Source organism: Carboxydothermus pertinax, assembly GCF_001950255.1.
Lineage (GTDB): Bacteria > Bacillota > Z-2901 > Carboxydothermales > Carboxydothermaceae > Carboxydothermus > Carboxydothermus pertinax.
The window spans coordinates 1-49,528 of record NZ_BDJK01000010.1 but is presented as its reverse complement, the minus strand read 5'-3'; the positions used below and the strand labels follow the sequence as shown (position 1 = coordinate 49,528).

Below are 49,528 nucleotides of genomic sequence, written 5' to 3'. Positions count from 1 at the left end.
TCTTTTACCGTCAGGTTTTCAAGGTTTTGCATAAGTGATCATCTCCTTAGTGGTATTATTTACCACTTACACAAAACCTTAAACATTCTCCAAGAAAATCTCTGTCGTTACTGCTAAGTTTATTACACTCCGAAGCACAGCATCCACATAAAATACAGTCCGAATTTTTGTTAATTTTTTTGAAGTCCTCAGGCGTTTGCCGGCACCCAGTTTCTTTACTGAATTCGTCGCGAGGTATCAACCATGGCTTTACTTCTGCTAGTCGTTCCACTTTTGCTTCCCAATCAACCACTAAATCGCGAATTACTTCAAAATTTTGTAAAGGCTCAATTAGCAAAGTATCAGTTTTCCAACGGTCTAACATCTTATCCAACAAAGTTTCGCAAGCCAACGTCGCCTGCCCATTAACCCGTACTGCACACGCACCACAAACAGCATGGCGGCAGGATGCGGTAAAGGTTAACGTTGGGTCAATACTATCTTTTATATAAGATAATGCCCAGAGAATTGTTTTCCCAGGATGATAAGGAAATTGATACTCCTGAAGCCACGATTTTTCACCATCAAATCGTCTTATTTTAAAAGTAACCTTTTGCATTTAGTACCTCCTCTCTGCCGGTTGATATTTTGTAATAACAACCGGTCGATACGACAGCTTATACTCCGCCCCTTCGAGGGTAATAATCGTATGTTTTAAGTAGTTTTGATCATCTCTTTGCGGATAATCTTCTCTTTTATGCGAACCACGACTTTCTTTGCGGTTTAAGGCCCCCATAACAATGGCCTTAGCAACCGTTAGCATATTACCCAATTCGATGTACTGCGTAAAAGCCGTATTATAAACTCTGTTTTTATCACCAACAACACAGTATTTATACTCTTCAATTAATGCATCAACATCTTTTGCTGCCTGCAACATTTCTTTTTCCTTGCGGAAAACCCCAACATTAAGCCACATTGTCTCTGCTAAACGATTACGAATAGAAGCAACCGACGGACCATTTCTCCGCGAAACAACAACATTGTATTCATTTTCCCATTTCTTAGCACACTCACTTACTTTTTTCGCAGAAGAATATCCTACATTTTGAGCATATTCTGCCGCTGCTTTGCCAGCAACTTTACCGAAAGCTACAGCTTCGGCTGTCGAATTGCCACCCAAACGGTTTGCACCATGGATTGAAATGCAAGCACATTCACCAGCAGCATATAATCCCTTAACAACCGTAGCACAAGTTTTGTAATCAATAACATCTATTCCACCCATGCTATAATGACAGCTTGGACGCACAGGAATTGGCTGCTCGATAGGATCAATACCCTCAAACTGGATTGCAAGTTCACGAATTTGTGGTAAACGTTCTAAGATTTTTTCCCGCCCAAGGTGACGTAAATCAAGCTTAACGTAAGCATTCATCCCTTCTCCAAATCCACGACCTTCTTTAATTTCAGTTTCAATAGCTTGAGAAACCAAGTCACGAGTTGCAAGCTCCATTTTCTCTGGAGCATAACGCTGCATAAACCGCTCACCTTTATTATTTAGGAGATATCCTCCTTCACCACGGCAAGCCTCAGACATCAGGATCCCCGTTCCAGCCAAACCAGTTGGATGAAACTGGACAAATTCTGGATCTTTTAAAGCAACTCCAACTTTAAAAGCTGCAGCCATGCCATCGCCCGTGGAGGCAAACGGGTTAGTGGTTCGGTTCCAGTAAATGCGTCCAGCGCCACCTGTTGCTAAAACAACAGCTTTGGCCAGGATCGGATGAATATTTCCTGTTTTCATATCCATAGCAACAACACCAATAATTTGCCCGTTTTCTACAACAAGATCTAATAAGAACCACTCATTAAGAATATTTACTTTATTTTTTAAGCATTGTTCGTATAAGGTGTGTAAAATTACCGCACCTATTTTATCTGCAGAATAGCATGTTCTCGGATGAGATTGCCCCCCAAAAGGCCGCTGAGCTATCGTACCATCTTCAAGTCGAGAAAAAGGAACGCCAAAATAATCCAGTTCCAAAATAGTTTCAGGTAATAAACTAACAAAAAATTCTACAGCGTCCTGGTCTGCAAGAAAGTCGCTTCCTTTTATTGCGTCAAAAGCATGTTTTTCAATTGAATCAGACTTATCAACATTCCGAAGAGCAGCATTAGTACCACCTTGAGCACAACAGGTAGCGGAACGCGTTGGGAACACTTTTGTCATAAGAGCCACATTCAATTCTCCTGATTTCGACGCTACTAAAGCTGCTTGCATGCCTGCCCCACCGCTACCAATTACAAGTACATCATATTTAAACATTAAATCACCTCTTATATTGTTTCGGTCCAATTTCGTAGATATTATTTCCCTCACAATCAATAGCCACAATCGCTGGAAAATCTTCCACATAGATTTTGGCATGGGCTTCAGGCCCTAAATCTTCGTAAGCAATTACTTCATAACTCTTAATACTTTTGGCAATTAAAGCAGCCGCTCCACCGATAGTAACAAAATATACTGCACAATATTTTTTAATTGCTTCAATTACTTCGGGTGAACGGTATCCTTTACCGATCATTCCTCTTAATCCTTTCTCTAAAAGACGTGGAGCGTAAGCATCCATCCGCCCGCTAGTTGTAGGTCCAGCTGCCCCAATGGGTCTCCCGGGTTTTGCTGGGGTCGGGCCCACATAATAAATAACTTGATCCTTTAAATCTGTGGGTAATTCTTCTCCGCGATCCAAAGCCTCCACCATCCGTTTATGTGCAGCATCCCGGCCAGTATAAACTATACCGGTAATTAATACGCTGTCGCCTGCTTTAAGACTACGTACTTTCTCTGCAGTTAAAGGAAGTGTAAGACGGATAGGTTCTTTCATTATTTCTACCTCCTTAAAGTTCAATTTCAGCATGCCGGGTAGCATGGCAATTTATGTTAATTGCAACAGGCATACCCGCAATATGGGTAGGAAACCACTCAATATTCACTGCTAAAGTGGTTATCCTTCCACCCAGTCCTTGAGGACCAATACCGGTATTATTCACTAATTCCAGTAATTCTTGTTCTAAAGCAGCATATTTCGGATGAGCATTCCGTACGTTAAGTGGGCGAATCAAAGCCTTCTTGGCCAAAAGAGCAGCTTTTTCCATTGTACCGCCTATACCTATTCCTATTACCATAGGAGGACAAGGATTCGAGCCAGCATTAACTACAGTGTCAACGACAAACTTCTTAACAGCCTGAACTCCATCAGAGGGTTTAAACATTTTAAGTGCACTCATGTTCTCGCTGCCAAAACCTTTGGGAGCAAGCACTATTTTAATTTTGTCACCAGGAACGATTGAAACATGAAGTATAGCCGGGGTGTTATCCTTGGTATTAATCCGGTTGAATAATGGCTCATCTACAACCGATTTCCGCAGATAACCCTCGAAATATCCCTTAGCTACACCTGCATTAACCGCCTCTTCTAAATTTCCACCCACTATATGGACATCTTGGCCAATTTCCATAAACACAACCGCCATTCCAGTATCTTGACAAATAGCCACCTCTTCTTCTTTTGCAATGTTCGCATTTTTAATTAATATATCGAAAATCTCTTTACCTATAGGAGATTCCTCTCTTTCTCGACCATTAACAAGTGCATTATATACATCAGCATTCAAATAATAGTTAGCTTTAATTGCAAGTTGGGCAATAGCTTCCGTAATCTGATTTGCCTCAATTGTACGCATCGTATTACCCCTTTCTATCAAAAATGTTCGGTTAAATTACATCATGAATGTATACCAGCATTCCGTCATTACACTTTTAAAGAAAAACCTGAATTATCTTACGCAAACAAAATGGATATTTTTATACCACCGGACCAGTGATTTAATTGTTCCGGTGGTATAAATTAAGCATTTTTACCATAGACCTAAGGCCTTCCACCATATTGATCCTACGCCAACCCAAATAAACAGGTTTACAACAGAAACGATAAACCCTAGTTTCCACCATGTTCCCTGATCAACATAACCTGCACCGAAATAGATTGGGGAGGGACCTGCAGCATAATGGGTTAGAGACATACAAAGGTTAGACATAAAAGCTAAAGACAACGCAATAAGATAAGGTGGAGCACCAGCCGCCACTGCCACCGATGCAAAAGCAGCATACATTGCAGTGATATGGGCAGTTAAGCTTGCAAACCCATAATGCGCATAGAGATAAACAACAAGAAGGATAACGAACGCCCAGAACCACGGAATACCTGTAATCATACTACTAACGTTTTTAGCAAACCAAGGAATAAATCCCAGCTTAGAGAGATTACCTGCCAACGCTACCAATGCGCCCATCCACACTAAAGTATCCCAAGCACCTTTTTCAGAGAGAACATCTTTCCAATCAATAACTTTAGTAACCAGCATTGCAGCCACACCTAACATTGCAACGATAGTGGCATCGATATTGGTGTATTGGGAAGTAGCCCATAAGATTAGAGCCCCAATAAATACAATAACTAATACTTTTTCTTCAAATTTCATAGGTCCCATTTTAGCCAGTTCCTTAGCCGCAATTTCTTTAGCCTCAGGTGTCTTCTTGATTTCTGGTGGGTAAATTTTATAAAGCAAGTAAGGAATTACTAAAATTGAAATTATCCCAGGTATAATTGCTGCTTTTGCCCAAAGATTCCAAGTAATATTTATCTTGAGAGTTTTCAAAGCAAGAAGTGCAATAAGCGGATTGCCAGCCATAGAAGTCAAAAACATGGCTGACGTGATGGCGTTCCCTTGATATGCTGTTTGCATAAGGTATGCTCCCACCTTACGGGGAGACTCTCCCGGTTTGGAACCAAATGCTTCCGCAAGACTTCGCACTATCGGAAATAATACTCCTCCAGCACGGGCCGTATTAGATGGTGTAGCGGGACTTATAATTAAATCGCTCAATACCAATGTGTACCCCAACTTTAAAGTACTATCGCCTAGCAAACGGATTAAAAAATAAGCAATTCGTAATCCCAGACCTGTTTTAACAAAACCGATAGCAAATATAAAAGCAGAAACAATCAGCCAAATTGTCGAATTTGCAAACCCTTCCAACGCATCTTTAACTTCTAAAATCCCAGTTAGAGCTGATAATGTAACACTAACAAAAGCAAGTGCACCAATAGGTAGTGGCTGCAAGATGAAACCTATAATTGTCGCCACAAAAATCGCTAACAAGTGCCAAGCTTTTGGATCTAAGCCTGTCGGTACTGGGGAAAACCAAATTGCCAAACCCACAGCACAAGTTAGCAGAGCGCGGATTTTTTTATTCATACAATTCACTCTCTCCTTTAAAAAATTTTTAATTTTTCCATTCCCTTTGGGCCCAACGGGTGTGTGAATTGATTCACATTTCACTATATATTTTAACCTTTGTTAACGGAAAATTTCTAATATTTTCTATTTATTATTTAACCAGCATTAAATAATTAATATTTTTTTTAAATAATTTTATTTATATTATTTATTTCTGTTTATTTGAGTATATAAGCAAATTTAGCTCTTATTTGATTGATTTTTTTTAACATAATTGGTATACTAATTTGCGAAATAAATCGATTGTGAATTAATTAACATTGCTTGTTATTCTTTTCACTTTTTGACAAGATTCCTTTTTTAAAGTGACATTTTAAAGAGGTGGAGCAAATGGAATTACGGCAATTAGAATATTTTTATGCTGTCAGCAAACTTAATAGCTTTACCCGTGCTGCTGAGCAACTTCATGTTGCACAACCATCCATTACAATTGCAATAAATAGTCTCGAACAAGAACTAGAGGTCCAGCTTTTAGATCGTAGTAAACGGCGAGTTGTTCTTACCGACGAGGGCAAGTTATTTCTTCAACATGTAGAAAAAATACTAAAGGATGTAAAAAAAGCCCAATCCGAGGTTGAAGATTTAAAAAATTACAAAAAAGGCATTATTAAACTTGGAATCCCCCCCATGATCGGAGCTTACCTTTTTCCTAAAATTTTCAAAGGTTTTAAAAATGCCTACCCCAACTTAAAATTGCAAGTACGTGAAGAAGGTTCCTGGTCAATGGTATCTTTACTTGAAAATGGTGAACTCGACTTGGGTCTTATCATTCTTCCAGAGCAAAGTGAAAATCTTAGTATGTTGCCCATAACCAAAGACCAAATTATCCTTTGTGTATCTGAAAATCATAGATTTAGTCAGGAAAAAAGAATTAGTTTGCGCCAATTAGAAGACGAACAATTTATCTTATTAAAAGAGGATTCCTACACTCGTCATAAAATTATCGCCCTCTGCAACTATTACGGGTTTTCTCCAAATATTCTCCTTTCCTCATGTCAAATTGAAACGATAAAAGAATTGGTTAGTAATGGTTTGGGAATTACTTTTTTAATGAATGGAATAACAAAAAAATGGGATAAAATTGTCAGTATTCCATTAGAAGAACCAATGAACATAACTATCGGTTTAGCCTGGCAAAAAGATAGATGTCTATCACGGGCTGCTCAAGCTTTTATTGGTTTCGTAAAAAGTTACATTAAATCAAAGGAATTTGCAGAAAACCTTAATTTAAAAACACAAGCTCTCCCTTAACACACCCATAAACCAATGTTCATCACGACTGAAAAAATTTGGATGTTTTTCTGTGGTAAAAGGGTGACGATTTCGGCATAAAAAAAATAAACCTGGCCAAGGCAGGCAGGTTTACAAAATTAATAAATTACTTATTTACTATTTTTCATTTATAGGAAGCCCCTGGTCATTCCATCCTCGTAAACGGTAGTATTCATCTACCATAATGTTAAGTTCTTCTTCATAAATAGTATTTTTTCCTTCATTGATCGGCTCTGAAAAGAAACGTTTTGGCAACGTATCCTGAGCTTTTGTTGCTCCTTCCCGGCTGTTAAACACCCTGGTTAAAGTTACAATCCTATTGGCCAATTCTTCTAATTCCTGCTGGTTGTATTCCCAGCCGGTTACTGCCTTAATTAATTGTATAAGCTCAGGCCACTGGATCAAGTCCCGGAAAAACACGCACAAAATTTGGGTGTTAAAGATCGTTAGGCGATTTTCAAACTCTATAAACAACTTGGCTTTGCCCTCTATAGTAGCTGGGTCAATCATCCCGCTTAGTTCAGGTTTATAAAAAGTAGCTCTTAAGTGACAAGCACCTCTCGTTGAAGTTGCATAGGCTAAACCCATCCCTTTAAGAACTCTAGGATCATATCCTGCTGGTTCTAAACCTTTTACATGGATGGCTACATCTTCCATTCCCCACTCCTCTGAAGCTTTTTTAATACCCTGAGCCAAGATTGCCCCAATGCCCCTGCCATAAGCAATATCTTCCAATAATCGGGCAATGCCATCAGCATTTCCATATTGTAAATCAGCCTTTATCTTCCCTCTATTAACAGCTTCAATAGCAAAGGCAGCTAAATTACCAGCGGTGATGGTATCCATGCCCAACCGGTCACATATGTCATTTAATTTTAAAATTTCATCTAATCGGTTAATGCAGCATAAACCGCCAAAGGCATAAATGGTTTCATACTCCGGCTCCTCTACCGTTAAACCCGCGTACTTCCCTTCTTCCACGGTAGTCAGTTTGCCACAAGCCAGAAAACAATTGGGACAGCTCCTGGGCTTGACCTCAAAATTGGTGATTAAACTATCTCCACTAATATCTTCCCAATTCTCATAGGTACCATTAGACCAGTATTTAGTAGGAAAAGCTTTAGCCCCATTCATTATTCTGACCATTTGGGTGGTACCATACATCTGGTAAGCCTTGACTCCTGGATTATCTTTAGCTTTTTGACTTATGGATTTAAGCAAGCTTTTTAATAACTCAGGCTCAGCAATATCAACTTTGGCCTGACCATGAAAAACAACAGCTTTGACTTTTTTGGAACCCATCACCGCTCCCAGGCCGGTACGGCCTGCCGAACGCCAGTAATTGTTTTCAATGCAGGCAAAACGGACCAGATTTTCACCAGCAGGGCCGATAACAACAGCCTGGGCCCCAGAAACGCCTACTTCTTCAAGAACTTTGTCTTCAGTATAATAAGTGTCTTTGCCCCAAAGATGGGTAGCATCGTGGAATTTTACTGTACTATCAGTTATTTCTAAATACACTGGCTCAGAAGAAGCTCCTTCCAAAATAATCGCATCATAGCCCGTTTTTCTAATGGCAGGTGCAACTTTTCCTCCAGAATATGATTCAGCATATAAACCTGTTAAGGGCGATTTGCTAAATACGCCATACCGGCTGGAACCTACCATTCCAGTTCCAGCAGTCGGACCTGCAGTAAAAATAAGCTTATTATCCGGAGAAAGAGGATCGATCCCAGGAGCGACATTGTTAAGGAGAAGATATGACCCCAGCCCTTTTCCGCCTAAATACTTTTTTAAGATTTCTTCGCTAATATCTTCCACTCGGTAAGATTTATCGGTAAGGTTAATTCTTAAGATTTTTCCATAAAAACCTTTCATCACTTTTCTCCCTTCTCTCTGTTTCCCTTTTTATACTTCTTACTTATATTTGCAATAACCTTCTATAATATGTTCGAAGCAAATGACAATTAATTTGTCGATCAAGTCCAAATTATTATGTAAAAATCTCTCTGGTTAGAATCAGTTGATTAATCACCACCACTTATCCAGTATACCGCCTCCGGCCCTTAGAGGGTCAAGGATTTGCTGCCGCCGGGTCTTATCCTTCCTTGACCCCAGAGCCTCCGGCGGGGATAAGCAGTTAACGGTGGTGATGGGTTATCTCATTGGAATAACCTTTTCTCCTGATTTTTTTGAGACTTCCTTCTGCCATTCAAAATACTCGGCCATGTCCAAGTATTTTTTACTCGAGGCCCAATTTTACATCTTGTTCCATTAGCAAAGCGCCAATTAAGCGGATAGCCGATTCCCGATTAGGAAAGATCCTAATTACCCTTTCGCGTCGGCGGATTTCTTCGTTTAACCGTTCTAAACTATTGGTGGTACGAAGTCTTTTGCGATACCGTTCAGGAAGTTCTAAAACAGCTACAGCATCTTCAAAACCAGATTCTAAAATATCCATGGCCTTAGCTGCCTTAACTCTATACTCATCTAGTACCTGATTTAGTAAATTCTTGCGGTATCTGAATCTGGAGCCTCTAATATAGCTCTTACTTTGGCATGGATTTCTTTTTGTAAAGCTTTTGGGGTTTTATCGAGAATATTGCGCATAAAATGAGTTTGGCACCGCTGCTAGGTTGCTCCCTGGAAGTGCTGGCGAATAGCGCGTCTTAAGCCGTTATGGTGGTCAGAAACTACTAAGTCAACGCCATGTAAGCCTCTTTGTTTGAGCCAGAAGAAAAATTCACGTAAGCTTTTCTGATACGCTGTCGCTAATTTCCCTGTAGCCTTCTTCATTTACACCAAAAGCAATTTATTTATTTGCTCTTTGGCCTGGGCTTGGAGTATTTGATTAAGCACGAATTCTAAAAATTTAGCTACTCCTTCATTTTTTGCTCCATTGAGAAAGAGGTGATGCAAAATTTCGGAATCAATGGTAATATTATATTGAGCCATTTCTCATCCCAAAAGACTGGTTTTTGGTTTGGTCACCTTTAATTCTAACCAGAGGGTGGGGATGGCTCAACCTTTTTTAAATTTCCCTTTTTACACAATTATATGGACTTAACTTTGAGAAGAGATTACATACTATTTAATTTTTAATTCACATATCAACAACAATAATTTCAATTTGATAGCATCATTAAAATTCCGGACATCAAGTCCTGTTATTTCTTTTATTCTTTCTAAACGGTTTACTACGGTATTTCTAGAAACCTTTAAAATCTTAGCAGTTACACTAATGTTTAAATCATTTTCCAAAAAAACTTTAAGTACTTCAAAGAACCTTGGTTTTCTTAAAATATCCAATATCTTACTATGCGGTAAAATGTTTGCGATAAAGTTGTCTAAAATTTCTCCTGATATGCTATTTAAAAAAATCTCTAAACTTACATCAGCTGCAAAAGTGACATTAGACTGACAACTCATCCTCTCTCTCAGAGCCAACACCTGCAAAGCTTCAGAATAAGATTTTTTTAAACCTTTTAGACCTTTATAAAATTTTCCAATTCCAACTTTAAACCGTATCCTATCCTTCTGAAACAAGTTTTCAAGCCTTTCTATATACCCAAAAATTTGTTTTTTTATTTCAAAAATTTCAATTTTTCCAATAACGCAAAACACAACAATACTATTACTACCAACGTAGCCAATCATATTCTGAGAATCCGCAAATGCCCCTTTTATACAACTAAGAATATAATCTCTTTTTTTCTGCAATAACAATTCTGATGCAATTTTATTACCAGCATTCAATTCTTCCACCGCTATTACAACAGCGATTCTAGGCAACTTCATATCAAATCCCAGAGCTTCTCCCCTTGCTTCGAACAAATCTTCATCTTCAAAATTTCCCAATATAAGGTCATATAGGTACAAATCTTTGGCATTTTGTTGCATCCTCAGTTGTTCAGAAAGGAAGGCTTCCTGGAGCATTGTTTCTACTGATACCTTTAAAAGTTCGCCAAAAGCACGCACTTCATCAGGTTCTCCGGTAATTCCAACAACCCCAACTATTTTATTATTTAAATAAATAGGTAAATTAACTCCTGGTTTTACCCCCTCAAGATTCCGAGCATTATCAAAAGTTATTTCTAATGGTCTTCCTATTCTAATTACTTCGGCAGCGCCCTGATGAAAAGTATTTATCCTTTTTTTATCGCCACTTCCCACAATGATGCCTTGACTGTCCATTATGTTGATGTTATATCCCAGTATCTTAATAGTTTTATCAACAATTGTTTGCGCATATTTTCGAATAATTTCCAAATTATCACCCCCAACACAAAAATTTTAAAGCATTTTTTATAAATATTCGTATAATATCAACGAGCTCCTTTTAAGTATGTATTGTACTTCATAGCTCAATCAAATCAGCATAATATAGGAGAAATAAAGAGCCCGCACTTTATAATAGCGCAGGCTCTTTTTGAAGGTCGATATTTGTTTTTCAGAGGAAATCAACAACTTAAAAACTAAAACATAGAAATCTAATTTAAAAGTGTGATTGTATAAGGGAAAATTTTATCTTCTTAATGGAATATTCTAAAAAGTATAAATGTTACTACAATTGTTACAAGTCCCTGCAAAAAGGTTGCCATCGTCTGGGCTTTGTAAGCATTAGTAACTTTTAACCCTGAGAACTGGGACACTACCCAGAAATAGCTATCATTAACATGAGAAACGGTCATTGCTCCAGCACCTATTGCCATTACAGTCAAGGCAAGATCCATAGGAGACGTCAACCCAAACTGTGGTAACATGGGAGCGATGAGGCTAGAAGTTGTAACGAGGGCGACCGTTGAAGAACCTTGTGCTGTTTTAAGCAGTGCAGCTATTAGAAATACAAGGATAATTGCAAAAGAACCCCCGGAAATTTTTCCCCCTGCAAGTGTCTTAATGTAATCCGAAATAGGAGTAGCTGAAAGCATTGCTCCAAGAGAACCACCTGCTCCGGTTATAAGCAAAATAACTGCAGAATCCTTTATTCCCTGCCCCACCCAGTTCATAAGCGTTTCTTCATCAAACTTGGGAAGTAATGTTAAAGAGAATAAAACACCTATCATAAGAGCATTGACCGGGGTACCAAGAAAGGTTATAAGATTATTACCTGGTCCCGAGTACTTTATAAACTTCGCTACCGATGCAATAGCTATTAATATAATTGGAGCAACAATAGGTAAAAAGGAGCTCGTTGCACTTGGTAAGCTCTTGAACTGGCTTTTTAATTCATCATAGTTAATATCTATCTGATCTATTTCTGATTTGATATTACTTCCAATTCTATATGCCCACCAAAGTCCTATAAGTGCTGCAGGTATTGATATAAGCATACCAACCAGTATAACAAGCCCAAGATCTGCGCCCACATTTCCTGCAGCCGCTATTGGCCCTGGAGTAGGTGGAACTAATGTATGTGTAGCATAAAGACCTGTTGATAATGCAACTGCCATTACAGCCATAGGAATTTTAGCTTTTTTGGCCAGAGCTTTGTTGAGGGGACTTAATATTACGTACCCAGAATCGCAGAAAACCGGTATGCTAGTTACGTAGCCAATTATGCTCATAGCCAGAGGTGCTCTTTTAATTCCAACAATATTGAGAACTATTTCGGCCATTTTAAGGGCTGCTCCAGATTTTTCCATTATCGTGCCAATTATTGTTCCAAAAACAATTACAAGGCCGATATTTGTCATTAAATTGCCAAATCCCTGGGCTATTATTGGTCCTATAAATTCGACCGGCATTCTACTTAAAAAACCAACTCCATATGCAGCAAGTATAAGCGCAAGAAACGGGTGGATTTTCAACTTTGCAGTAGCATAAATGATAAACAGTATTGCAAGCACTATTATAAAAATCAACATAGGACCATGAACCATAACCGCTTTTGCAGCGGCAAGCTGCTCAGGTGTCATTTATTTTTCCCCCTCCCGCCTTAAATAATATAGTCTAAAGACGTTTTCAGAAATTTTTTCAAGCAGTTCTTCCCCCCTTTCCATAGCTTCTTCTAAAGTCATTGGGCGGTTAACAATACTGAATAAAGCTGTTATACCCTCTGCATATAATTTTTCGTAACCTGCATTAAGTGATCCGGAAATACATACTACTGATTTGCCAAATCTTCTTGCCACCCGTGCAACTCCCAAAGGAACCTTTCCGAACATAGTCTGGTAATCCGTCGCTCCTTCTCCAGTAATAATTAATTCCGCATTTTTTACCACCTCAGGAAACTGAGTAAGTTCCATAACTATTTCAATTCCCGGTTGGAGTTTAGCATCTAAGAAGGCCAGCATAGCAGCTCCCAACCCACCTGCAGCTCCTGAACCAGGAATCTCAGCCACATCTTTTCCCAAGTACCTTTTTATCATTTTAGCCAGATGTCTTAAATTTTCATCCAGGACTTTTACCATTTCAAGGGTTGCACCCTTTTGCGGTCCATAAACTACCGAGGCACCTGTTGGACCACATAGCACATTTTTCACATCACAAGCTACTACAATACTGGTATCTTTGATTCTTGCATCAAGGCCAGCGTAATCTATCCTTTCTATTTTATAAAGTTCTCCACCTCCAAAACCAATTTCACGGCCGTTGCTATCTAGAAATTTTACTCCCAAAGCTTGGGCCATCCCCACCCCACCGTCATTGGTAGCACTGCCGCCTATTCCTATAATTAGTTTTCTGCATCCCTCTTCAAGTGCCGCCCTTATAAGCTGGCCCGTGCCGTAAGTGGTAGTTATCATAGGATTCTTTTCCTCAGTTTTCAAAAGATTAAGCCCAGAAGCCGCAGCCATCTCAATGACTGCGGTACCATCAGGTAGTACTCCGAAAAAAGAATCTATTTCCCTTCCTAAAGGATCAAGAACCCGTGTTTTTACAAGTCTTCCTCCCAGAGCACATATTATGGCCTCTACTGTACCCTCTCCACCGTCAGCCATGGGAATTTTTACTACTTCAATTTCTGCTTCTATTTCGGATGCAGCTCTTTTAATACCTCTCTCAATAGCTAGGGCAACTTTTAATGAACTCAGGCTTCCTTTAAAAGAATCGGGTGCAACAACTATTTTCATAAAAGTAACCTCCGCTATTTTTTCTTGGTATATTTGATTTAATTTTATTTTAATAATTTATTAAATGTAAATGTTCATTATGTTCAACTTTTTAAAGAATTTAAGCATAATTTTGAGCAAAGTGATAAAAACAAGGAAGTCAAGATAAAGGATTTTTGTTAGCAAATATTGAAAAAATAAACTATCAATTTTAAATACCACCCTATGAAAAGAGGATTCTGGAATAATCTTGTCATTAAAGTTTCTTCGTGCTAAATTTAAATCATGAAAATTGTGGAAAATAAAGTAATATTTTTACACAAAACATACTCTAAAAATTTAAGGGGGATACGGTTGGTGGATGTATTGCAAGTCAAGATAAACCGAGCCGGCTACATAAGTAAGAAAAACGCCGTAAGCAACATACAATTTAACCTTAATAAAGGTGAACTGGTTGGTTTAATTGGCCCTAACGGAGCGGGTAAAAGCACCACCATTAAAGCTATAACAGGGCTTTTGCCGGAATTTGAAGGAAACATTCAGTTTTGCGGAGAAAAGAAAAATTATGTTTATATACCGGAGCAACCAATTCTTTACGATAATTTAACTTTATGGGAACATTTAGAACTGGCAGCCGCCGCCTACGAAATAAAGCGCGAAGTCTTTCTCGAAAAGGCCGAAAACCTACTTAACACCTTTTCCCTAAAAGAAGTTAAACACCATTTTCCCTCTAGTTTTTCCAAAGGCATGCAACAAAAGGTCATGCTTATTGTAGGCTTTTTAATCCAGCCGGATGTTTATATTATTGATGAACCCTTTGTCGGGCTCGACCCCCGGGCAACCCTGGAGTTTTTGCGGTTTTTAAAGGAAGAAAAGACCCGGGAAGCCGGTATTCTCATCTCAACCCATCAATTGGATATCGCCGAGAAGATCTGTGATTCTGTTATCTTAATAGCTGATGGTAAAATTGTCGCTCAAGGAAGTATTCCAGAAATCCAGGAAAAATGCCATCTGCCAGGAGCCTCTCTTTTTGATTGTTTTAATTTTATTTTGGAGACGATATACTATGACGCCAAATAAATTATTCTTTCAGCGGCTTATTAATGATTGGAAATTTCAGTACAGTGTCTGGCGGCTGGTTATTAACTGGATGATAGCTCTTTATATACTGCTCCCTGGTTTTATACTGGGAGTTCGCCAATATCTTCTGTGGTGGAAAGTTCCCCCAACCTGGTTAAGTCCTGTACCCTTAGAACTATTTTTGCTAATTTTCTATATCTTTGCTTGGTCTGGCTCGCTTCGGATATTTTTTGAAGAAGGGGACCAGCTCTTTTTATTAGCTCAAAAGAAATGGTTAAAGCAAATTTTGAAACTAAGTCTTATTTATTCCTTCTTTTTATTCTTCGTCTTTACCTTATTTTTCCTGGTTTTACTGGTTCCATTTCTTAAATATTACCAAGTTTCTTTGACATTCATTATTATTCTTTTTTTCCTTACTTTCTTTTTAAAAATAGTTGTAGGTTTGGCAAAACAGCTTCTAACCATAAAAATTTATGGTTGGAAACAATTTATTTTAGGAAGATTGGCACTTCTTTTAGGCAGCATAATTTTTTTAAGCATAATTAAAAATTTATTAGCCTCTATTTTTGCAATAATTATTTTGTTTATAGTTTCTCTAATTTTGACCGCAAAAAGGCTTAATCTTCTAAGTAATTTTCTATCGGATGTGGAACGAGAAAAAAACTTAAGATTTAGATTAGCCAGCTTCTTCTTAAGCTTCTCGGTTAAAGACATTAAGAAACCCAAAAATCAAAGGCTACGTCCCTGGCTTTTTCCTCGTTCAAATCTTTTATTCAAGAAACGTACTCCCCAAAATGGTTTAGTTGAGTTAGGTATTAAAGCTGTTTTAAGAGATAACCAGAGCTTAAAAGAATATTTTCAGGTTTTGTTACTTTGTGTGTTAATTGTCGTAACGGTTCCCGTTAATTTAAAGGGGCTAGTTTTGTTAGCCTTAGCTTTTATCTGGGTTAATTATGTTGGTTTATACTGGCAGGAAATAACAAAAGCTCCCTTTTTACAAATGTTCGCCTGGAAACGCGAGGATAAGGCTCTAGCTTTACAAAAATTTTTATTTTTAATGTCCTTACCGGGCGTTTTATTACTAAGTCTAATTGTAGGCTATCAAACCTTTGCCTGGATAGGTACTCTCTTAGTGATTCCAATATCCATTGTTCTAGTTTTTTACCTTTGTAAATTTGTAACCTTTTATCTTCTTTTAAAAAATTAATTGTCGGGATAGCCAAAAAATTAGCCGGAAAAATGCTTTTGGGGTTTAAAGATTAACCCAGGTAATAGAAAACCAGCAGCAATACCGCTAATATTAATTAACGCCGGATACTGCAAAAGGGCTGAGCCAAGAGGTAAATATTTGGCAACCGGAGTGTAATATAAAAGCGGCATTAAGGTGATATAAAGAAAAACAATTAGCGGCACTACAGTAGTTTTCAAAGTATTTTGCGGTAAATTAATTAAAGCAAATTCTTTTAACGTCAAAAACAGAAATCCTCCAATTAATACCGGATAAAGGCTTAAAAAACCTAAATAAAAATAACCCTTTAGTTCTCCATAGGCGACTAATTTTTTTAGATGAAGACCTGCTTTGTCTTGTATTATTAATAAAAGCAACAGGAAAAATAAGAAAATGAATTTTTTCAAAAACCCTAACATATACCACATCAACCTCCCAACTGATCGGATCTTTCTATCAAATTGCCATTTTTATCATAGGCTTCTACTCTTTTAAAGCCTTTTACATAATTCTCCCGGTAGAAAAGATATCCGCCAAGATCGCTTTCGTAACTTACATCGCTTACTTCCTCTTTACCATCAACATACACTACCTTAACTTTGGCAATACGTTTATCAAATACTGTTCCGTAAACCATTAAAAATTTGAATTTTTCCGAATCATACGAAGTACTGGAAATGGTCATCTTTTGATCGGGACTGGTTTTTCCAATACCTCCGCCTAAGCCATATACGTTAACTTTGCCGTATTTAATATTTATTTGCACGAGATCTTCATAATTTATATTTACAATGTCATAATTACAAATAGCTACATACTCATTTTTATTAAATTTTTTTAATAAAACTACCTTGATATTTTCGGCTGGCAGAATATTTTCTTTTATTTCTTTTATTAAAATACTTTTTAATGTATTTTCATCATAATTGGTACTACAGGCAGTTGAAAGCAAAAGAATAATACCCAAAATAAAAATTAAAAATATTTTTTTCTTTTTCATGAAAATATCTTCCTTTCCTTCACGGCCACCGCCAAACCATCATCTCCAATACTCATTAAAACCATCCTCCCCAAAATCTTAGATTTTAATAAATCCCTTCAGTGATAATTTCCCCCGATTCCGCATTTATTTCTATCCTTCCACCGTGATGAATCCATTTGCCTTTTTCATAAAAGCATTTATCCTGGGGAACGTTAAATTTATATTCAATCGAATATTTTAAAATATTTTCCTGAACTTTGCTCTTATGATCAATCCCAATCATTAATGTAATGTTGTAATCTTTAATTTCGTTACCGGGGTATTTTTTCTCAAGTATTTCTAACGCTTTTTTTGTTGATATTCTCGGCGTTAACTTTTTAAACTTTTCACCAGTATAACCACAGGTGTAACTAATTATTTTACCGCTTATGGCATCAACCGCTACGGCAACAAATATGGGTAGTTTTATTTCGCCATCTACCGCATTCCATACAAATCTATATTCTCGCAGAGACCCTCGATTAAAATACTTGTCTTCGTCCAAAATCATGTTATATGAATTAAACGGCTTAAAATGCTTTATGACAAAATTAAAGGCAGTCTCTTTGGCTATTTCATGAGCTATTACCGGTAGGCTTAAATTAGAACTTATGGCATTTTCATCAGTAAATCTCACTACTTCATAATTGAGATCTGGAACGAGCGTTATATACCTTGTACTGTCACTTAATTTTACTTTAACTTCAATATTTCTTTGGTTTCCCTCCATTTCAATATTAGTTAAGGTAATTTTAAAATCTTTTTCTCCTAAAAATTCATTAACCTTATTTTTCAATTTCCTAAAATCTATATTTCTTAACTCCTCGTTATCTATTTTCACTTCGTTACCAAGAAAAATTCCCAGCTCCTTCATTTCCTTATTTTTATCTGCAGGAGTTTGAAACAAATTACCTGCTATTGTACTTATTTCATTGTTAAATAAAAATAAATTTAAAAAAAACCAAATAAAAATAATTAAAGATATTTTTCTTCCCAACTGTAAAATCACCGTCCCCAAATTTACTTAACATAAAAAGCCACACCCCTTTGGTTAAAACTTACTGTTAATATATCCCAAGGTAGGCTGCGGCTCTTAGGAATCTGTACTGTTTTTTATTCCGATAAGTTCCGGTCTTAAAATTTTAACTTTAAGTTTTGCCTTTTCTTCTTCGATATAATCCCGATACTTTTTCTGAAGCTCATTTCCAGTAAGGTTATATTTTTCACTCAACTCTTTTAAAATCGCTTTCCGAACCGTCCCTGTTACAAGAGCCTTACGGTAAATTTCAAAAACTTCTTTACTTTTCCAGTATTGTTCTTCGGTCATATTTAACCCTTTAAGGTAACTTAGAAACTCGCTATACTCTGCCGGATTGGTCTTTTTTAAGTTTTCCATCCCTTCTTTATAATCCTGGATTGCCTTTTCTACTTCTTCATCGGAAACAGTTATTTTTCGTTTTTCGGCTTCTTCCTTCAACACCGTTCGTCTCTTTAATTCCTCCAGCACCTCTTCCGGAGTAACAGTTCTGTCGTCTAAAGCATAACTTCTTTTAAACAGTTCAAACTCTCTTAGCGTCACATCCCGGTCACCAATTCTGGCAACAACTACATCATACTTTTTATTGTGATTAATCTCTTTTAGAAACTCGCCAAACTGTTTAAATTTATCATTTAAAATTTCTGCGGTTGGTGTTAGAGTAAAAAAAAAAAGAGGAATATTAAAACAATTAATAGGATAAAAATTCCTTTTCTCCTCACCTTTTTTACCACCCTTAAAAATAAGACTACCAGTATTTTTTAATAAACCTTACCGCAATATATAGCATTCCAATTAATATACAAAAGTTAATTACCGTCCACAAAAAATCCATCCAATCAAAGTGCATAAGTAGCCTCCTCACATTTTCCCGTCCCGGTATCTTAGGTAGGGGTAACCTCGACCTGTTAGTAGTTCAGTCTTTTTCAGATAAAGATTCTTTGCTGCAAGAGCGGAAGCTTTGCAGCTCTATCAGAAAATTCCTAAAAATTTAAGTAGTTTTTTTAATAGAAACAGTCACGCCTACCATTCCTTTACTGGTATATTTTTACTTTTATTTTCCCAGTTACTTCCCAATTCGTCAAGAAAATTTTATGAAAAAATAAATTTTGTAAGAATTTTGTAAGAAATATCTCTTAGAGTAAAAGTGAAAACAAACACTTTCAAGGAGGGATGTTCATGAAGAAGTTTTATTATCTTATCACCGGCGGACTTTTACTTTTAATTTTAGCTTTGGTAATAGTAAGCCCGGTGGTTACTACCGAAGCTGCTGTAAAAAAAGCCCCGCCAAAACCTACCCTTTCGCAAATCATTGCGGAAGTTTCTAAAACTTTCTTTAAAAACAGTGAAATGAAAAAGGAGCCCAGTAAGTACGGCGGCTCAGTACCCTATTCCCACTTAGAAGAATCTCCGTACTTAAAAACCCTCTGGGAAGGCTATCCCTTCAGTAAAGACTACAACGAAGACCGGGGACACTATTATACTTTAGAAGATGTAAAATCGACCAAGCGACTGTCTCCCGCAACTCCGATGACCTGTATGACCTGTAAGTCTTCCGATGTGCCGGCCGCAATGAAAAAGTACGGCGATGCCTACTATACTTTACCAATGTTGGTTTATCAGGATGAATTTAAACACTCCATCGGCTGCAGCGATTGCCACGACTTAAAAACCTTCAAGTTAGTTGTTACACGGCCCGCGTTCATTGAAGCTATGAAGCGGCGAGGAATTGATGTAACCAAAGCGTCCCAGTCCCAGATGCGCACTTATGTCTGTGGTCAGTGCCACGTGGAATACTTCTTTGACCCGCAAAACGGCAAGAAGTTAACCTTCCCCTGGGATAAAGGATTTGATCCGGAAAACATCTACCAGTACTATGAAGAACGAGCCTTTAGCGACTGGACCAATCCCTCTACCTTTGTAAAAGAACTAAAAGCCCAGCATCCGGAATTTGAAATGTTCCAGGGAAGCACGCACCAGAAAGCTGGCGCTACTTGTCCTGACTGCCACATGCCCAAGAAAACTGTGAAAAGTGGCAATCTTACTTTTACGGTGGCCAGCCACCAGTGGACTTCTCCCTTAAAAGATATGTCCGCCTGTAAGAAATGCCATACGAAAGACGCTAAATTCTTAATGGATAGGGTATTTTATATTCAAGACCGGGTTAAAGCCGCTATAGACCGGGCTGGAGAGGCCAATGCTGAAACTCTAAATACTATTAAATCGGTAGCAGCAGGCACTTACGATCCAGCGATTTTAGCCGAAGCACAAAAGCTTCAACGGGAAAGCCAGTGGTACTGGGATTATGTAGCAGCAGAAAACTCCACCGGTTTCCACAACCCGGCTAAAGCCTTTGCGACTTTAAATAAATCCATTGAGCTTGCCTATCAGGCCAAAATAAAAGCTTTAGAAGCCAAAAAATAATCCACTCAACACCGCTCTAAAGAAAATAGCCCGCTGATTTTGCGGGCTATTTTCTTTCTACTAAGTTGTAAACATTTCCGTATAAATCTTTAAACAGGGCCGATACTCCCCAAGGTACTTCCTGCGGCGGAGAAATAACTTCTACTCCCCGGGCTTGTAGTTCTTCGCAAGTTTTCCGGCAATCAGAAGTCAAAAGTACCCAGGTACCATTTTTCCCAACAAGTTTTAATTGTTCTTCTGCCCCTTCTCCAAAAGGCTTATACAATACAAACTCAATCTCCTGATTTGGTGGTGAAACTGTAAGCCAGCGCATACCCGGTCCAAAAGTATTATCTTCTTTTTTAACAAACCCCAGTTTATCGGTGTACCAGGCAAGAGCCTCTTCCTGGTCGCGAACAAAAATAGTTACATGAGATAGTTTTAAATCCATTTTCATTCTCCTTTCTCCGGTTTAATTGCTTTATATCCCACTCCCCAAACGGTTTTAATTATTCGGGGATGGCCTGGGTCCTCTTCTATTTTTTCCCGAAGCCTTCGGACCAATACCGAAACGATATTTGGATCTTCGGGATAGCTGTCGGGCCAAAGGCGGTCAATAATTTCCTCTTTGGTAAAAACTCGGTTGGAATTTTTTAAAAAAAGTTCAAATAAAGCGTATTCTTTAGAAGTCAATTCCACCGGCTTACCATTTTTTAAGACTTCTCTGGTTTTTAAATTTAATACTACCTCACCGTATCTTAAAATTTCTCCTTCACCCTTGCCCTTACGGTAACGCCGCAAGACTGCTTTTATCCTGAGCATTAATTCAGCAGGACTGAAGGGTTTAGTTAAATAATCATCCACTCCCAGGGTAAATCCGGTAATCTTATCCATTTCCTCTCCCCGGGCCGTAAGAATGATAACCGGAACATCTTCCCGGCTTTTTATTTCCTGTAAAACCGTAAAACCATCCTGTTTTGGTAGATTTAAATCCAAGATTACAAGATCAAAATTCTCCCGGTAAAAATGTTCGACCGCTGACTCCCCGTCATAAGTCTGGACAAAATCATAATTTTCCGCTTTTAAAAGATGGGCAAGAGCTTTTTGGATTTTCAGGTCATCTTCTACCACCAAAATTTTATACATCGCTAAACCCTTCCTTAATAACAAGATAAAAACTGCTTCCCCGGCCGAGTTTAGACTTTACTTTAATTTCGTAACCTAAAAGTTCACACAGGTCTTTTGCCAAAGTAAGCCCAAGACCAGTACCGTCAACTTTTTGATCTTTGCGCCAAAACTTATTAAAGATATTGGGTAAGTCTTCGGTCGCAATTCCCGGACCGGTATCTTTTACATAGATATACAGGCGGCCAAAGATTTTCCGCAATCCTACAGAAATCTTACCCCCCGGTGGAGTAAATTTAATAGCGTTACCGATTATATTTCCCAGGATTAACTTTAGTTTTTGTTCATCGGTGGTTAATACGCCAGAAATATTGGGATGTATTTCTAAATTTAACAGGCGTGTTTTTGCTTTATTTTTATAAAATTTAAAACACTGCTCAAAAAATTCTTTTAAATTTATCGTCGAATACGTAATGGTGATTTTACCAGCTTCAATTTTTGCCATGGTTAAAAGGCTTTCAATTTGTTTTAAAAGTTCCTGCCCACTATCCATTATATCTTCTAAATATTCTTTTTGCCAGGGAAGTAAGTTTTCACTGTCAACAAGAAGAATCTCACTAAAAGCTAAGATACTGGTAAGCGGAGTTTTAAGCTCATGGCTGACCATAGCAATTATTTCTGATTTAAAAGCATTGGCCCGAGCTAGCTCCTCGTTAGCCTGAGCTAGTTCAAAGGTTCGTTCTTTGACTTTCTCCTCTAAATTTTGATAAAGTTCTTTTAATTTTTGGGCCATTTGGTGGAAGTTTTCGGAAAGTTCTTTAATCTCCCGGCTGTTAGTTTCTAAAACTTTTGTCTTAAAGTTACCTGAGGCCACCTCGCCAGTCATAGCCACAATTTCTTTAAGCGGCTCTTCAATGGTATTTTTTATCACTGTAAAGCTAAAAAGACCGATAGTTCCTAAAAAGGCAAGGAGCAATAAGAAATTCCCTTTTAGTTTACGCTCAAACTCTATTTGCAAATTATCCGCAGGAATCACCAGCGAAATAGCTCCTGCAAAATCACCAAGTTTGTACCCTTCTTTTGGATAGCCTGCAATATCCTTTACCCCAACGGGCTCACCGTGGCAAGAAAGGCATGGCTCTTCAATGTATAAAGGCTTCATATAATAAAAATAACGGTGACCATCCCTTTCAATGTTGCGATAAAGTTCTAATTTTCCAGGATTTGTTGCTAGAATTTTTAACATTTCTTTTTCTACAGGGTCCGGAGCATTCTCGGGATTGCGATATTTAAGGCGGGTCTGCTTTAAGCGATAACCAGTATTTTGATTGAAATACTTTGCCACCTGTCGTCCAACCGCTGCAGGATTTAAGTGCTTAAACTCAAAATGCCCCCGGCTGTCGTAATTTATTTTATTTTGACTTTCAGCAATCACCCGGCGCGTTGCCACCAACCCGGAAGTGATAACCCGGGCTTTTTCCAAAAGCTCGTTTTGGTAACTGTATCGGGTTTCCGCAACGTTCCAAATAAAGGCCAAAAGGGAAAAAAAGCCAATCACAATCCCCATTCCCAGCATAAGCTTTTGGCTTAATTTAATTTCACCCATCATTTTTTCTGCCCCTTTACATGCTCTACGATAATTATAACAATCATTCTTCAATTTTCGAAGAAAAGAAATTTTACCAATAAACAAAAATCCGGGCAGTGCCCGGCTCAATCAAAGACCTTAAGCATGACATTTTTGGCAAAAACTTTTGAAATCATGACAGGGTTTACAGCTCTCAGGACGAAGTTTTGCTGTAATACCATGGTTTTGTATCCAGCGTTCATCGTGACCGGTTTTAGGATGGCAGGTACTGCAATAATCCGGCTGTCGGTGACAGGGAGTACATGAGGTTTGGGATTGCGCTACTTGCCCATGACGTACTATCCAGCTACTCCCGTGGCCAAGCTTCTGGTGGCAGGTATTGCAGTTAGTTTTATTAGTATGACAGGTATTGCATTTTGCCGGATTTTCCCTATATTTCTTGCTGTGAACGGTTAAAAAGGTGCTATTATGCGGCGATTTACTCGTATGGCAACTGTTACAGCTACTTTTACTATGGCAGGTATAGCAGGTACTGCTTCCCTTTGCTAAAGCCGTAGCTCCATGAGTCTTATTCCAGGCGTATGGGTGAGGCATGTCTACCTTGTGGCAACTACTGCATTCGGTTTTTGTATGGCAAGAATAGCAATTGACGTTTTTATTTTGCAAAGTAAACTTTCCATGGTCTTTTTTCCAAGTAGCAGGGTGTGGTAGTTTAACTTGGTGACAGCTAATACAGGTTTGGGCCTTTCCGCCTTCTACGGGCTTTTCATGGCAGGTGTTGCATACTTTTACATCGGAAACCTTGTGATTTTGCAGCCACCCTTGCGGGTGAGGCATTGGCAACCCATTATGGCAGGTGTTACAGTATTTATTTACCCCCAATTCCCCGGTGTGGCAGGTGGTACAGGATTTTAGATCTTTTTTGGCAGCCTCACCGTGAACTGCTAACCACTTACTGTCATGATTTTGCGGTTTCATGGTCGCCTTAGTTTGGTGACAGCTCTCACAACTTACCGGCCCGCTCTTTTCTTTGTGGCAGTCAAGGCAGTTCTGCATTTTTAAGGTTTTTGGCTCTCCATGAACCAAATCTCCATGACAGGTTACGCATTGTATCCCTTTTTTACCGGCATGGAGTTCGTGGCTAAAGGTTATGGCCGTAGGCCCGGGAAGTTTATTTAAATCATGGCAGGATTGACAACGACGGTTAGGTACATCTGCCTTGCCTTTAATTTCTTCCGGTTCAGGCTTACTGCTAAGCTCTATCGCCACTTGTTTGAGACCACCAAGTTTAACTTTTACAAGTCCTACAAGCCCCGGGTCCCGATGGCAAGCCATACAGTCGGTCTTGGCATGAGCTGAAGTTTTCCAGGCAGCTACGTAAGGCTTCATAGAATGGCACGTATTACAAAAGGTAGGCTTGCTGGTCTCGTGAATCCCAATTCCTAGCGCCGATAGCAAAATAATACCTGCTATTACCAGGGTTAACAGTAATTTTTTCTTCAACTTTGCACCCCCCCAAATAATTTAAGTCTTTATTTTGTTATAATGATAACTTTCATTTCTTACAAATTTCTTACAAAAATAAAAAAACTCGCAGTAATTTGCGAGGGATAAGAAGCTTGTGCCTTCAAGTTTTCTCTATTGTTCCCGATTATTAATAATTGAACGTACAAGATTCAATGAAGAAAAGCTACCACCGGAAACAATAGAAATTAGACTTTTCTTTTTAAAGATAAGCCGGTCAATTTCTTCAACTTTCAATCCCTTCTCCTTTAAATTCAACACTTTATAAGCCAAATCTTCCCAATATTTTACCTTATTTTGGAGTACCTCGTTTGCTTTTAAAACTACGCCGTTTAAACCGCAAAAAAGGTATTTTGGTTTTAGAGCAATTACTGTCTTTAAAGAATCTAAAATTTTCCAAAAATCTTCCGTTGCCATTAGTATCCGCTGGTGTTCTCCTAAAAATAAGTCCCCGGTAAATAAAAAACTATTTTCTGGTTCATAAAAACACACATGGTCAGGACTGTGACCAGGGGTTTTAACCACCTGCAAAGTGAAATTTCGCGTTTCAACAGTATTTTTTAAAGCCAAGGCCTCGGCTTTAAGCGGAACACCCCAGGTAATTTTCCTGTATAATTCCATATTTAACTTTTTTGGCTCCTGCAAAAAGGGAATACCCTTTTCGTCAACATAAACAGGAATATTTTTTTGTTTGGCTAACCATACATTGCCAATGTGGTCTTCATGGGAATGGGTTAAAGTAACTTTATCTACCGTTATTTCATTAAAAAAAGAACTAAATTCAAAACGGCAGTGCCAACAACCTGTATCTATTAACACCCCATCAAAGTAAAAGGAATAGACTGGATATAGTAATTTTCCAAATAGGGTTCGTCCCATTTTTATTATCATAACTTGTTTAAAAAAGCTTGTTTTTAACACCTACATCCCCTCCCTGCTTAGGTTGTAATAATTATACACCATAATTATTAAGGAGTTAATTTTTTGTTAATAGATTGTAAACTCGCTTTAACATACCAGAGGAGAGAAAGTAAAATAACAACGGAATCCTGTATTCTTAAAAGGAGGAGAAAAGGGAGATTATGATATCCTTAAAGCCAAAAAAACCAATTTTTTTCGAGCTTTTTAGTCAAAGTGCCAAATACGTGGTCGATGGCGCTGAGGTTTTAGTAAGGGCAGTTAATTCTCCATATTCTGCCCAGGAAAACTTACAGGACCTAAAAGCAATTGAAAGTAGAGGGGATGAAGTCACCCGAAATTTATTAGATAAGCTTGATAAAAGCTTTTCCACCCCGATGGACCGGGAAGATATTATGAAAATCGCAGCAAATCTAGACGATATTTTGGATTTTATTTATGCTACCTATTTAAAAATGGTCTTATACGACGCTATTAACCCCACCCAAACAGCTTTAAAAATGGTGGAAGTAATCAAAAAAGTTGCCCATCAAGTTTACGATGCAGTTAAGCTCTTGGACAACGTTCCAGCCCACCATGAAAAATTAATTGAACTTTGTATGGAAATAAACCGATTAGAAAGCGTTGGCGATGAAATTTTCCAGGAAGGTACTTCTTATTTATTTAAAAACGTTCATGACCCCATTGAATTAATTAAATGGAAAGAAATTTACGAACATATTGAAGAGCTCTTAGATTTATGTGAAGATTTGGGAGATTTAATTAAAGGGGTAGTTTTAAAATATGCTTAGCACGCTAACATTAGTAGTCATTGTAACCATCCTAGCAATAAGCTTCGATTTCGTAAATGGTTTTCACGATACTGCCAATGCGGTAGCAACTTCAGTTACAACCCGTGCTCTTTCCCCAAAACAGGCGGTTTTAATGGCAGGGTTATTAAACTTTGTTGGAGCGGTATCTGGCACAGCTGTGGCAAAAACTATCGGTAAAGGAATTGTAATTCCCAATGCCATAAACCAGTTTGTTATTATAGCTGCGCTAATCGGAGCAATAATCTGGAACCTTATTACCTGGTATTTTGGGCTACCCAGCAGCTCCTCCCATGCTTTAATTGGGGGATTAATTGGAGCCACCATTGCTGGATCTGGAGTACAGGCACTTCTTTTAAGAGGTATTTTGGAAAAAGTTTTATTACCCTTAATTCTTTCGCCCATTATTGGTTTTTCTATCGGATTTATTATTATGACTTCTTTTTTCTGGATTTTTGATAAGTCTGCTCCTTTTCCCCTTAATATGAAGTTTAGAAAACTCCAGGTATTGTCAGCCGCTATGGCATCCTTTTCTCATGGTTCGAACGATGCCCAGAAATCAATGGGTATTATAACTTTAGCTCTTTTTAGTGCTGGTTACCTTCAAACCTTTGAGATACCTCTTTGGGTAAAACTTGCCTGTGCTCTAGCAATGGGCCTTGGGACTTATACCGGCGGCTGGCGGATTATTAAAACGATGGGAAGTAAAATCTTCCGGATTGAGCCGGTAAACGGCTTTGCGGCAGACCTTTCATCTTCAATTACAATTTATGGCTCCTCCCTTTGGGGAGCTCCGGTCAGCACCACCCACGTAGTTGCCTCTTCGATTTTGGGAGTGGGGTCTGCCAAAAGATTTAGTGGAGTTAACTGGGAAGTAGGTAAAAACATTGTTACTGCCTGGGTTTTAACGATACCGGCCGCAGGATTAATGGCAGCATTGATGTACCAGTTAGTTTCTCTTTTAAAGTAAAAAAGCGGGAGTATTTCCCCGCTTTTTTATATTTCTCCCAACACCAATACCCCTGCTAGAATATCATCCTGGTTTTTTCCGTATTTACCAACACCCTCGGCCAGTGTAGTAAGGGGTCCAAAATCTTTACCAATATTATCCCTTAACCAGCAATACGACACACCATCACTATGAAAGTATAAATATTTAAAGTGGTCAAGAGCCACCTTCTCTGTAAAGGTTCTAAGCTTACCATAACCAACAATACCATCAGCACTGGTTAAAGCTTTATAAGCATCAGTTTTAAAAAAGATGGTAGTGCTTATGTTTCCGCATCCTGTAAATATCAGTTTTTTTGAGGAAAGGTCAAAAAATACCTGACCCATTGCCGCCCCACGACTTCCCTGAAGTTGTTTGTGCAAAAGCTCTAGGTCACATTCGTTAATTTTTTGAACATCTTGGTAAAATTGATTAATCATTTCTAAAACCTTTGCAGCCTTTAATCCATGTCCTAAAGCATCGACCAAAGTTAATTTCACTTTGTCCGGCTGTTGGTGAAGAAAAATACCGTCCCCCCCAATATCGAACCCAATCATTGGCCGCAGGAAAAAGGAAAGCCGCCCAACCGGCAGCTTAATGCTATAAAATTTTAAACCTTTTTCAGCATAATAACCCCTATAAGTAGGAAAGTAATTGAAATACTTTACGGCATTAACTATAAAGGGCAGACCTGAAATTGCTTCTAAGGAAACTTCATCCATAATTCGCATTACGGTTCTCAAACCATGGCCTCTCGCGGAAAATATCTGGCTAAAATCCGGGATATATGGTAAAAAGTTTTCAGTCCTCAAGCTAATTTTTTCTTCCTTTAGTTCTAAAAGTAATTTTCCACCACCACCATGTCGGGCAAGATTCCCCGCCAGTTCTAAAATACAAAGCTCTATTTCCGAAGCAAATCTACCAGAAAAAAAACCCTCATTTTTTATTCTACCAACAATTCCCCGGGCTTCATCCAATCCATGGATAAAATATTCTAGTTTCTTAACCATTTTCGCACCACCACTTTTGTTCCATGACCAAGCTCCGATTCAATATGAAACTCATCCATTAGTTCCCGGGTGCCACTTATCCCTCTGCCAAGCCCCCCAGAGGTAGAAAAGCCGCCCTTTAAAACCCGGTCTAAATCTGCTATACCCGGTCCTTCGTCCTCACAGATTATTTCAATACCCTTTTTACCTTCTTTACTTATACTATTTATTTTCACAGTGCCAGTTCCGGCATATTTTAAGATATTGCGGGCAAGTTCAGAAATTGCAGTAACAATACGGGTTTCATCAATAAGACCAAACCCGGCTTTTTTGGCCAGTTCTCTACCGGCCTGTCTTGCGGTCAGGATGTCTGTTTCTGCCCTGATTTCAATTATCATTCCCATTCGCTCCCTATGTAGCTGATCGCTTCTTCCACCGAGCCAAAAGTCCGCAAATGCTCTAAAGGAAGTCCTAATTCAACAATGGTAATAGCTACATGGGGGGTAATACCAGTAATTGCCGCTTTCGCCCCCATTATTTTTACCATGCGGGTAATTTCCACGAGCACCCTGCCCAAGAACGAATCAATTAAACTAAGTCCGGAAACATCAAGGATAACCCCTTTAGCTCCCGACTTATAAAGCCTGGCGATAATTTCCTCTTGAATTTGTTGAACGTGAAGATCCAGAATTTCCCCCTGCAGAGGACAAATAAGAACTTTATTTATTTCAAGAATCGTGACCTGCATTTATTTCACCTCAAGATTTAATTTTTTAAAAGCCACTTCTAGGCCAGCCTTTAAAGTATCTTTTGTAATAAAATGATCAAAAAAAATCCCCAGCTGAACAATGGTTTGGGCAATCTGCGGTCGAATCCCCGTTATAATAACTTCACACCCCATTAATCCTGCCGCTTTAGCGGTTTTAATTAGATAGTTAGCAGTCTCAGTATCTACTACCGCCACTCCTGTAATATCAATTATAACTATTTTAGCTTTAACTTCTTGAATTTTTTCTAATAGTTGCTCCATCATGGTCCGAACCCGGTAGGAATCTAAAGTCCCGATAATGGGTAATGCCAGTATTTTGTCCCAAATCTCCACCACCGGGGTGGAAAGCTCCTGAATGGAGTGCATCTGGTTTTTAATTATTTCTTTTTGAACTTTAACAAACTTATTGTTAAAAACAGCATATAACTCGTGAAAATACTTTTCATTTTCTAAAAGAAGATTTACTACTTCCCCTTGTTGTTTTAAAATAAGTTCATCCACCGCTTTTTTAATCTTATATAGTTCTTCGTAAAAAATATTATAGTCCACTTCACGTTGGCGAAATTTTTGGTACAATTTTTCTGAAAATACTTCCTCGGCGAGCTTTTTTTCTTCTACTCCCACGATATAATCTAAGATTTCTTTAACTTCATCGGAAGTAAAAATATTTTTTCCAGTAGCTTGGTAAATCTCAACCACTACGTCTTTGTTCTGCAAAATTAACGAGTTTAACATAATGACAGAACCTCCCTTTATTCTTCGCTACTTAATACTACTGCCCCATCCCGACTTTCTTTAGCTTGATACATGGCCCGGTCGGCCTTTTCAATTAAACTATTTAAATCATCTCCAAAGGGTTTACGTACTGCAATTCCTATGCTCATAGTGACAGTCCAATCTTTATCTACAAGAAGCGGATCATTTATACTATTCATCCCGGAAGTAATTCTCCGCGCTACCAATCGACCCACCTCAGCATTAGCCTTGGGTAACAAAATTAAGAACTCATCTCCACCGTATCTCACAGCAAGGTCGTAGGGGCGGATACAACTTCTTATAACTTCTCCCACCTTCCTTAATAATCCGTCCCCAGCCAAGTGGCCAAAAGTGTCGTTATAGCGTTTAAAATTATCCATGTCCATCAGTAGTAAAGCCATTTCATAAAAATTATGATCAGCCCGGTTTGCCTCCCGGGTAAAATATTTTTGCAATACTGCTCGATTAGCAAGCCCAGTTAACTTATCGGTATGGGCTTTCTGTAAAAGATCCATTCGCTGCACTGCAGTTTCCATCGCTGCCGCTACCTGGTTGGCAAGCACTAAAGCCATAGACTGTTCCGCAATTGTTATTTTCTCCTGACTGGTGCCAAGCAGCACCAGTAAGCCATGCCGGTAGTTTTCGGAAATTACCGGTACCAGATATGCATGATTTACCGCCGGGTCAGGTAAAAGCCAGCGGTAGTCGTTTATCAAATCTTGGGCCATCATTGGTTCTCCGGAAACAAAAACTGTTGAAAATAAGTTACTAGAAGTTGCTACAGGTTTTTTTAAGGCCGGTCGCAAATGATTTAGAAATTCTCCATCCACTCCGATAAAAGATTCAATGGATAAAATATCTTGACCTGCATGGTATTGAAGATAAAGAACCCTGCTGCAACCGGTAATGGCCGCCGCTCCTTCTACCAGAATTTCACTCATAGCATAGGGCTGGTCACTTCTAACAATAGTTAAGGTTAGTTCCGATAACTGACGCATTTTTTCAGCTTTTAAATATAGAGTTTTAATTTCTTCTAACCTTTCAAAACTATCTTTAATAAGCAGGGCGTAGTGTTGAAGAAAGTTCTTATCTTCCTCGGATAAGGCTTGATGAAAGTCAGCAATCAAAAGATAATCTCGCTCTTCCTCACCAAAGGTAACATATAGCCTTCGGTTATTTTCTATGTAAATAGCTTCATTCTTTGATAGATTTAAAACAGAAATAAGCAAATTTTCTTCAGCAGGGTAAGAATCTATCTTTTCCAGTCCCCCTGATCCCTTTTTATATAAATAAGTTTTAGCCGGGGAAACAGAATTTAAAAGCTGGGAAGAACTATAAAAGCATGACTTTAAATCTCTGGCATTTAAAACTCCCCGCAAAAAAGGCAAAGTTTGCAGCAGCCTTCCTTGGACATCTTTAAATAAGAAGCTAAACATCCTATCAACCTCGCAAATCCTTGACATGACGCGACATAATCAGCTATATATTTTACCATAAATTTTTCAGCAAATATAGCTAAATAAAAGCAAAACCCGCAGTTTTACCTGCAGGTTAAAATTTTTTCCCCGAAATCATATGCTTTTCTTAAGTAATTTTGGTGTAGTTCCTGAAACTCTTTTATTTTTTCTGATAAATTTAAAATACCTTTACCTTCCAACATTTTTTTTAGTTCCAGAGCGTTAAATTTAAGCTGACCTTTGGCTCCGACTCCATAGACCGGAAGTTCAAAAATTTCACCGCCGTTTAGCTCCGGCCGCACAAAAAATCGGAGATATTTTAACACCCCATCGCATGATTCCAAACGATGAGCAGCAGCTACCGCAAAAAGGAAAACGTTTCTCTTTTTTGCTGGCAGCCGGCTTTTAGACCTAAGTCCTTCTCCATCGTAGCTTACCTGATGGATAAGACCCGAGAGGCGGTCAAAAAGAATTTTCACCTGACCGGGCAAATGGTTTCCATAAACCGGTGCGCCGATTATGTACGCATCGGCTTCGGCCAGTTCTCTCACCACTACCAAAATATCGTCTTCTTCTAAACTGCAATTGCCCCTCCCCCGACACTCCAGGCAACCCCGGCAGGGATTAATATAAAGCTGGTCAATGGCCAGCTTAACCACTTCCCAACCAGCCCTCCGGGCAGGCGTTAAAGCCTCTTCAATTAAAATATCAGTATTACCACCTTCCCGGGGGCTTCCCATTAAGGCGAATACTTTCATTCCAAATCTCCTCTCCCTATAAACGATATAGTTCTAAAGCGTTTTTATAAGCAATATAAGTCTGTTCGTCAAATAAGACAAAGATTATTTCATAACTGTCCTTTTCCTTTTCTAAAAAATCCACTACTGCTTTAATAGCAATCCAGGCGGCCTCCTGCACAGGATAGCCATAAGCTCCAGTACTTATGGAGGGAAAGGCAATGGATTGTACTTGAAGTTTTTTAGCCAGGTTCAAGGAACTTAAATAGGCTTCCCGTAAAACCGTTTCTTCTCCTTTTAAACCATCCCGATAAATTGGTCCAACAGTATGGATTACATATTTTGCTGGTAAATTTCCAGCAGTAGTTGCCACAGCTTTTCCTGGAGGTAAAATCCCAATTTTTTTAATTATTTCTTGACATTCGGCCATTATTTTAGGCCCACCGACACGGTGAATGGCCCCGTCTACCCCACCTCCACCCGCAAGCCTAGAGTTGGCAGCATTAACAATAGCATCAACTTTTTCCCGGGTAATATCCCCAATTTTTAAAATAAGTTTGGAATTTCCAATTTTTCGCTCCATAATTTCACCTCTTTTGTTAATTCGGCAAAATCATTAAAAAATCCTCTAATATTAAGGTATAAAAAGTTAAATCACCGGTAAAAACCGGTGACAGGAAAAAAGAAACGGCAAAGTTAGCATTACCCAATATCATACCAAAAACGGATTTCTTTTATTCCTCCTCACTATTATCCAGCAGTAACCTTTGAAAACGTTCTCTTAATACTTTTTTTTGCACTTTCCCTACACTATTTTGGGGTAGCTCGTTTAAAAATACTATCCGATCAGGAATCCAAAAAGACAGGAGTTTTCCGCGAAGGTAATTTAATAAATCCCCTTCGGTAACCCTGGCATCCTCCCAAAGAATAACAAATGCCACGGGACGCTCCTGCCAAACGGGATGCGGAAGTCCCACTACCGCCACTTCTTTGACATCAGGATGAGCTAAAAGGTATTTTTCCACAATTAAAGTTGATATCCATTCTCCCCCACTTTTTATAACATCCTTTTCCCGGTCACAAAACTCTAAATAACCGTATTCATCAATAGTAACCAAATCATAAGTGCGAAACCATCCGTCCACAAAGGCTTCTTTTGTATGGATTTGGTCGTTATAATATTCCCGGGCAAGCCAGGGCCCTTTTAACCAGAGTTCACCAACAGTTTTGCCATCGCGTGGTACATCTTCGCCCTTTTCCCCAACCACCCTTACTTCAATCCCCGGAGCCGGTAGGCCAAGTTTTAACCGCTGTTTTTGTTTTTTTTCTTGGGAAAGATTAAATAATGAAGATTTTAAAAAATTACTGGCAACAAAAGGAGCTGTTTCCGTTAGGCCATAAACCTGTTCAACTGCCACACCATATTTGGAAAAACCTTCAATAATCTCCATAGTTAGGGGGGCACCGCCTACCAAAACTTTTCGAAGGCTTCCTAAATTTATGTTTTCTCTATTTGCGGCTTTTAAAATCTCCTGAAAAACCGTAGGCACTCCCGCAGCTAAAGTTACTTTTTCTTGAGCAATTATTTTAGCTAAAAATTCACCCTTAAAATTGTTCCCAGGAAGAACCATCGTTGCCCCAGCCATAGCAGCAGCGTAAGGAATTCCCCAGGAGTTGACATGATACATAGGCACCATTACTAAAATTTTATCGCTTTCCGCTATCCCAAAGCCGTTTGCCATACATAAAGCCATACTGTGCAGATATAAGTCCCGGTGGGTATATAACACTCCTTTCGGAGTACCGGTAGTTGCAGTAGTATAGCACAGTTTAGCCGGAAGGTCTTCTGCAATTTCGTCAAAATCAACAAATAAAACGTTTGCTTTAAAATTAATTTCCTCTATAGTAATTACTTCTCGCACCAAATGAAGTTCCTCTTTTAACTCATTGATTAGCGGTAAAAATTCTCTTTGGGTAAACAATATTTCATCCCGCGCATGGTTTATCGTATAAAGTATTTGTTCTTTACTATATCTTAAATTTACAGGATGCAACACCGCTTCAGCTAAAGGCACCGCAAAGTAAAGCAGAAGATGAGGTAAATTGTTCCAGGCTAAGGCCCCTACCCGACTTTCCCTTCTTACCCCCAGAGTTTTTAAGAACGAAACAAGGCTTAAAACCTGCCTAAAAAACTCTTGGTAATTTATTTCCTCCCGGTTCAAGCCATTAAAATAAACAATGCCTTTTTCACCAAAATACAAAGCAGCCCGCTTTAAAATCTTTCCGAGATTTAATTGATAATTCATCTTATCAGAACCTTTCGACATTTTGTTGTAATTTTTGTTAAATTTTGTTATTATGGAACTGGAGGTGAAAAAATTGGAAAGAAATTTTTATTTAAAACTGAAACTTAAAAAAATTGAGGAACAAATTAAGTTTCGAGAAGATTTCTACCGACTCTTGCACGGAAATTTTCCGGTTTTAAAATTAAATCAGAAGGCTTATATTCCCATCTCCTGGTTAAATGAATACTGGCAAAACTTTTATAAACTAAATGAAGAACTTTTCCGCGAAAGAAAAAAGCTCATGGAAGAACTAAACATTACCACAAAAATATTACCTTTTTCAAAAAGCAAAATATCATAAAAATAATTTCACTTCTGTACAAAAAATCCAAGGACTTTTTTCTGGCCCTCTTCTAAAGATTCTACCGCTACATCCTTAAGCCCTTTCACCGGTTTAAGACAGCAATCGGCATCTTTAAAAAGATTTAGGGCTTCCTCAACGGTGATCCCTGCAAAAAACGCACAAATTTCCTCATAATAACGATTTCCTTTTACCGCAGGGGTAAACTGTCCTGGTTTTAAATCTTCCCGGTTAATGGCCTTTAAAAAGTTAACCCAAAATTTTTCTTCTAAGGCTCCTAAGGATAAGTAGCCATCTTTAGCTCTATATACATTGTAGCAAACAACCCCACCATTTAAGAGCCCTTCTCCCGGGCCCGGTACTCTTTTTTTGTCACCATAAACAGCTGCTGCCAATACTCCCCAGCTTTCCATAAGTTCGGCCATACCTATTTGGAGGTACATCCCCTGTCCTGTAACTTGCTGATAATATAAACCACCCATCACCAGCGAGCTCAAAGCAAGTCCTCCGGCAAAATCCGCAATTGGTGCTCCAATTACCACCGGACCGTCTTTGTAGGTATAGCCTAAGATTCCACTTTGAGCAAGATAGTTTAGATCGTGTCCCGCTTTATCCGCATCCTCGGACCCCTCCAAGTAGCCTCCTAAATTAATGTAGATAAGCTTCGGATTTATTTCTTTTAACTTATAATAACCAACCCCCAACTTTTCCATAACTTTAGGACGAAAACTTTCCACTAAAACTTTTGCCTCTTTTACCATTGCTAAAAATTTTTCCCGATCTACCGGATCTTTCAGGTTTAAAAAAACTTTTTCTTTGTTTTGGTTTAAAAGCCGGTAAATAAAGGCCTCCTGACCATCAAAACTCATCATCGCTTTTAAATAATCGCCTGAAAAGGGATCCTCAATTTTCACCACCCGGGCACCATAGGCGGATAACAAAAAAGTACCGTAAGGACCAGGTAAAAGCCGGGTTAAATCCAAAATAAGTGGCTTATCCGCCAGTAATCTCACCTTTCCTCCCCCTTTTCGTTTACTCGCCGTAATTGCTGGTATAAGTTTGATCTTTTAAATCCTGACATTTTTGCTAATTCAGCTTTCTGACCGTTATTTAATTTTAAGCTTAACTCAATAATTTTTTCCTCATAATTAGCTAAATTAAGAAAAGGATACACTTCCTTAAAATTAAAAGCTTTGTAACTGGCTAACATGAGAAATTTTTTAAATAAAAAGGAAATCTGTCCCTTATCTAAGATTTCCAGAACTTTATAAAACTCTTCCCCATACAGTTGACTAAATTTTGAAATTTCTAATGTTCCAATTTTCCCTGCCGCAATTCCTTCCTGCAAAAGTTTAGAACCCAGGGTAAGGCCAGCAAAGCCATTATTTTCGGCTAGCTGCATACACCATAAAAAGGGCTCATCCTTAAAGATCTCCAGCAGTTTCTCTTTTCTTAAATAAGATTGTACTACAGGGTAATCACCGTAAACATACATTTTTAGAGTTGTTGCGTGACTTTGCAAGGTAGATACGGCATAAATTAGTGAAGAAAACTTTACCACGCCCAAAACCCTACCTTTGTAGCCAACCATAGGATAGACTAATTGGGGATATTTAATCAGGTAATTAAACCCGGTTTGCAAGCGGTCATTTTCAAAGAAATAAACAAAACCTTTGATTTGCTGAACTACCCGCATAAAAAAACCCCCTAGATTAATTTTAGGGGATTTACTGCTAGAATTCACCCTTTTAGGGGTAAACGGCTGTTTTTTGACCTTAAACGGTTAAATGAGAAGTTTACCTTTCTTTATAATTAATTCTCCATCTAAAGCTACCGTCGGTTGGACTAAAATTAAATCCAGGTGAAAGCGCACGTCATTATCGCCACCAAAAGATAAATTATTTCCAAGAGCTAAATGAACGGTACCCATAGCTTTTTCCGCTTCCAAGGGAATGCTTTCTAAGTGGGCATGTTCATTGGTTCCAATACCAAATTCGCCAATTAAACGAGCCCTTTCCCCGTATCTATTAAAAGATTCCTCTAAAACACTGCTTCCGGGCCCCTCAATATTAACTACTTGACCATCGACAACCCGAACAATTAATGGATGGGGTCCAAATAGTTTTTTCCGGCCGTCCACCACCAAAACCCCCGAGGTCCCTTCCAGTAGAGGCGCAAGAGATGCTTCTCCTGCTGGGAAATTGCCAAATTTACCGGGTTCGGTAAAATTTCCAATATCTAATAAGCCAGTCTTTCCCTTGATGTTTACTGTAAAGTTTGTGCCTAAGGCAGAAGTAATTTTAACTTCCGAGGCTTTAGTTAAAAGCCTTGCAAGTTTTTCCGTTCTTTGAGCTAGCTTCTCCAAATCTGCCTGGGCAGCCCGGCGAAAAATTTCTGAGGTAATTTTGGGGAGACTGGCAATCCTTGCTCCCGCCTCACAAGCTTTTAGCCGCAAAGGATGATGGGAATAAGACTTTTCCGTTAAAAATACCACAATATCCGCTCCGGATAACCGCTCTTCGATATCCGGGGGAAGTTCCGTATCAAAAATTTTCACAAGACCCAAATCCGCTTTAAACAACACAGCTGTTTCGGAAAGGGCTCGAGCAAGCTCCTCCCGTTTGGAATCAAAGATGATAATTACTTTTTCAAAAGGCTTTAAATTAAAGTTTTTCCGCCAGAAATTTTTCGCCAGTTCTTTTAACGCCATAAAAAACACTCCAGTGTTATTTTTGTAAAAGTTTTTCCCTCTGCCCTTTGGATCGTACCAGCGAAGCAGTCGCCGAAGCCAGAGCAATTAATGCTCCAACAAAAAATGCTTCCTTAAAGGCATTAGCTAATGCTTGTACAAGGGCCAGTTCTTTAGGGTAATGACTTTCTAAGTAATAGTTTAGATAGTAAGTTTTGCGACCGGTAAACACTGCTCCAGCTACTGCAACCCCCATAACCATTCCCACATTGCGCATGGTAGCTAAAAATCCGGAAGCAGTCCCTAACCGGTTTTTAGGCACGCTCCCCATAATGGTACTATTGTTAGGGGATTGAAAAATAGCACTGCCCAGTCCAATTAACATTAATGTAGAGATCATTTTAACAATTGTTGCACTAGGACCGAGCTGGGAAATAAAAAATAGCCCTAAAGCCATCACTATCATTCCCAGAGGTGCTAAAATTCTTGAGCCAATCTTATCGGATAGACTTCCACTAATTGGTGCTACAATCATAGTTAAAAGAGGGTGTACCGACATAATCATCCCGGCTTTCTCCGGGGAAAATTGCCGGAGCTGCTGGAGATAAATGGGCATCAAAAATACTACTTGATATAACGCTACATAACTTAAAAAGGCACTCAAATTGCTGAAAGAAAAATCCCGGTTATTAAACAATGCCAAATCCACCATAGGCTCTTTAACATGCTTTTCAGTGTATAAAAATAAAATAAAGGCTAATATTGAAGTTAGCAAAGCACCTAAAATAAAAGGATGCGTAAAGCCATATTTTTCAAAAAAAGTAAGAACAATCAAAAGACTTCCCAACCCAATAAAACTAAGGAGCGCCCCTATAAAATCAAAGGAATGTTTTTCTTTTAAAGTAGCAGGCTTAATTACTTTATAAGCTAAGATGCTTCCTATTAAACCTATGGGAATATTAATAAAAAACACCGACCTCCAGCCAAAAAAATGGGTCAAAAACCCTCCGGCGGAAGGTCCAAAGGCCAGCGCTGCCGCTACCGTCATTCCGTTAATCCCAAGCGCTTTTCCCCTTTCCTGGGGCGGAAAAACCTCGGTAACAATCGCCGGAGCCATCGCCATCATCATTCCGGCTCCCAAAGCTTGTATTACCCTGGCTCCTATTAAAAAATTAAGCATAGGTGAAAGCCCGCATAACAGGGAACCTATAGTAAATACTACAAATCCCGTTACATATACCGGTTTTTTGCCGTATAAGTCCCCAAGGCGGCCGTAAGTTAATAAGAGGGTACTTATAAACAAAAGGTAAATTAAGATAACCCATTCGCCGGTAGCAAGACTCGCTTTAAAATCTTGTATAATCGATAATAAAGCTATATTTACCACACTGGCATCCAACGGGGCCATAAAGGTTCCAAGAGCTACGACCCATAATACTCTCCACCGGTACTCCATACATTCCTCCCACCATTAATTTTTCTTTATGGATAAAAGATTTTCAAATCGCTCTACTAACTGGGTAAACCTTATAACAGTATCATCCGGAAACCTTTCCTTTTCAACTTCAAGATAATACCTGTTAACTCTTTCCTTTAACCCATCGTTCATGATTTTTTCTGCCACCGGAAAGAGCCCCTCATTTTCTTTTAAAATATGCTGCCGTAAAAGTTTAACATAGTCGCGGGCAGCTTCTACAATTTGCCCAATTGCTTCCTCGTCTCCTTCCATATACTTTTCTGCTGCCTCGTCCAAACGGCCTACAAATCTCCGCCCTAACTTATGTTCTAAATTCAAAAGCTCCTGGGGACTATTTTCCCGGGGCATTCCCGCTTCATAAAGCGCCGGAAAAAGTACATCCTCTTCTTTTCCATGATGAAAGCGATCGGCAAACTCTCGAATAAACATTACCGCTCCGGTAAACACTTCCGGAGGCACAAACTCCCCCTGGGACAGCTTTTCGGCTCCGGTTTCTAAAATATCTAACATTCTTAAGATAAGCTCATGTTCCTTTACCATCACTTCGGTGCAATTTACCATAACTATCCCCCCTATTAAGGGAAATTTTTTAAATACTCTTTTTTTAGGCAGCGATTGGCAACAACAATAAGACCGGCAGCCTCAGCAATTTTTCGAGCTTCCTGGCTATCCACCCCTTCCTGTTGCCATAGAACCTTAGCCCCGATAGCAACGGCAGCTTGGGCAATTGCCGGTACTTCTTCGCTTCTCCGAAAAACATCCACAATTTCCACCTTTTCCGGAATTTCTTCTAATGACTTATACGCTTTCTGACCTAGAAAACTATCCAAGTTGGGGTTAACCGGATAAATATTATAACCTTTTTCCATTAAAAATTTTGCTACTTGATAACTTGGCCGTTCCGGCTTATCCGATACCCCCACTACCGCTATATTTTTATAGCGAGATAAGATTTCTTTTATCTCCATTTTCACATCCCCTTTTTTTAGGTTATATGTTATAACTTATTTTTATAACAAACAATAAATTACCAACAGGATTTTTTGCTTGCCTAGCGAAATTTACTTTTTGAGGTGAATTAAATGACTCTACTGTCCTTCTTTTTTCTTAGCATAATAGCAACGATAGCATAAGGCTATATAGTTTTTATCACCTACCACAATCTGCTCCTTTTCTCCTGATAAACGATAAGAAATGGTTGCTTCGCCACCGCACTCAAAGCAAACGGCTTTTAGTTTATCTACCCGGTCGGCCAGAGCGAGTAATTTTGGCATTGGACCAAAAGGATTTTCGTAAACATCCAAATCTAACCCGGAAACCAAAACAATTTTCGACCGCCGGCGCAAATTTAAACAGGTTTCCACCAGTTCGTCAGCAAAAAATTGAGCTTCATCTACCAAAACCGCATCGTAATCTTTAGCTAAATCCCAGATGACTTCAAAATCAAAGCGACTTACCGGGTACGACTCTAACTCAAAACCACTCCTACTGACAATTTTCTTATTGCCAAAACGACTATCTAAAGCATGGTGAAAGGCTATTACTTTTTTCTTGGCATACATAAGCCGAAGGGCTCTTCGTACCAGTTCTTCCGATTTACCGGAAAACATCGGCCCGGTTATTACTTCAATTCTCCCCATTTTGCCTCTCCTTTACAGTTCAAGTTGTGCAGCTAAAAGTGGAGCATGTTGCTGGGCCCCATATATGTCCGTTTCCCCCAAATATCCTGCCGGTAGAGGACGAACTATGGTAAACTTCACCGCTAACGCTGGATCAAAGTAAAAAATCCCAATAATTTTGTCTTCGGAAATCCTATAAAGTTTTTTTATTAATTCGCTATTAATAGCTTTTTTCCCTTTAACTTTTTTATAAATTTCCTCGTCTTTGAAAATAATGTCAAAAGTTAGTTCAAAAGGCCCGGAATTCTTACTCCGGATTACTTTGGCAATGTCAATAAGTTTTACCACCACCCATTACCCCCCTACTTCAAAGTATTCAACGGGAAAAAGAATTTCCGGGTTATCTACTTCCACTAAATGGTGGATGGAAAAATTATAAACATCTCCTACCGGAATATCCGACGGCGAAAAAGGAAAAGCAAGGTTACCTGCAGTGGAGATGCGCCCAGGAAAACCATAATGGAGCATGGTACTGCGGGCAAAGCTTAAAATTTGCTCGGCAGTATTTTTGTCTTCTGCCACCACATCCATCACAATGCCAATTTCATGGGAAAGTTTATTTTCCGGCTCCAATTCGCCCATAACCCCATTTATCCCGTAAGGAATAAAGTTTAGATAATACTTTCCTTTAAGCTCAGGAAAATTATCTTCTACCCGTTTTTTCACCCCCAGAGCTATTTCCCGAAAGTTTTCAATAAATTTGGGGTCTCTACTTCCAGCAATACTAATAGCCCGAAAACCAACTCTTTTTACCCCTTCTATTTTTAGCCAGTATTCTGGGGTTTTAATAAATTTGGTACCAGTGACCCTAACCGTCCGGTCATCCACTGCTTGAAAGTTCACCTGCGCTAGATCGAGTTTACCTCCTGGACCATGCAACTCGAAGGGGCTGGTTTTTTCGTAAAGAGAATGGGCAGATACCGAGAGAGGGGTTGCCCGCCGTTCGGGATTTAAAGGGTAAACCACAAAACCTTCCAGGTCAATTTCACCCATCAGACAATCACTGCCACTTCCCGGTTCAGTAGCAATGGCGGCGCATTCTAAGATTTTGCCTAAATGTAAAGATAACCCCACATCAAAACCCTGGGCTACGGGATACGCGGCAAAAACCGCCGGGTCAAAAGCTCTTCCCGCTACAATTACTTGACTACCCGCTTCAAGCGCTTTTATAAACGGCTCCATCCCCGCCTGGGCAACTATCCGTACTGCTTCCTCTACTTCTTGGACAGTTAAATCCGGAAGGTTTCCTAAAGGTTTTGTTTTACCGTGACTTACCTTCTCTTTTAACCATTCTTTATCTATTTCGGTATCGATAACCGCCATCTTAAATGAAAGTTTATTTTCGGAAGCCAGTTCTTGAATAATTTCTACTACCTCCATAAGGTGAACCCTACCGCCGGCTCCACCGGCAGTACCAATTAAAACCGGAATTTTTAGCTCAGCCGAAGCTTTAAGCATATAATAAAGATCTCTTTTAACCGCAGCCCTCTGGGTGAAAGATTTTCCAGCCCCTAAATAGTACGGCCCGGGGTCTACCGAGCCGGCATCAACAGCAATAACATCTGGTCTTTTATTAAGGCCCGCTTCAAAAGATTTTACCGGAAAGCCGTATCCCAAAATAGCGGTAGGGGATAATATTTTCACCTTTTCCATTTAATTACCTCCTCGCCTCTTTAAAAGGGCAATTGCCCGCTGCATTTCATTATAAACAATCATTAATCCTTCATCTAATCCCATCCCCGGCTTTGCCAGCATCTGGTCCGGGCGAGTTGCTAGCGCCAGATGCACCGATACTTGAGCTGAGCGGTCTGTTTCGTTACAGGTACCACCAAGATACGCTCCTACACCCCTTTCTTTAGCGTAGAGTACCGCTTCGACCGTATTGTTAATTCCCCCTAAATCGGGAGTTTTGATCTGGACCATGTGTCCTGCTTTATGATCCACAAACAGTCGAATATCTTCTAACGTATTGCACCATTCGTCGGCTACGATCTCTACGGGAATACCTTTTTGGTCAATTATTTCCCGAAGTTTAGCTAAAGCTTCTATTTGTCCCCAAAGGCTTCCCATATCTACCGGCCCTTCAATTCTAAGCCTAAAGGGCGCTGCCATCAGGCTTAAAGTTGAAAGGTAGTCGGCAATTTTCGTAAGATCATTGGCAAAAATTAACCCTATGGTACCGTAAACATCAATATGAATCACCGGACGGTATTCATCCCCTGCCAGCTCAACTATTCTCTTTTTAAGCCAGGTTAGGTACGATAAAAGCTTTTCCCCCTGCCTTCCCAGTTTTTCTTCAATGTTATTAATAAGGGCATGGGGCAAAACATCGGCTCTTTTAATGATGGCTTTATCCGCATTGGTATAAAGATCATCGCCGGTTTGCACAAATATTGGTACCGGCTCCGGAATTACAGGTAATTGATATTCTTCCGCTATCACTTCCGCCATTAGTTTTCTTTGCGCCTTTGCTACAGCATCTAATAACGCTTGGGTAATACCATACCTCAGAGCAGTATGGAGGAGCTCACCTTGAAAGTTTAGCTCCCGGTCAAAATAATGAGCAAGCTTTCGAAAACTCTTTAACTCCTGGCCAATAAGCTTAGGGCGTATTTCTTTTTCCAAAAACGGCATAAACTCCTGGGCGGTAAAAAGGGGATCCCGGCCTCCGGCTCCGGAGTACTGAACAGCGGCACAATCGCCACAAGCCACTTCCCCATTGTCCAGAACAAGCATTACCAAAATCGATTCGCCTTTCTGACGAATTCGTTTAAATCCGGGAGTTTTAGGTTCTCCTTCATACCAGAACCCGTTATGTACTGCCCCCTTTTTAATAGCCTCTTGGTCGTCAAAATAAAAACCGGTAAGTCCTGGCGCAAAAACTGCATCGATAATTTTCATTTTCTCGCCTCCAAAAATACTTCTAAAAACATCTTACCCCCACTTTAAATCCCTATGCAAGTCTTTAGTAGCAAATAAAGGTTTAAAGATTTTTTTGGCGAATATATTAAATGCTAAAGATTAAGAAATAAAACAGGTGAGAGCATGGAAATAATTAAGATTCTTCTCTTAGGCTTAGGTCAAGGCGGTACCAGGTTTTTAAAAATTCTTGGGAAAAGAACTAATCTAAAGCTTGTGGCCGTTGAGAAAAATCCCAAAGCTTTAGGGATTAGGGTCGCTCAGGATTTAAATATCCCGGTTTTCATCACCTTAGAGGAAGGCCTAAATTTGTCACCAAACTTAATAATTGACACTACCGGAGATCCGGAAGTAGAAGAAATTCTTAAAAGCCAAAATAAGAAGATACCTTATTTAAGCGGTTATATTGCCAAACTTTTTATCTCTTTAGCCGATGAACTTTTTTATCAACAGCAGGAACTAGAAGCAATAATAAACTCCGCCCACGATGGTTTAATTGCCGTAAACAAAGAAGGAATCATCACCTGGTTTAACAGTGCCGCGGAAAAAATTACCGGAACAAGCCGCAAAGAAGCTCTAGGAAAATTTGCTTTGGACGTTATCCCCAATACCCGTCTTCCCGTAGTTTTAAAGACCGGAAAAACTGAACTTAACCAGTTTCAAGATTTAGGAACTGCTAAAATCATTACCAGCCGCGTACCGGTAATCAACGAATTCGGAGAAGTAATTGGGGCGGTTGCCATTTTTAAGGATATTACCGAAATACAGCAGTTAGCCGAAGAATTAACCAACCTCCACCAGATTAAAACCCTGTTAACGTCAATAATTGATTCTACTCAGGATGCCATCTCGGTGGTAGACAAACGGGGTTATGGGATATTGATTAATAAAGCTTATACTGAACTAACAGGTCTTACAGAAAAAGAGGTAATAGGTAAACCTGCTACCGTCGACATAGCCGAAGGAGAAAGCGTTCACTTTAAAGTCCTTAAAGAAAAACGCCCGGTAAAAAACATTACAATGAAAGTGGGTCCCTTAAAAAGAGAAGTAGTGGTTAATGCCGCTCCCATAATCGTCAACGACGAATTAAAGGGAAGCGTTGCGGTAATCCATGATGTGTCCGAATTAAGACGTTTAACCGAAGAAGTTGACCGGTTAAAGCGCTCCCTGGCTACCGGTTCCCGCTACAGCTTCAGTGATATAGTGGGTGAACACCCCTTGCTTTTGTCAGCTATTGACCTGGCAAAATTAGCTGCCCAAACTTCCGCCACCGTTCTTTTAAGAGGAGAATCGGGAACCGGCAAAGAACTTTTTGCCCATGCTATCCACAACCAGAGCCCCCGGGCCAATAAACCGTTTATCCGGATAAACTGTGCAGCTCTTTCGGAAAGTCTTTTGGAAAGTGAACTTTTTGGTTATACTGAGGGAGCTTTTACCGGGGCCCGTAAAGGAGGGAAAAAGGGGGTTTTCGAAGAAGCAAACGGGGGCACCCTCTTTTTAGATGAAATCGGTACCCTCTCTATCAATCTTCAGGCTAAACTTTTACGGGTCCTCCAGGAAAAAGAAATAGTGAAAGTAGGAGAAAATCATCCAATTCCCATAGACGTCCGGATTATCGCCGCAACTAACTTAAACCTTGAGGAAGCGGTAAAAAAGAAAACCTTTCGCGAAGACCTGTATTACCGAGTAAATGTAATCCCCATCCATCTTCCGTCCCTTAGGGAAAGAAAAAGTGATATACCGGCTTTGACCTATGCCATCGTCCACAAGTTAAACCGGGAATACGGTCGCAACATTAAGTTTATCGACCCGGAAGTATTTCGCTACCTCATGAGCTACTCCTGGCCAGGAAATATTCGGGAACTGGAAAATTATTTAGGTCGAGCCATGCTTAAAATATCCCTGGCGGAAAACCAGTTAAAGCGAGAACATTTGCCAAAACTTTTTGAAGAAACCCAGGAAACATCTTCCCTTCCCAAGGATTATACCGATTTAAACTTAAAACGGCTTACCCGGGAATTTGAAAAGTCAGTAATAAAAGAAGCTTTGGAAAAAACCCGGTACAACAAAACCAAGGCTGCTCAACTTTTAGGCATCACTCCCCGGAGTTTATATAATAAATTAAAAGAGCTGGACCTCGAATAGGTATATTTTTTCCGGAAGTATTTTTCTCATCTTATGAAAACCTTTTCCTGTAATATAATTTAAAATTTCTGAAATCTTTTGGCACGCTTTTTGCGTGTCTTTTTTATTGGAAATTTTAAAATTTCAAAGAGGAGGGTAAAAGATGGAAATTAGCAAGAAAGAAAATTACCAGGGGTATGAATGGGTAGTTTTTGCCTCGGATGATAAAACCAATTTTAAGGCAATAATTGCAGTTCACAGTACTGAATTGGGTCCGGCCCTGGGCGGATGTCGGATGTGGTTTTATAACAACGAAAACGAAGCTTTAACCGATGTTTTGAGACTGGCTGAAGGTATGACCTATAAAAACTCCGCCATGGGCTTAAATCTCGGCGGAGGTAAAGCAGTTATTATCGGAGATCCACGCACCGATAAATCCCCGGAATTATTTGCCCGTTTTGCCGAAGCAGTAAACTCCTTGGGGGGGAAATATTATACCGCTGAAGACGTGGGGATTTCCCCAGCCGACATGTTAGAAGTTTATAAGCATACCCCTTACGTGGTAGGTCTTCCTGCTAAAAGCGGTGATCCATCTCCTTTTACTGCTTATGGCGTATATGTTGGGATGAAAGCAGCGGTAGAAGAAGCCTTTGGCGACACTTCTCTAGAAGGTAAAAAAGTTGCAGTGCAAGGTTTAGGACACGTGGGCATGTATCTTTTAGAGCATCTTTATAACGAGGGAGCCAAATTAATCGTTACCGATATTTTTACTGAGCGGGTGAAAGAAGCTGTGGAACGGTTTGGGGCCCTTCCTGTTGAACCGGAGAAAATTTATGAGGTAGAAGCAGACATTTTTGCTCCCTGTGCCTTAGGGGCAATATTAAATGAAAATACCATTCCCCGACTTAAAGTTAAAGTTATAGCCGGTGCTGCCAATAACCAGCTTGCTAAATTATCCGATGGCTTCCTTTTAAGGGATAGAGGCATCGTATATGCCCCAGATTTTATTATAAACGGCGGTGGGGTTATTAATGTAGCCGAAGAATTAAACCCCGAAGGATATGACAAAAACCGTGTTTGGGAAAAAGTGGCAACTATTTATCATAAGGTAAAAGAAGTCCTCACCCTTGCCCGAGAGCAAAATATTTCCCCTCAGGAAGCAGCTATTAGGTACGCCAAAAAACGCCTAAACCGTTGAAGGAGGGCTAAAACCCAGATGAAAATTACCTATGAACAAAACCTTTGCAAAGCCTGTGGCCTTTGTGTCGAGTTCTGCCCGGTTCAAGCTATTACTTTTACCGATAACTTGAACGAAAAAGGTTACCGCACCTTAACTTTTAACCAGGAGCTCTGCACTGCCTGCGGTACCTGCTACCGGATGTGCCCGGATCTTGCCATTACGGTTAGACTGGAGGGAAAATAAATGGAAACGGTTTTAATGAAAGGTAATGAAGCGCTGGCGGAAGCGGCCATTAGGGCAGGACTTAAAGTTTATTTCGGTTACCCGATAACGCCGCAAAACGAAGTCGGGGAATACTTGGCAAAAAATCTTCCCCAAGCGGGAGGTATTTTTTTGCAGGCCGAAAGCGAAGTTGCAGCTATTAATATGGTGTACGGCGCTGCGGGAGCCGGAGTTAGAACCATGACTTCTTCTTCTGGTCCGGGAATTAGCCTGATGCAGGAAGGAATTTCCTATATTGCCGGCGCAGAACTGCCCGCGGTAATCGTCAATATGATGCGGGGAGGCCCTGGTCTTGGGGGCATTCAGCCTTCCCAGTCGGATTACTTCCAGGCTACCAAAGGCGGCGGGCACGGGGACTACCGGTTAATTGTTTTGGCTCCTTCCTCAGTACAGGAGTTATACGACCATACGATGTTAGCCTTTGATCTTGCAGATTATTACCGCAATCCGGTAATGATTTTAGGCGATGGTTTACTTGGACAAATGATGGAATCGGTTACCTTAAAGCCTTACGTCCCTGCTTATCCCATACCAGAAAAAAACTGGGCCACCCGGGGGAGAAAAGGCCGTACTCCCAATATCATCAATTCCCTGTACCTTGACCCGGAAAAATTGTATTTGCACAACCAAAAGCTCTTTACTAAATACCGGGAAATTGAAGAAAAAGAAGTTAGGGTAGAAATAATTAATGAGTCGGCAGAGTTTTTCTTTGTGGCTTATGGTTCATCCGCAAGAATTTCTCTAAAAGTAATTGAGTTTCTAAAAGAAAAAGGCATAAATGCCGGCTTAATACGGCCTATAACCCTCTGGCCGTTCCCCTCTGCGACCATTCGGGAAAAGGTTTTAAAAAGTCAGGGTTTTATGGTAATAGAAATGAGTATGGGGCAAATGGTAGAAGATGTAGAACGGGCAGTAATGGGACAAAAGCCAGTGTATTTTTACGGTACTGCCGGTGGTATTGTTCCCTCTCCTCAGAAAATCCTCGCCAAAACCCTGGAAATCTTCGAAGGGAGGGAAAAGTAATGGTACAAATATTAACAAGACCGGAAAGCTTAACCACCACCCCTTTTCACTACTGTCCCGGCTGCACCCACGGCATTGCCCACCGTTTAATCGCTGAGGTAATTGATGAACTGGGATTAGGGGAAAAAACCATCGGCGTTGCTTCCGTTGGCTGTTCCGTTTTAGCTTATGACTACTTTAACCTTGACATGCAGCAGGCTGCCCACGGTCGAGCTCCAGCGGTTGCAACTGGAATTAAGCGTTCCCTTCCCGATAGAATAGTCTTTACTTACCAGGGCGATGGCGACCTAGCCTCTATTGGTATGGGAGAAATAGTCCATGCTGCCGGTCGCGGAGAAAATATTACGGTTATTTTTATCAACAACTCAATTTACGGGATGACCGGAGGGCAAATGGCTCCTACTACTTTAATGGGGCAAAAAACCACCACCACCCCGCAAGGAAGAAAAAGAGAAAATGGTTTCCCTTTAAAAGTTTCTGAAATGCTGGCAACTTTAGATGGAGCAGCTTATATCGCCCGAGTTTCTTTAACTGATCCCGGTCAAGTGGTAAAGGCCAAAAAAGCTATTAAACACGCTTTTACCGTTCAGAAAAGGGAGTTAGGTTTTTCCATGGTGGAAATTTTATCCACCTGCCCTACCAACTGGGGAATGAGTCCGGTTATAGCATTAAATTACGTCAAAGACGTTATGACCCGGTACTATCCTTTAGGTGAATTCAAAAAACCAGAAGGGGTGTAGAAAAATGGAATTTATCTTTGCCGGTTTTGGCGGCCAGGGTATTATGGCCATGGGTATGCTTTTGGCCCATGCTGCCATTAAAGAAGGATTTAAAAGTTCTTTTATACCTTCCTACGGACCGGAAATGCGCGGCGGTACAGCTAACTGCAGTGTAGTGGTGGAAAAAGGGCTTATTGCCTCACCAGTAGTTACGGAACCGGATATCTTGGTAGCTATGAACTATCCTTCTTTAATAAAGTTTAAAGACACAGTAAAAAAAGCCGGACATCTTTTTATTAATAGCTCGCTTATCACCTCGCTACCCGAAGTAAAAAAGGATATTCAAATCCATCAGATACCGGCCAATGAACTTGCCCTAAAAATTGGCGAATCTCGAGCTTCCAATATGGTGATGTTAGGAGCAGTCTTAGCAGTAACCAATTTAATTTCCTTAAAAACAGCTATCGAAGATTTAAACTATATCTTTAAAAATAAACCCGAAGTCTTAGCCGTAAATAAAAAAGCTTTAGAAACAGGTTATAATAGCCTAAAAGAAGAGCAAACCAAAACAATATTAATTTAAAAAGAAAACCCCGGCCAAAACGGAACTGGTAAAAAGATAGTAGACAGATAAAAGTCTACTATCTTTTTATTTTGTATAATAGAGAACAAAGGAGATGATGAGTATGCCATCA

The 49,528-nt window shown here is 39.5% G+C and carries 49 protein-coding genes and 1 pseudogene; 13 read left to right on the top strand and 37 right to left on the bottom strand.

The features are described 5' to 3' along the window. Positions 1 to 55 precede the first annotated feature (55 nt). From cpu_RS04060 to cpu_RS04040, 5 genes are all read right to left on the bottom strand, one after another. Entirely contained in the window at positions 56 to 598 is a 543-nt protein-coding gene (locus cpu_RS04060; protein ID WP_234970180.1) for a succinate dehydrogenase/fumarate reductase iron-sulfur subunit, read from the bottom strand. Beyond that, entirely contained in the window at positions 599 to 2,308 is a 1,710-nt protein-coding gene (locus tag cpu_RS04055) for an FAD-binding protein (protein WP_075858760.1), read from the bottom strand. 4 nt (positions 2,309 to 2,312) lie between these two features. After that, a complete protein-coding gene (locus cpu_RS04050; protein WP_075858759.1) occupies positions 2,313 to 2,867 on the bottom strand; it encodes a Fe-S-containing hydro-lyase in 555 nt (184 codons plus the stop codon). Between the two features lie 13 nt (positions 2,868 to 2,880). Then, positions 2,881 to 3,726, bottom strand: coding sequence for a fumarate hydratase (locus cpu_RS04045; RefSeq protein WP_075858758.1), 846 nt, complete (start codon positions 3,724 to 3,726; stop codon positions 2,881 to 2,883). 174 nt (positions 3,727 to 3,900) lie between these two features. Next, the gene (locus tag cpu_RS04040) at positions 3,901 to 5,301 is read right to left on the bottom strand and encodes an anion permease (protein ID WP_075858757.1); all 1,401 of its coding nucleotides are present in this window, start codon (positions 5,299 to 5,301) and stop codon (positions 3,901 to 3,903) included. A 372-nt stretch (positions 5,302 to 5,673) separates the two neighbouring features. Between cpu_RS04040 and cpu_RS04035 the strand changes: the two genes are divergently transcribed. Then, the gene (locus cpu_RS04035) at positions 5,674 to 6,594 is read left to right on the top strand and encodes a LysR family transcriptional regulator (RefSeq protein WP_075858756.1); all 921 of its coding nucleotides are present in this window, start codon (positions 5,674 to 5,676) and stop codon (positions 6,592 to 6,594) included. 138 nt (positions 6,595 to 6,732) lie between these two features. Here cpu_RS04035 and cpu_RS04030 read toward each other — a convergent pair whose 3' ends face one another. The 5 genes and pseudogenes from cpu_RS04030 to cpu_RS04010 form a co-directional block, all read right to left on the bottom strand. Further along, positions 6,733 to 8,493 (bottom strand): aldehyde ferredoxin oxidoreductase family protein, encoded by a 1,761-nt coding sequence (locus tag cpu_RS04030; RefSeq protein WP_075858755.1) that lies wholly within the window; start codon positions 8,491 to 8,493, stop codon positions 6,733 to 6,735. A gap of 279 nt (positions 8,494 to 8,772) precedes the next feature. Beyond that, positions 8,773 to 9,427: pseudogene (locus cpu_RS04025) on the bottom strand (IS256 family transposase); the annotation flags it as partial. Positions 9,428 to 9,702: 275 nt separating this feature from the next. Continuing rightward, positions 9,703 to 10,884 (bottom strand): CdaR family transcriptional regulator, encoded by a 1,182-nt coding sequence (locus cpu_RS04020; protein WP_075858754.1) that lies wholly within the window; start codon positions 10,882 to 10,884, stop codon positions 9,703 to 9,705. A gap of 263 nt (positions 10,885 to 11,147) precedes the next feature. Next, complete coding sequence (locus tag cpu_RS04015) at positions 11,148 to 12,533, bottom strand: GntP family permease (protein ID WP_077177163.1); 1,386 nt, start codon at positions 12,531 to 12,533, stop codon at positions 11,148 to 11,150. Then, positions 12,534 to 13,688 carry a glycerate kinase gene (locus cpu_RS04010; RefSeq protein WP_075858753.1) on the bottom strand — a complete coding sequence of 385 codons (1,155 nt, stop codon included), beginning with the start codon at positions 13,686 to 13,688 and terminating at the stop codon, positions 12,534 to 12,536. It lies immediately after the preceding gene. A 336-nt stretch (positions 13,689 to 14,024) separates the two neighbouring features. Here cpu_RS04010 and cpu_RS04005 point away from each other — a divergent pair, with 336 nt between their 5' ends. Further along, entirely contained in the window at positions 14,025 to 14,747 is a 723-nt protein-coding gene (locus cpu_RS04005) for an ABC transporter ATP-binding protein (RefSeq protein ID WP_075858765.1), read from the top strand. After that, positions 14,734 to 15,954, top strand: a complete 1,221-nt coding sequence (locus cpu_RS04000) for an ABC transporter permease (protein ID WP_075858752.1) — start codon at positions 14,734 to 14,736, stop codon at positions 15,952 to 15,954. Before cpu_RS04005 ends, cpu_RS04000 begins: the two co-directional genes overlap by 14 nt. 20 nt (positions 15,955 to 15,974) lie before the next feature. Here the strand turns inward: cpu_RS04000 and cpu_RS13490 are convergent, their stop codons facing one another. The 4 genes from cpu_RS13490 to cpu_RS03980 form a co-directional block, all read right to left on the bottom strand. Then, complete coding sequence (locus cpu_RS13490; RefSeq protein ID WP_143299297.1) at positions 15,975 to 16,220, bottom strand: hypothetical protein; 246 nt, start codon at positions 16,218 to 16,220, stop codon at positions 15,975 to 15,977. A gap of 182 nt (positions 16,221 to 16,402) precedes the next feature. Further along, positions 16,403 to 16,975 (bottom strand): hypothetical protein, encoded by a 573-nt coding sequence (locus cpu_RS03990; protein WP_075858750.1) that lies wholly within the window; start codon positions 16,973 to 16,975, stop codon positions 16,403 to 16,405. Positions 16,976 to 17,060: 85 nt separating this feature from the next. After that, positions 17,061 to 17,993, bottom strand: coding sequence for a PepSY domain-containing protein (locus tag cpu_RS03985; protein ID WP_075858749.1), 933 nt, complete (start codon positions 17,991 to 17,993; stop codon positions 17,061 to 17,063). A gap of 96 nt (positions 17,994 to 18,089) precedes the next feature. Next, entirely contained in the window at positions 18,090 to 18,575 is a 486-nt protein-coding gene (locus cpu_RS03980) for a SurA N-terminal domain-containing protein (protein ID WP_075858748.1), read from the bottom strand. Between the two features lie 636 nt (positions 18,576 to 19,211). Between cpu_RS03980 and cpu_RS03975 the strand changes: the two genes are divergently transcribed. Further along, positions 19,212 to 20,456: an ammonia-forming cytochrome c nitrite reductase subunit c552 gene (locus tag cpu_RS03975; RefSeq protein WP_075858747.1), complete on the top strand. Its 1,245-nt coding sequence runs from the start codon at positions 19,212 to 19,214 to the stop codon at positions 20,454 to 20,456. A gap of 46 nt (positions 20,457 to 20,502) precedes the next feature. On the opposite strand, the gene cpu_RS03970 is transcribed toward cpu_RS03975, so the two are convergent. The 5 genes from cpu_RS03970 to cpu_RS03950 form a co-directional block, all read right to left on the bottom strand. Beyond that, a complete protein-coding gene (locus cpu_RS03970) occupies positions 20,503 to 20,892 on the bottom strand; it encodes a VOC family protein (RefSeq protein ID WP_200800634.1) in 390 nt (129 codons plus the stop codon). After that, positions 20,889 to 21,581, bottom strand: coding sequence for a response regulator transcription factor (locus tag cpu_RS03965; protein WP_075858746.1), 693 nt, complete (start codon positions 21,579 to 21,581; stop codon positions 20,889 to 20,891). The genes cpu_RS03970 and cpu_RS03965 overlap by 4 nt, the downstream gene beginning before the upstream one ends. After that, positions 21,574 to 23,169 carry a HAMP domain-containing histidine kinase gene (locus cpu_RS03960; RefSeq protein WP_077177159.1) on the bottom strand — a complete coding sequence of 532 codons (1,596 nt, stop codon included), beginning with the start codon at positions 23,167 to 23,169 and terminating at the stop codon, positions 21,574 to 21,576. The genes cpu_RS03965 and cpu_RS03960 overlap by 8 nt, the downstream gene beginning before the upstream one ends. Before the next feature lie 117 nt (positions 23,170 to 23,286). After that, the gene (locus cpu_RS03955; RefSeq protein ID WP_075858745.1) at positions 23,287 to 24,651 is read right to left on the bottom strand and encodes a NapC/NirT family cytochrome c; all 1,365 of its coding nucleotides are present in this window, start codon (positions 24,649 to 24,651) and stop codon (positions 23,287 to 23,289) included. Positions 24,652 to 24,786: 135 nt separating this feature from the next. Beyond that, positions 24,787 to 25,593: an MBL fold metallo-hydrolase gene (locus tag cpu_RS03950; RefSeq protein WP_075858744.1), complete on the bottom strand. Its 807-nt coding sequence runs from the start codon at positions 25,591 to 25,593 to the stop codon at positions 24,787 to 24,789. A gap of 161 nt (positions 25,594 to 25,754) precedes the next feature. On the opposite strand from cpu_RS03950, the gene cpu_RS03945 reads away from it, so the two are divergent. Together cpu_RS03945 and cpu_RS03940 are read left to right on the top strand one after the other, a co-directional pair. Continuing rightward, positions 25,755 to 26,381, top strand: coding sequence for a DUF47 domain-containing protein (locus cpu_RS03945; RefSeq protein WP_075858743.1), 627 nt, complete (start codon positions 25,755 to 25,757; stop codon positions 26,379 to 26,381). Continuing rightward, complete coding sequence (locus cpu_RS03940) at positions 26,374 to 27,369, top strand: inorganic phosphate transporter (protein ID WP_075858742.1); 996 nt, start codon at positions 26,374 to 26,376, stop codon at positions 27,367 to 27,369. The genes cpu_RS03945 and cpu_RS03940 overlap by 8 nt, the downstream gene beginning before the upstream one ends. Before the next feature lie 26 nt (positions 27,370 to 27,395). Here cpu_RS03940 and cpu_RS03935 read toward each other — a convergent pair whose 3' ends face one another. From cpu_RS03935 to cpu_RS03900, 8 genes are all read right to left on the bottom strand, one after another. Next, on the bottom strand, positions 27,396 to 28,397 hold the full coding sequence (locus cpu_RS03935) for a hypothetical protein (protein WP_075858741.1): 1,002 nt from the start codon (positions 28,395 to 28,397) through the stop codon (positions 27,396 to 27,398). Beyond that, positions 28,382 to 28,774 carry an anti-sigma regulatory factor gene (locus tag cpu_RS03930; protein WP_234970179.1) on the bottom strand — a complete coding sequence of 131 codons (393 nt, stop codon included), beginning with the start codon at positions 28,772 to 28,774 and terminating at the stop codon, positions 28,382 to 28,384. The genes cpu_RS03935 and cpu_RS03930 overlap by 16 nt, the downstream gene beginning before the upstream one ends. Then, the gene (locus tag cpu_RS03925) at positions 28,771 to 29,124 is read right to left on the bottom strand and encodes an STAS domain-containing protein (RefSeq protein ID WP_075858739.1); all 354 of its coding nucleotides are present in this window, start codon (positions 29,122 to 29,124) and stop codon (positions 28,771 to 28,773) included. The genes cpu_RS03930 and cpu_RS03925 overlap by 4 nt, the downstream gene beginning before the upstream one ends. After that, positions 29,125 to 29,880, bottom strand: coding sequence for an STAS domain-containing protein (locus cpu_RS03920; protein ID WP_075858738.1), 756 nt, complete (start codon positions 29,878 to 29,880; stop codon positions 29,125 to 29,127). A 17-nt stretch (positions 29,881 to 29,897) separates the two neighbouring features. Further along, on the bottom strand, positions 29,898 to 31,337 hold the full coding sequence (locus cpu_RS03915; RefSeq protein WP_075858737.1) for a sensor domain-containing diguanylate cyclase: 1,440 nt from the start codon (positions 31,335 to 31,337) through the stop codon (positions 29,898 to 29,900). Between the two features lie 104 nt (positions 31,338 to 31,441). Further along, the gene (locus cpu_RS03910) at positions 31,442 to 32,116 is read right to left on the bottom strand and encodes a flavodoxin family protein (protein WP_075858736.1); all 675 of its coding nucleotides are present in this window, start codon (positions 32,114 to 32,116) and stop codon (positions 31,442 to 31,444) included. A gap of 16 nt (positions 32,117 to 32,132) precedes the next feature. After that, on the bottom strand, positions 32,133 to 32,678 hold the full coding sequence (locus cpu_RS03905; RefSeq protein ID WP_075858735.1) for an O-acetyl-ADP-ribose deacetylase: 546 nt from the start codon (positions 32,676 to 32,678) through the stop codon (positions 32,133 to 32,135). Positions 32,679 to 32,829: 151 nt separating this feature from the next. Further along, on the bottom strand, positions 32,830 to 34,401 hold the full coding sequence (locus cpu_RS03900; protein WP_075858734.1) for a long-chain-fatty-acid--CoA ligase: 1,572 nt from the start codon (positions 34,399 to 34,401) through the stop codon (positions 32,830 to 32,832). 73 nt (positions 34,402 to 34,474) lie between these two features. Here cpu_RS03900 and cpu_RS03895 point away from each other — a divergent pair, with 73 nt between their 5' ends. Further along, a complete protein-coding gene (locus cpu_RS03895) occupies positions 34,475 to 34,741 on the top strand; it encodes a hypothetical protein (RefSeq protein WP_075858733.1) in 267 nt (88 codons plus the stop codon). 8 nt (positions 34,742 to 34,749) lie between these two features. Here the strand turns inward: cpu_RS03895 and cpu_RS03890 are convergent, their stop codons facing one another. The 10 genes from cpu_RS03890 to cpu_RS03845 all read right to left on the bottom strand — a co-directional run bounded on the left by cpu_RS03890 (position 34,750) and on the right by cpu_RS03845 (position 43,487). Next, complete coding sequence (locus cpu_RS03890; RefSeq protein ID WP_075858732.1) at positions 34,750 to 35,754, bottom strand: CaiB/BaiF CoA transferase family protein; 1,005 nt, start codon at positions 35,752 to 35,754, stop codon at positions 34,750 to 34,752. Beyond that, complete coding sequence (locus cpu_RS03885; RefSeq protein ID WP_075858731.1) at positions 35,751 to 36,437, bottom strand: hypothetical protein; 687 nt, start codon at positions 36,435 to 36,437, stop codon at positions 35,751 to 35,753. Before cpu_RS03885 ends, cpu_RS03890 begins: the two co-directional genes overlap by 4 nt. 87 nt (positions 36,438 to 36,524) lie before the next feature. Next, on the bottom strand, positions 36,525 to 37,451 hold the full coding sequence (locus cpu_RS03880) for an aminopeptidase (RefSeq protein ID WP_075858730.1): 927 nt from the start codon (positions 37,449 to 37,451) through the stop codon (positions 36,525 to 36,527). A 16-nt stretch (positions 37,452 to 37,467) separates the two neighbouring features. Then, entirely contained in the window at positions 37,468 to 38,886 is a 1,419-nt protein-coding gene (locus tag cpu_RS03875) for an MFS transporter (RefSeq protein ID WP_075858729.1), read from the bottom strand. A gap of 15 nt (positions 38,887 to 38,901) precedes the next feature. Then, complete coding sequence (locus tag cpu_RS03870; RefSeq protein ID WP_075858728.1) at positions 38,902 to 39,468, bottom strand: hemerythrin domain-containing protein; 567 nt, start codon at positions 39,466 to 39,468, stop codon at positions 38,902 to 38,904. 14 nt (positions 39,469 to 39,482) lie between these two features. Then, complete coding sequence (locus tag cpu_RS03865; RefSeq protein WP_075858727.1) at positions 39,483 to 39,875, bottom strand: CoA-binding protein; 393 nt, start codon at positions 39,873 to 39,875, stop codon at positions 39,483 to 39,485. A gap of 120 nt (positions 39,876 to 39,995) precedes the next feature. Further along, entirely contained in the window at positions 39,996 to 40,547 is a 552-nt protein-coding gene (locus tag cpu_RS03860) for a thymidine kinase (protein ID WP_075858726.1), read from the bottom strand. 12 nt (positions 40,548 to 40,559) lie between these two features. Beyond that, positions 40,560 to 40,877, bottom strand: coding sequence for a DUF4387 domain-containing protein (locus cpu_RS03855; protein WP_234970178.1), 318 nt, complete (start codon positions 40,875 to 40,877; stop codon positions 40,560 to 40,562). A gap of 3 nt (positions 40,878 to 40,880) precedes the next feature. Further along, complete coding sequence (locus cpu_RS03850) at positions 40,881 to 42,239, bottom strand: acyclic terpene utilization AtuA family protein (RefSeq protein WP_075858725.1); 1,359 nt, start codon at positions 42,237 to 42,239, stop codon at positions 40,881 to 40,883. Beyond that, positions 42,240 to 43,487 (bottom strand): methylaspartate ammonia-lyase, encoded by a 1,248-nt coding sequence (locus cpu_RS03845; protein WP_075858724.1) that lies wholly within the window; start codon positions 43,485 to 43,487, stop codon positions 42,240 to 42,242. A gap of 144 nt (positions 43,488 to 43,631) precedes the next feature. Between cpu_RS03845 and cpu_RS03840 the strand changes: the two genes are divergently transcribed. From cpu_RS03840 to cpu_RS03815, 6 genes are all read left to right on the top strand, one after another. Continuing rightward, positions 43,632 to 45,650 carry a sigma-54 interaction domain-containing protein gene (locus cpu_RS03840; RefSeq protein ID WP_077177155.1) on the top strand — a complete coding sequence of 673 codons (2,019 nt, stop codon included), beginning with the start codon at positions 43,632 to 43,634 and terminating at the stop codon, positions 45,648 to 45,650. Positions 45,651 to 45,792: 142 nt separating this feature from the next. Next, the gene (locus tag cpu_RS03835; protein ID WP_075858723.1) at positions 45,793 to 46,827 is read left to right on the top strand and encodes a Glu/Leu/Phe/Val family dehydrogenase; all 1,035 of its coding nucleotides are present in this window, start codon (positions 45,793 to 45,795) and stop codon (positions 46,825 to 46,827) included. Between the two features lie 18 nt (positions 46,828 to 46,845). Further along, on the top strand, positions 46,846 to 47,052 hold the full coding sequence (locus cpu_RS03830; protein ID WP_075858722.1) for a 4Fe-4S binding protein: 207 nt from the start codon (positions 46,846 to 46,848) through the stop codon (positions 47,050 to 47,052). Then, the gene (locus cpu_RS03825; RefSeq protein ID WP_075858721.1) at positions 47,053 to 48,114 is read left to right on the top strand and encodes a 3-methyl-2-oxobutanoate dehydrogenase subunit VorB; all 1,062 of its coding nucleotides are present in this window, start codon (positions 47,053 to 47,055) and stop codon (positions 48,112 to 48,114) included. It begins immediately after the preceding gene. After that, on the top strand, positions 48,114 to 48,854 hold the full coding sequence (locus cpu_RS03820) for a thiamine pyrophosphate-dependent enzyme (RefSeq protein ID WP_075858720.1): 741 nt from the start codon (positions 48,114 to 48,116) through the stop codon (positions 48,852 to 48,854). Before cpu_RS03825 ends, cpu_RS03820 begins: the two co-directional genes overlap by 1 nt. Positions 48,855 to 48,858: 4 nt before the next feature. Then, positions 48,859 to 49,416 carry a 2-oxoacid:ferredoxin oxidoreductase subunit gamma family protein gene (locus cpu_RS03815; protein ID WP_075858719.1) on the top strand — a complete coding sequence of 186 codons (558 nt, stop codon included), beginning with the start codon at positions 48,859 to 48,861 and terminating at the stop codon, positions 49,414 to 49,416. Positions 49,417 to 49,528 lie beyond the last annotated feature (112 nt).

Coding starts and splice junctions, on each gene's coding strand:
- cpu_RS03820 (WP_075858720.1), top strand. CDS start 48,114: ATGGTACAAATATTAACAAGACCGGAAAGCTTAACCACCACCCCTTTT.
- cpu_RS03845 (WP_075858724.1), bottom strand. CDS start 43,487: ATGAAAATTATCGATGCAGTTTTTGCGCCAGGACTTACCGGTTTTTAT.
- cpu_RS03990 (WP_075858750.1), bottom strand. CDS start 16,975: ATGAAAAAGAAAAAAATATTTTTAATTTTTATTTTGGGTATTATTCTT.
- cpu_RS03940 (WP_075858742.1), top strand. CDS start 26,374: ATGCTTAGCACGCTAACATTAGTAGTCATTGTAACCATCCTAGCAATA.
- cpu_RS04030 (WP_075858755.1), bottom strand. CDS start 8,493: ATGAAAGGTTTTTATGGAAAAATCTTAAGAATTAACCTTACCGATAAA.
- cpu_RS03900 (WP_075858734.1), bottom strand. CDS start 34,401: ATGAATTATCAATTAAATCTCGGAAAGATTTTAAAGCGGGCTGCTTTG.
- cpu_RS04045 (WP_075858758.1), bottom strand. CDS start 3,726: ATGCGTACAATTGAGGCAAATCAGATTACGGAAGCTATTGCCCAACTT.
- cpu_RS03870 (WP_075858728.1), bottom strand. CDS start 39,468: ATGGTAAATTGCACCGAAGTGATGGTAAAGGAACATGAGCTTATCTTA.
- cpu_RS03835 (WP_075858723.1), top strand. CDS start 45,793: ATGGAAATTAGCAAGAAAGAAAATTACCAGGGGTATGAATGGGTAGTT.
- cpu_RS03965 (WP_075858746.1), bottom strand. CDS start 21,581: ATGTATAAAATTTTGGTGGTAGAAGATGACCTGAAAATCCAAAAAGCT.
- cpu_RS03840 (WP_077177155.1), top strand. CDS start 43,632: ATGGAAATAATTAAGATTCTTCTCTTAGGCTTAGGTCAAGGCGGTACC.
- cpu_RS04050 (WP_075858759.1), bottom strand. CDS start 2,867: ATGAAAGAACCTATCCGTCTTACACTTCCTTTAACTGCAGAGAAAGTA.
- cpu_RS03815 (WP_075858719.1), top strand. CDS start 48,859: ATGGAATTTATCTTTGCCGGTTTTGGCGGCCAGGGTATTATGGCCATG.
- cpu_RS03860 (WP_075858726.1), bottom strand. CDS start 40,547: ATGGGGAGAATTGAAGTAATAACCGGGCCGATGTTTTCCGGTAAATCG.
- cpu_RS03945 (WP_075858743.1), top strand. CDS start 25,755: ATGATATCCTTAAAGCCAAAAAAACCAATTTTTTTCGAGCTTTTTAGT.
- cpu_RS03825 (WP_075858721.1), top strand. CDS start 47,053: ATGGAAACGGTTTTAATGAAAGGTAATGAAGCGCTGGCGGAAGCGGCC.
- cpu_RS03850 (WP_075858725.1), bottom strand. CDS start 42,239: ATGGAAAAGGTGAAAATATTATCCCCTACCGCTATTTTGGGATACGGC.
- cpu_RS04055 (WP_075858760.1), bottom strand. CDS start 2,308: ATGTTTAAATATGATGTACTTGTAATTGGTAGCGGTGGGGCAGGCATG.
- cpu_RS03975 (WP_075858747.1), top strand. CDS start 19,212: ATGAAGAAGTTTTATTATCTTATCACCGGCGGACTTTTACTTTTAATT.
- cpu_RS03930 (WP_234970179.1), bottom strand. CDS start 28,774: ATGATAATTGAAATCAGGGCAGAAACAGACATCCTGACCGCAAGACAG.
- cpu_RS03905 (WP_075858735.1), bottom strand. CDS start 32,678: ATGGAGCGAAAAATTGGAAATTCCAAACTTATTTTAAAAATTGGGGAT.
- cpu_RS03920 (WP_075858738.1), bottom strand. CDS start 29,880: ATGTTAAACTCGTTAATTTTGCAGAACAAAGACGTAGTGGTTGAGATT.
- cpu_RS03970 (WP_200800634.1), bottom strand. CDS start 20,892: ATGAAAATGGATTTAAAACTATCTCATGTAACTATTTTTGTTCGCGAC.
- cpu_RS03915 (WP_075858737.1), bottom strand. CDS start 31,337: ATGTTTAGCTTCTTATTTAAAGATGTCCAAGGAAGGCTGCTGCAAACT.
- cpu_RS04010 (WP_075858753.1), bottom strand. CDS start 13,688: ATGAAAATAGTTGTTGCACCCGATTCTTTTAAAGGAAGCCTGAGTTCA.
- cpu_RS03875 (WP_075858729.1), bottom strand. CDS start 38,886: ATGGAGTACCGGTGGAGAGTATTATGGGTCGTAGCTCTTGGAACCTTT.
- cpu_RS03910 (WP_075858736.1), bottom strand. CDS start 32,116: ATGAAAGTATTCGCCTTAATGGGAAGCCCCCGGGAAGGTGGTAATACT.
- cpu_RS03925 (WP_075858739.1), bottom strand. CDS start 29,124: ATGCAGGTCACGATTCTTGAAATAAATAAAGTTCTTATTTGTCCTCTG.
- cpu_RS03830 (WP_075858722.1), top strand. CDS start 46,846: ATGAAAATTACCTATGAACAAAACCTTTGCAAAGCCTGTGGCCTTTGT.
- cpu_RS03960 (WP_077177159.1), bottom strand. CDS start 23,169: ATGATGGGTGAAATTAAATTAAGCCAAAAGCTTATGCTGGGAATGGGG.
- cpu_RS04060 (WP_234970180.1), bottom strand. CDS start 598: ATGCAAAAGGTTACTTTTAAAATAAGACGATTTGATGGTGAAAAATCG.
- cpu_RS04040 (WP_075858757.1), bottom strand. CDS start 5,301: ATGAATAAAAAAATCCGCGCTCTGCTAACTTGTGCTGTGGGTTTGGCA.
- cpu_RS03885 (WP_075858731.1), bottom strand. CDS start 36,437: ATGCGGGTAGTTCAGCAAATCAAAGGTTTTGTTTATTTCTTTGAAAAT.
- cpu_RS04035 (WP_075858756.1), top strand. CDS start 5,674: ATGGAATTACGGCAATTAGAATATTTTTATGCTGTCAGCAAACTTAAT.
- cpu_RS03935 (WP_075858741.1), bottom strand. CDS start 28,397: ATGGTTAAGAAACTAGAATATTTTATCCATGGATTGGATGAAGCCCGG.
- cpu_RS03865 (WP_075858727.1), bottom strand. CDS start 39,875: ATGGAGATAAAAGAAATCTTATCTCGCTATAAAAATATAGCGGTAGTG.
- cpu_RS04015 (WP_077177163.1), bottom strand. CDS start 12,533: ATGACACCTGAGCAGCTTGCCGCTGCAAAAGCGGTTATGGTTCATGGT.
- cpu_RS04000 (WP_075858752.1), top strand. CDS start 14,734: ATGACGCCAAATAAATTATTCTTTCAGCGGCTTATTAATGATTGGAAA.
- cpu_RS03880 (WP_075858730.1), bottom strand. CDS start 37,451: ATGGCGTTAAAAGAACTGGCGAAAAATTTCTGGCGGAAAAACTTTAAT.